Origin of the sequence: Streptomyces sp. NBC_01689, assembly GCF_036250675.1 — a bacterium.
Classification (GTDB): domain Bacteria; phylum Actinomycetota; class Actinomycetes; order Streptomycetales; family Streptomycetaceae; genus Streptomyces.
The window spans coordinates 3,855,958-3,912,504 of record NZ_CP109592.1 but is presented as its reverse complement, the minus strand read 5'-3'; the positions used below and the strand labels follow the sequence as shown (position 1 = coordinate 3,912,504).

The window sequence follows — 56,547 nt, the reverse complement described above, 5'->3', positions numbered from 1 at the left end:
TATTTCGCACTCCAGAAGGACGCACTGCCCGGCCGCATCGACCAGTCCGCCCGCCCCGCCGGCCTGCGCGAGGCGGGACTCCTGCTCTCCCCCCGCGACGCCGGCCTCATGGTCCACGCCGTCGCTCTGGAGAACTGGCAGCGACTGCACCGCTTCTGCTCACGCTGCGGCGAACGCACCGTGATCGCCGCGGCCGGCCACATCCGCCGCTGCCCCGCCTGCGGCGCCGAGCACTACCCCCGCACCGACCCCGCCGTGATCATGGCGGTCACCGACGACGAGGACCGCATCCTCCTCGGCCGCCAGGTGCACTGGCCCGAAGGCCGCTTCTCGACGCTCGCCGGCTTCGTCGAACCCGGCGAATCCATCGAGCAGTCCGTACGCCGGGAGGTCTTCGAGGAGGCGGGCATCACCGTCGGCGAGGTCGAATACGTCGCCAGCCAGCCCTGGCCCTTCCCCTCCAGCCTCATGCTCGGCTTCATGGCCCGCGCCACCTCCCGGGAGATCAACGTCGACGGCGAGGAGATCCAGGAAGCCCGCTGGTTCTCCCGCGAGGACCTGCGCACCGCCTTCGAGTCGGGTGAGGTGCTCCCGCCGTACGGCATCTCCATCGCGGCCCGCCTGATCGAACTCTGGTACGGGAAGCCCCTGCCCCGCAGAGAGGCCTGACCGCCCGGCACGACGACGGATGGCCCGGACCGCGAGCCTCCAACCGGCCCGACATCGAGCGACCGCCGTCACCACGCCGGTGACGGCAGCCACCGGCCGGCGGCGAAAACGCCGACGAGACCCGCGCCCGTGATCATCGGGCGGGGTCTCGTTCGGGTACTCCCGGTCGGACGCCGGGCAAGTACCCCGGGAGCAGACGCCGAGCGCCTGCTCCCGGATCAGACGCCGAGCGCGCGCTTCACCTGAGCGAGACTCGGGTTGGTCATCACGACCTCGACCCCGCCGTTCGAGGGGACCACCTGGACCGTCGGAACGGTCTGGTTCCCGCCGTTCGCCTTCTCCACGAACGCCGCGGACGCCGGGTCGTGCTCGATGTTGATCTCCTTGTACGTGATGCCCTCACGGTCCAGCTGACCCTTCAGCCGCGTGCAGTATCCGCACCACGTGGTGCTGTACATCGTCACAGTGCCCGGCATGTCTCTCGCGCTCCTCTACTGCTGGGGGTGCTTCATCGCAGAAGGGGAACGTACGTCGGACACCCACCATTCCCGCCCCCGGGTACCCCTGCCCCGTACACCGGCACCCCCGACGACTGCCGTATTAGTACGACCACAACACCCTCCCTGTGGACAACCGACTCACCCGCCCCCGGAGACCTGGCAGCATGGCGGGGTGACAGCAGCAACGCACTCCACCCTCTTCCCGCAGGTTCCGGACACGGCCGACGCGGTGCTCGACGGGCTCGACCCCGAGCAGCGCGCGGTCGCCACCGCCCTGCACGGACCGGTGTGCGTGCTGGCAGGAGCCGGCACGGGCAAGACGCGAGCGATCACCCACCGCATCGCCTACGGCGTACGCGCCGGAATCCTCCAGCCCTCCAGCGTGCTCGCCGTCACCTTCACCAACCGCGCCGCGGGCGAGATGCGTGGCCGGCTCCGCCAGCTCGGCGCCGGCGGAGTCCAGGCCCGCACCTTCCACTCCGCGGCCCTGCGCCAGCTCCAGTACTTCTGGCCGAAAGCAGTCGGCGGCAGCCTCCCCCGACTCGTCGACCGCAAGATCCAGCTCGTCGCCGACGCGGCCGCCGCCTGCCGCATCCGCCTCGACCGCGGCGAGCTCCGCGACGTCACAGCCGAGATCGAATGGTCCAAGGTCACCCAGACCGTCCCCTCCGACTACGCGGCCGCCGCCGCCAAGACCGGCCGCGAATCCCCCCGCGACCCCGCGGAGATCGCACAGCTGTACGCCACGTACGAAGACGTCAAGCGGGACCGCTCGCTCATCGACTTCGAAGACGTCCTGCTGCTCACCGTCGGCATCCTCCAGGACCGCCACGACATCGCCGACCAGGTCCGCTCCCAGTACCAGCACTTCGTCGTCGACGAGTACCAGGACGTCAGCCCCCTCCAGCAACGCCTGCTCGAACTGTGGCTCGGCGAACGCGACACCCTCTGCGTCGTCGGCGACGCCAGCCAGACCATCTATTCGTTCACCGGTGCAACTCCCGACCACCTTCTCGACTTCCGCATCCGCCACCCCGGAGCCACCGTCGTCAAGCTCGTCCGCGACTACCGCTCCTCACCCCAGGTCGTCCACCTCGCCAACGGCCTGCTCTCCCAGGCCCGCGGCCGCGCCGCCGACCACCGCCTGGAACTGATCTCCCAGCGCGCCTCCGGCCCCGAGCCCGTCTACGCCGAACACACCGACGAACCCGCCGAGGCGGAAGGCGCCGCCCGCCGCATCCGCGACCTCATCGCCTCAGGCGTCCCCGCGGGCGAGATCGCCGTCCTCTTCCGTACGAACTCCCAGTCCGAGATCTACGAACAGGCACTCGCCGACGCCGGAGTGCCCTACCAGCTGCGTGGCGCCGAGCGGTTCTTCGACCGCCCCGAAGTGCGCAAAGCCGGAGCGGCCCTCCGCGCGGCCGCGCGCTTCGGAGCCAACGACTCCCTCCTCGACGACGCCGTCGACCTGCCCTCCCAGGTCCGCGCCGTACTCTCCGGCGAAGGCTGGACCGGCCAGCCCCCGGCCGGCTCCGGCGCGGTCAGGGAGCGCTGGGAATCACTGGCCGCCCTCGTCCACCTCGCCCAGGACTTCGCCGCCGCCAAGCCCGGCGCCACCCTCGGCGACCTGGTCGCCGAACTCGACGAACGCGCGGGCGCCCAGCACGCCCCGACCGTCCAGGGCGTCACCCTCGCCTCACTGCACTCCGCCAAAGGACTGGAGTGGGACGTCGTCTTCCTCGTCGGCGTCGCCGAGGGCATGATGCCGATCACCTACGCAAAGACCGACGAGCAGATCGAAGAGGAACGCCGCCTCCTCTACGTCGGCGTCACCCGCGCCAGAGAACACCTCTTCGTCTCCTGGGCCCTGTCCCGCTCGCCCGGCGGCAGAGCCAACCGCCGGCCCAGCCGCTTCCTCGACGGACTGCGCCCCGGCTCCGTCACCACCACGAAGCGCACCGGCGGAGCCGGTCCAGGAGGCGTCGAACGAGGCATCGGAAGCAGCGGAGGCACCGCCGTACGGCGGACCAGCCGGACCCCGGCCCGCTGCCGCGTCTGCGGCCGCACACTCACCGACGCCGGCGAGATGAAACTGATGCGCTGCGACGACTGCCCCTCCGACATGGACGAGGGCCTCTACGAACGACTGCGCGAGTGGCGGGCGGTGCAGGCGCAGCGCAGCGGTCAGCCCGCGTTCTGCGTCTTCACCGACAAGACGCTCATGGCCATCGCCGAGACCGTGCCCGACGACGAGAGAGAGCTCGCCCGGATCCCCGGAGTCGGAGTGCGCAAGCTCAACCGCTTCGGAGCCGACGTTCTGGCCATCTGCGCAGGCCAAGAGCCCGGCGAGAGCACGCAGGACGACTGATTCAAACTCGTCGAAAAAATAGTTTGCGCATGCCCCGGCAATCCCCATAGGTTCTTAGCACGGAAGCGGCGGGCTTCTCCGAAGCCCTGGTTCCGTGCTGTACTTAACATCCGTCGGACTGGCTCACCACCGGTCCCCCAAGACGCCGAGAGGAGGCGATTCCAGTGATCAGCATCAAGACCAACTTCAGCAACACCGTCAAAATGACCGATCCCTCCGTCGTCTCCACGTGCCTGCTCGGCGTCTCGAACCTGGGCACCGGTCTGTCCGGCATCGCTGCCGTCCGGCCGGCGTCCTCCCTGTCTCTCGCGGACCTTCCCGTCCGTGAGCGCAATGAGCGACCGATCCAGGCACTGGAAGCGGCAGTAGTGGCAGAGGCGCGTGTCTATGCCTTTGCGGCAGCCGGTGCCGGATCCCTGAAGCAGACCAAGCAGCACCACACGATGTGGGCCTTCCGTGGGCCTGAACCCTGGAGCGATCCAGCCTGATCCTCGATCAGGCCGGCGCCTTCAGGGCCGCGGAACCCCACCCGGGATCCGCGGCCCTTCTGTTTGTCCCCGACCGGGGACGGCAGAGCGAAGGGGCCTCGGGACAAGAAAAGAACCCGGTACCAGCCGCCAACCGGCCAACCGGCCGGCACGACCAGACGAGGAAGACCAACCGTGCAACTCGAAGCGCACGCCCCGTCCGTACCGCCTTCCGAAACGATCTCCCCGCCCGGCCTCACGGAGGACCCCACCTTGATCCCGCTCACTGCGCTCACCGCGCTCGACGACGCCATCGAGAACCTCGGCGTACCCGTCCCCTGCCGTTCCTACGACCCGGAAGTCTTCTTCGCCGAGTCGCCGGCCGACGTCGAGTACGCCAAGTCCCTCTGCCGCACCTGCCCGCTGATCGAGGCCTGCCTCGCCGGCGCCAAGGAGCGGCGCGAGCCCTGGGGCGTCTGGGGTGGCGAGCTGTTCGTCCAGGGTGTGGTCGTGGCCCGCAAGCGGCCCCGTGGCCGCCCGCGCAAGAACCCGGTCACGGCATGAACATCGCAGGAACGATCGACCGCCCCCTGACGCACGACCCCAAGAAGCAGGCCCCGATGAAGCCGTCCCCGAGTGAGCCCACCGGCTCCGCCATTCCAGACTTCACCACCACCAGCGCGATCGACTCGCGTGAGAACAGGACCCGAGAGATGCAACTCATTCCAGAAGCCCTGGCCCGTGCGCATATGCACGAGCGACTGCAAGAGGCCGAGCGGCAGCGTCAGGCCGTGCGCCTGGCCACCGCCCGCCGGATGCAGCGCCGAGCCGAGCGCGCCTCCATGCGTGCCCGGCGTGCGCTGGCCATGGCGGTCATGCAGTAGGCAGCCGAAGGCAGTCGCGGCACCACACAGACACACGCACTCCACCGCGGGGGTCGGTCCGTCCGGACCGACCCCCGCGGTGCGTTCCACCGGGCGAACATCCGGCCACGGCGTTATCGTCGGCCGGTGACGAGTCTTCCCGGAGACAGCGACGGCGACAGCACCACCGACCGGCCCGGCACGGACCGGGCCCAGCGCATCGTGTGTGCCCGCTGCGGCACCTCCGCGGACGGGCCCCGGCCCACCTGGACCTGCTCCGTCGAGAACGGCAGCCGCCACTACTTCTGCGACGACTGCGCCCGGACACATCTGCGGGCGATCGAGGGACGGCTGGACTCGGCCTGGTGGTAGGTCGGGGGTGCTCAGGGACCGCTGGTGAGTTCGGGCCTCTGGGGGGGTTCCCCCTCCCCCCCCACCCCACCCCACCCCTCCCCACCCCCCTCAAGGCACCCCGGACTCACGCCCCAGCCGCTGACTCCTCCTCGTCCGGCAGTTCGTCGTCGGGGACGAACCCCGGTAGCCACTCCTCGAGTTCGTCGCGGAGCCGGACCGTCGCGCCCAGCTGGCACAGGACGCCGATGGTGCTCAGCGTGACCCGGTGGATCAGCAGGTAGGACGGTGGCAGGTTGAGGAGTCTGCCCAACTGGTGGGCGGGCGAGCGGGGGTCGGCCACCCGGGCGGCCTGGCTGCGCATCCAGCCGCGGGTGAAGGTGAACTCGTCCACCTGGGCCGGTTCGATGATCGGCAGGAGGTAGTCGAGGACGGCGTCGGGTTCGAGCTCTATCGACTCCTTGACGAAGCCTTCTTCGCGGAGCAGGTCGTAGACGGCTTCCGCGTCGCCGTCGAGGGTCATGCGCAGGGAGTCGCCGATGGGTGTGGGCAGGCCGCCGGGGAGACGGTCGACCGTGCCGAAGTCCAAGACCCCGAGGCGCCAGCCGCTCTTCTCGGCCGGCAGGAGGCGGAAGTTGCCGGGGTGCGGGTCGGCGTGCAGCAGTCCGGTGCGGGCGGGGCCGGAGAAGAGGAAGCGGGCGAGCAGTTGTCCCGCGCGGTCCCGCTGCTCCTGGGTGCCGTCGGAGATCACCTCAGACAGAGGTGTTCCGTCGATCCATTCGGTGACCAGGACCTGGTCGCACTGGTGGACGACCGCCGGCACCAGGACGTCGGGGTCGCCCGCGAACTCCGTGGCGTGGACTTCCTGGGCCTGTGCCTCCAGCGCGTAGTCGAGTTCCTCGGAGACCCGGTCGCGGAGTTCCGCGATGAGGGGCTTGATGTCCATGCCGGGGATGAGCGGGCCCAGCAGCCGGGCGAAGCGGCTGAGCTGGGTGAGGTCGGAGAGCAGGGCCTCGCCCGCTCCCGGGTACTGCACCTTGACGGCGACCTCGCGGCCGTCGTGCCACACCGCCCGGTGCACCTGGCCGATCGAGGCGGCCGCGGACGGCTTGTCCTCGAATTCGAGGAACAGCTCGGCCCAGTCGTCACCGAGCCGCTCCCGGAGGACGGCGTGCACGGTGCGGGTGGGCATCGGCGGTGCCGCTTCCTGGAGCTTGGTGAGTGCGGCCCGGTAGGGGCCCGCGACCTCCTCGGGGAGCGCGGATTCGAAGACGGACAGGGCCTGCCCGAACTTCATCGCACCGCCCTTGAGCTCACCGAGGACCTTGAAGAGCTGCTCGGCGGTGCGTTGCTGGAGTTCGCGGCCCACGATCTCCGCCGACTTCCCGCCTATCCGTTTGCCCAGGCCCCAGGTCGCTCGCCCGGCGTAGCCGAGCGGTAGCGCGGCGAGTTTGGCGGTCCGGGTGACCGCCTTCCGGGGAAGATCAGACATGCGCCCTCCAAGTCCCAGACAGCCGTGCCGCATGCGGCTGTTGCCCCGCCATTGTCTCGTGCGGCTTCTCGGCAGCGGCGGCGCGTTCCCCCTTCTTACTTTTCTCCGCGGCGCCGCACGGGCAATCGGGGTGGGGCACCACGGGTTTCGCGTGCCAGTGGAGGCCGGGGGCCGAGGCCTCCCAGCGGGCTCCGGTGCTGGAGGGCGAGCGGCCGTCGAGGTAGGCGAGCGCGTGCGCGGCGGCGAGGCCGGCGACACAGGTCGCCACGGTGAGGTCGCACGCCGGTACATGGCGTGAGGTGCCGGAGCGCCACTGGGCGACGAGGCGTGGCCAGGTCGGGTCCCGGTCGGCGCGGCGCAGGTCCAGGCACCCGGCGCAGCCGGTGTCGCCGGGCAGGACCAGTGGGCCGACGACGCCTGTCCCCTCCACGACTCCCGCGTAGAGGTGGGGTGTGCCGGAGGTGATCAGGGGTTCGGCGGTGGCGGGGTCGGGGGCGTGGACGGACAGGCCGTCCCGCGGGGTGATGATCACCAGGGAGAGTCCGGGTTCCGCGCCTTCGGTGGCGGGCCGGGGTGGCCGGTCCGGTCTGGCGGCGCGGACCACCCGTGCGGCGGCTTCCTCGCGGCGTTCTCCGATCGATTCGGCCTGCAGGCCGCCGGGCGCCACGTCCCAGGGCTCCACCCGGCCGAGGTCGCGCACCTCGATCCGGCCGACGCCGGCGCCGGCCAGCAGCGCGGCCAGGGTGACGCCGACCCGGCCCGCGCCGCGCACCTGTACGCGCAGGGAGCGGCGCGCGGCGAGGTGCCGGAGGGCGTCGCCCGGGGCGGGTGCGGTGAGGGAGAGGGCCGCGAGGTCGGGGCGCAGCCGGTCGAGGACCGCCTTTTTCGCGCGCAGGGTGTCGGCGGCCGGGCCGCCGCCCGTCGCGTCGTCGAGGAGTCCGGAGTCGGCGAGTCGTTCCACGAGTGCGTCGACATGGCCGTCGGGCAGGCCCATGCCGCGTCCTTCCTCGCGCAGGAGGGGGAGTCCGCGGGTTCCGTCGAGCAGGTCGAGGAAGCTGCCTGTCGCCGTGTCCACCGGGCCGAGCACCATCGCGTGGGCGGGTGCGAGGCCGAACTGGACGGTGTTGAGGTCCCGCCAGCCGCGCCGCAGCGCGGGTTTCACCATCGGATGCATGACCGACCCCCGTATCCATGGAGCATCCCCGTGTGGCGGCGGGCCCGTGGCGGGTCCGCCGGTCGGATGCCAGGATGCCCGGGAGTGGGGGAGGGGTGCGGAAAGTTATCCACAGGCTGTGGTGTTCGTCCGACAAAATCGGGCGCGCGGGGTGCGGTTCGACACCGAACCGTCCTGGGGACGGGACTTCCCCCATGTGCAGCGGGTAACGTCGTGCCGTGCCCGCCGACCCACTGCACCGCGCCGGAAAACCACAGCGCAGCACGACGAGCCTGCCGCCAAGCGGCTCCGGGGCGAGTGCGATCGAGGTTCGCAGGAGTGCGCGACGCCGCAGGACGGTCTCCGCGTACCGCGAGGGCGATCGCACTGTCGTGCTCATCCCCGCCCGGATGTCCGAGGCGGAGGAGCAGCGCTGGGTGACCGTCATGCTCGACAAACTGGCCGCCCAGGAGAGCAAACGGGTGCTCGGCGACGCCGAGCTGACCGAGCGTGCGGCGCGTCTGTCGGAGCAGTACTTCGAGGGGCGGGCCCGTCCCACCTCGGTGCGCTGGGTGACCAATCAGAACACGCGGTGGGGTTCGTGCACCCCTGCCGAGGGCAGTATCCGTCTTTCGCACCGTCTGCAGGGCATGCCCGAGTACGTCGTCGACTACGTCCTCGTCCACGAGCTCGCGCATCTTCTGGTGCCCGGACACGGCCCGCGTTTCTGGCGGCTGCTGGAGGCGTATCCGCGGACGGAGCGGGCGCGCGGCTACCTCGAGGGGGTGGTCGCGGCCGCGCGGCTGCCCCATCCGCCGGTCGGCCGCGAGGAGTAGCGGGCGGGCGGCCGCGGTCCGTCCCGGACGAGCGGTGATTGTGTACCGGGTCTGTACCGGCCGCGTTCACTTCCGGGGTTTCCCGTTAGCCTGACGCGACGCAATCGCATTCGGGATGGGGGACGGTCGTTACGCATGGCCAGGGAATTCCAACGCGGCCACAAGGCCAGAATCAGTGACCTCACCGCGGGCACCGATCTGTACGTGGGTGTGCAGATCACCGGCCCCGGACTGACCTTCGACATCAGTTGCTTCGGTCTGGACGCCGACGAGCGGCTGTCGGACGACCGGTACTTCGTGTTCTTCAACCAGCCGAAGACCCCCGAGGAATCCGTCCAGCTCCTTGGCGCCCAGTCGGGTGACACGGAGTCGTTCCGCGTCACTCTCGACCGGATCCCGGCGCGGATCCAGAAACTGTCGTTCACGGCGACGATCGACGGCGCCGGGCAGATGTCCCAGATCGCCCCGGGATATCTCCGGGTCGTCGCGGGCGGCGAGGAGGTCGCCCGTTACTCGTTCGGCGGAGCGGAGTTCTCCACCGAGCGTGCGGTGATGCTGGGCGACTTCTACCTCAAGGACGTGTGGCGGTTCGCCGCCGTGGGGCAGGGTTTCGACGGCGGCCTCGAGGCGTTGCTGAAGTACTTCGGAGGCGAGGTCGCCGACGAGGAGCCCGCCGCGCAGCAGCCGCAGAGTGGTGCCGCGCCGTCGTTCTCGCCGCCCACCCAGGTGACCGCGCCGCCCGCGTTCGGAGCGCCGGCCGGTCCTGCTCCCGCCGCGCAGGGGTTCACACCGCCGCCCGCCCCGTCGTCTTCGTCCGCGCCGTCGGTGCACGCCGCGCCGACCATCATCGCGCCGCTGCACAGCCCGCCGGGCTCCGGCACCGTGCCGCCGCCGGGACCCGCCCCGTACGTGCAGCCCCCCGGCCCTCCAGGCCCGCCCGGTCCCCCCGGTCCGCCGCCGGGCTACGGTCAGCAGCCTCCCGGACAGAGCGCCCCCATGCCGCCCGGATACGGTCAGCAGGCGCCTCCGGCACCTCCCGGTTACGGTCAGGCCCCGTCGGCGCCTCCCGGTTACGGGCAGCAGCCGTCGTACGGGCAGGTCCCCGGGCAGTACCCCGGACAGCCCGGCGCGCCCTCCCCGTACGGCGTTCCGCAGGGCGCTCCGCAGGGCGGGGCCGGTGTGGCCGCCGCGCTGGGGGCGTTCAAGGAGACGCCCACCGGGCAGCGGTGGACGCAGCAGAACAAGAAGCTCATCCGGGTCGACCTCGGCATCGGTGACCAGCCCGTCCTGGCCCGCCAGGGCAGCATGGTGCTCTACCAGGGCAAGGTCGATTTCAGTTACAAGGGCGCCGGCTTCGCCGGACGGATCGTCGGCAACGCGACCGGGCAGGAGATGCAGCTGATGCGCTGCTCGGGCCGCGGTCAGGTGTTCCTCGCCGAGAACGCCACCCATGTGCATCCCATCGAACTCCAGGGCGACGCGATCTGTGTGTCCTCCGAGAACGTCCTCGCCTTCGACGAGTCGCTCCAGTACGAGGTGCGCAGGATCGAGGGGCACGGCATCCCCGGGGGCGCGCTGTTCACCATGCAGTTCCAGGGGACCGGCACGGTCGTCGTGAAGACGCACGGTGCACCCGTCGTGCTGCCCGTGACCCCCACCACGTTCGCCGACTGCAACGCGGTCGTCGCGTGGTCGGCGGCCTCCCAGGTGATCGTCTCCAGCCAGGTGCGGATGCGGCGCAACGCCTACCCGGGCGACACCGGGGAGAGCGTGAACCTGCAGTTCCGCGGCGCGCCCGGCAATTTCATCGTCGTCCAGCCGTACGAGGTCTGAGGGAGCCCGTCATGAACCAGCCACTCACGGGCTATGCCCCGGCACCCGTCACCGCCCGCATGGAGAACCACGGCAGCCACATGCTGAAGGTCGCCATGCAGACCGGAAGCGACCTCTTCGCGCGCGTGGGCTCGATGGTCGCCTACGAGGGCTTCGTCCAGTACGAGCCCAACCCGCCCGCCGTACGGCAGATCGCGCGGGACTGGATGACCGGCGAGGGCGCCCCGCTCATGCGGTGCCACGGCGACGGCCTGCTCTATCTGGCGGACTACGGGGCGAACGTCGTCGTCATCAACCTCGACGGGGACGCGATCTCCGTGAACGCCACCAACCTGCTCGCCTTCGACGCGCACCTCACCTGGGGCGTCGAGCGCGTCAAGGGGCTCGCCAAGTTCGCCGGACAGGGCCTGTGGAACACCAAGATCTCCGGGCAGGGGTGGGTGGCGCTTACCTCCCGGGGCGAGCCGATCGTGGTCGACTGCGGTGGCGGCGAGGACGAGACGTACGTCGACCCGGACGCGCTGGTCGCCTGGTCCCCGAACCTCAAGGTGAAGGGCAAGCGCAGCTTCAAGGCACAGTCGCTGATCGGCCGCGGCAGCGGCGAGGCGTACCAGATGGCGTTCTCCGGGCAGGGCATCGTGGTCGTCCAGCCCAGCGAGGACAGCACCGACCGCCTCCGGTTCCGGGGCTGAGGGGGAGCAGGACATCATGCAGAGCCCGCTTTTCGGCTACAACGAACAGCAGACCCAGGAGCGCTACAGCCTGCAGAACGCGCAGATGCTGCGGGTCGTCATGGAGGGCCACGACGACATCCTGGCCCGCAAGGGCACGATGGTCGCCTACCAGGGGCTCGTCGAGTTCGACGCCGAGTACCAGAACACCAGCCAGCACCGCGCGCGTGCGTACACCGGTGAGGGTCTGGACCTGATGCGCTGCCACGGGCAGGGGACGGTCTACCTCGCGAACCTCGCCCAGCACGTGCACGTGGTCGACGTGGACCAGGACGGTCTCACCGTCGACAGCAGCTACGTGCTGGCCATGGACTCCGCGCTGCACCACGAGGTCATCGCCGTGGACAGCCAGTACGGCATCTCCGGGTCCGGCAAGTACCAGCTCAACATCACCGGACGCGGCAAGGTCGCCCTGATGACCTCGGGCGCGCCGCTGATGATGCAGGTCACGCCCGACAAGTACGTCAACTGCGACGCGGACGCGATCGTCGCCTGGTCCACCGGCCTGCGTGTGCAGATGCAGGCGCAGACCCACTCCTCCGGCGTGTGGCGGCGGCGCGGCAACACCGGTGAGGGCTGGGAACTCAGCTTCATGGGCCAGGGGTACGCGCTCGTCCAGCCCAGCGAACTGCTGCCGCCGCAGAACGCGGCGATCGGCCAGGGACTCCGCGCCCAGTACGGCATGGGACAGCAGGGTGTCCACGCGCAGAACCAGGGCAACGCCTGGAGCTGAGCGATTCGCACGCATGGGCGACGTAAGGGGCGACCGCACAGGCGGTCGCCCCTTACACGCGTCCTGGGTGCGCGGATTCCCGTCCTCAGCCGGCCAGCCGCGCGCGGGTCGCCTCCACCAGACGCACCACCGACGCGTCCGCCACCTCGGCGACCTCGTCGTAGCCGAACCAGCGCACGTCCAGGGACTCGTCGCTGATCGCCGCCGTGGATCCGGCCGGGGCGAGCGCGGCGTACTGGACGTCCAGATGCCAGTTGCAGGGAGCCGGGATGGCGTGCCGGTCCAGCCGCACGGGGCCGCCCGGCAGCAGCGTCAGACCCTCGATGCCCGACTCCTCGCCCGCCTCGCGCAGCGCGGCCGACGTCAGCGTCGGATCACCCGGCTCGCAGTGACCGCCCATCTGCAGCCACATCCGCAGCTTGCGGTGGAGGGTCAGCAGGACACGGCCGGCCTCGGGGTCCACGACCAGCGCGCTCGCCGTGACATGCCCGGCCGTGCACGCCTTCCACATGCCGTCGGGGTGCGCGGACAGGTGGTCCAGATACACCTGCCGAAGCTCTTCCTGGCCCTCGTAGGCCTTCAGTACGAGGACCGCGTCGTCGTGGAGGGTCACTCGGAGCCGTCGCTCTCGCCGTCGCCCTTGGTGCCCTTGTCGTCCTTGGTGTCCTTGGCGTCCGTGCCGTCGTCCTTGGTCAGGTCCGGCCGGTCGGCGGAACCGCTCGCCGCCTCGCCGAGCAGCTTGTCGAGCTCGGAGAAGTCCAGCTGCTCACGGTGCACGAAGCCGTCCGGGTCGTCCAGGTCGGACGCGGTCGGCAGCATGTCCGGGTGGGCCCACAGGCCGTCCCGGCCGTCGACACCGCGCGCGTCGGTGAGCGAGGCCCACAGACGCGAGGCGTCCCGCAGCCGGCGCGGGCGCAGCTCCAGGCCGATGAGCGTCGCGAAGGTCTGCTCGGCGGGGCCGCCCGTCGCCCGGCGGCGGCGCAGCGTCTCGCGCAGCGCGTCCGCGGACGTCAGACGCGGCTTGGCGGCCGCGTGCACGACCGCGTCCACCCAGCCCTCGACGAGAGCCAGCGCCGTCTCCAGACGGGCCAGCGCGGCCTTCTGCTCGGGCGTGTCCTCCGGCTGGAACATGCCCTGCTGGAGGGCGTCCTGCAACTGCTCCGGGTTCTGCGGGTCGAGCTGGCCGACCACGTCCTCCAGCTTGGCCGTGTCGACCTTGATCCCGCGCGCGTAACCCTCGACGGCGCCGAACAGGTGCGAGCGCAGCCACGGCACGTGTGCGAAGAGCCGCTGGTGGGCGGCCTCGCGCAGGGCGAGGTAGAGCCGCACCTCGTCCTGGGCGATGCCGAGGTCCTTGCCGAACGACGCGATGTTCAGCGGCAGCAGCGCGGCCTTGCCGGCCGGGCCGAGCGGCAGGCCGATGTCGGTGGACCCGACGACCTCGCCCGCGAGCACGCCGACGGCCTGCCCGATCTGCGTGCCGAACATGGCACCGCCCATGGAGCGCATCATGCCGATCAGCGGGCCCGCCATGGCCTGCATCTCCTCCGGCAGGACGTCCCCCATGGCCGCGCCGACCCGCTCGGCGACCGGGTCCACGAGCTCCTTCCACACCGGAAGGGTGGCCTCGACCCACTCCGCGCGGCTCCAGGCCACCGCGGTGCCGGCACCGGACGGCAGCGAGGTCGCGTCGTCCAGCCAGAGATCGGCCAGCCGGACGGCCTCCTGGACGGCGGTGCGCTCCGAGGGGCCGACACTCTCGTCCTTGGTGCCGTCGGAAGTGCCCTGGGAGACCGTCTGGCGGGCGATCTGCTTGGCCATGTCCCAGTTCACCGGGCCGCCCTCGTACGAGAGCATCTGGCCCAGCTGCTGGAACGCGGCGCCCAGGTCGTTGGGGTTCATGGACCCGAACATGGCTGCGAGCGGATTGTCGGCGCCGGGGCCGCCGGCTCCGGGCAGCCCGAAACCGAACGGTCCCTGACCACCACCGCTCTGCTGGTCCTTCTTCTTGCCCTCGTCGCCGTTCTCCGGCTCCTCCGGCGGAAGGCCGAATCCGAATGGGGTGTCACTCACGGGGTTCCTCGGCTGGTTAGGGCCGCCGGTTCGGTCCGACGGCGGCTGCCCGACAACACCACCCAGCGTAGACACCACGACCCGATCGGGCCTCGGTGCTTCGCCGACTCTTGGCCTGCGGCAGGATGGATGCCACCTGGTAGGGACGCGTCACGCGCGTCCATTACTGAAGACAACCGCTGGAGACGCCCGGTGAGTTCCCCAGATCCACAGGTTCGCGCAGCGCGAAACCACTCAACCAGCCCGCTCCCGCGCGGGCCCGTCGTCGCGGTCACCGGAGCCGCGTCCGGCGTGGGCGCGATGCTCACCGAGCGGCTCACCGCCAGTGAGGAGATCAAGCAGGTCATCGCCCTGGACGAGCGCCGTGGCGAGTGCGCGGCCGCCCAGTGGTACATCCTCGACGTGCGGGATCCGGCGATCGCCGAGAAGCTGCGCGGAGCGGACGTGGTGGTGCATCTCGCACTCGACCTCGACCTGGAGACGGACGCGGCCGCCCGTACGGCCTACAACGTCCGCGGCACCCAGACCGTGCTGACGGCGGCGGCCGCCGCCGGGGTGCACCGGGTCGTGCTGTGCACCTCCGCGATGGTCTACGGCGCGCTCCCGGACAACGAGCTGCCGCTCTCCGAGGACGCCGAGCTGCGGGCGACCGCCGAGGCGACCGGGGTCGGCGACCTGCTGGAGATCGAACGGCTCGCGCGGCGGGCGCCCCGCGCGCACCCCGGGCTCAACGTCACCGTCGTACGCCCCGGAGTGCTGGTCGGTGGCGGCACCGACACGGCGCTGACCAGGTATTTCGAGTCGCCGCGGCTTCTCGTGGTGGCGGGTTCCCGGCCCGCGTGGCAGTTCTGTCACATCGAGGACCTGTGCAGCGCCCTGGAACACGCCGTGCTGGAGAAGGTCGAGGGGGAACTGGCCGTCGGGTGCGACGGGTGGCTGGAGCAGGAGGAGGTCGAGGAGCTCAGCGGGATCCGGCGTATGGAGCTGCCGTCCGCCGTCGCCCTGGGCGCCGCGGCGCGGCTCCACCGGATCGGGCTCACCCCGTCACCCGCCGGGGACCTCGCCTACACGATGTACCCCTGGGTGGTGAGCGGCAGCCGGCTGCACGACGCCGGGTGGCGGCCGCGGTGGACCAACGAGGAGGTGCTCGCCGAGCTGCTGGAGGAGGTCGCCGGACGGCACACGGTGGCCGGGCGGCGGCTGGGCCGCAAGGACGCGACGGCCGCGGGAGCCGCCGGAGCGACGGTGGCGCTGCTCGGCACGGCGGCGATCGTGCGCCGGGCACGGAAGGCCCGGCGCAGGATCTGATCACGGGCGGGGCGCTCCACCTCCAGGAGGAGGCCTCCCCCGTGACGGCCCACCTGTAGGACGCCTCCCTCTGTGACGGCCCACCTGTAGGACGCTCCAAAGGGACACGTCCCGGTGCCGGGGAAAACACGTATTCCTCGGTGTCGCGGGCGTACGGCACGATGGGCACATGGTGTCTTCCTTTGAACATCCCGGAGAACGGGCCGGACAGGACCCCATCCGGCTGGTGGCGGTGCGGGACGAACCGCTCTCCCTGGACGAGGTCTTCCGGGCCGTCGGCGACGACGCCGCCGGCGGGACCGCGCTGTTCGTGGGGACCGTGCGCGACCACGACGGCGGCGCGGACGTCGCCGGACTGGGGTATGCGAGCCATCCGTCCGCCGAGGCGGAGATCCGCAGGATCGCCGAGAAGGTCGTCGCCGAGTTCCCGGTACGGGCGCTGGCCGCCGTGCACCGCGTCGGAGACCTGGCGGTGGGGGATCTCGCCGTCGTCGTCGCCGTGGCGTGCCCGCATCGCGGCGAGGCCTTCGAGGCGTGCCGCAGACTGATCGACGACCTCAAGCACGAGGTGCCGATCTGGAAGCACCAGAAGTTCTCCGACGGCACGGAGGAATGGGTCGGCGCCTGCTGAGGGCCGTGCCCGGAGCAGGGACGACCCCCCGGGGAACGCCGGGGAGCGCCCTGGAGGCGACCGGGAAGGGCTCGCGAAGCCCCCGTGGAGGGCCCGGCCCGCCCACGGAAGGAGCACACCGGCCCGCGGAGCTTGCTCGGGTTGCGTAACCGACCCCCTGGCGTGAGCGTTAAGCCTGCGAATGGTTAATCTGCTGATCAGTCAGTTGCGGTGGTTCGTTGGGGTTGGGAGGTCGGCATGGCGTCGCTCGCCTGGTTGCTGATTCCGCTGTCGGCCGCGATCGGTGCCGGACTGTGGGGAAGCTGGGCCGGCCGGAATCGCAAGACGGCCGGAGACGGCGTGGAGCTGGAGGGCTACGCCCGCTTCCGCGCCGCCATGGAGCGGCCCGACGCGGTCACGTCCCGGTCCGACACGCTGGAGAAGTCACCCTCCGACGCCGTCTGAGGCCCGCGCAGCCCCCGCGCGGCCGGGGACCCCGTACGGACGGCCCCGACGGTGCGCTGACAGCACCGTCCCGTAGTGTCGACTCATGCCACGCCGCACCGCGACGATGCTCGCCTCCACTCTGATCCTGATCGCGCTCCTGTGCGCGGGAGTGTTCATCCCCGTGCCGTACGCGGAGATGTCCCCGGGACCGACGGTGAACACCCTGGGCGATCACGGCGGCGAGCCGGTGCTGCAGATCTCCGGGCACAAGACGTACCCGACCACCGGGCACCTGAACATGACCACCGTCCGGGTGACCAGTGCCGACTATCGGATGAACCTCGTCGAGGCCGTCTACGGCTGGCTGGCGCACGACAGCAAGGTCGTCCCGCACGACACGCTGTACCCGGACGGCAAGACCGAGGAGCAGTCGACCCAGGAGAACGCCGAGGAGTTCAGTCAGTCCCAGGAGAGCGCCAAGGTCGCCGCCCTGGAGGAGCTGAACATCCCGGTGAAGTCCTGGGTGATCGTCTCCACGGTCGTCAAGGATTCGCCGGCCGAGGGGCGCCTGCACGCCGGAGACGTGATCAAGAAGGTCGACGGCACGGCGGTCAAGGCACCCGACGACGTCGCGAAGCTGGTCACCCGCCACAAGCCCGGCGAGAAGGTCGTCTTCACGGTCGTGCCCGCCAAGGAGCAGGCCGCCGCCGAGAAGGCGAAGAAGACGGCGACACGGACCCAGGACGTCACGATCACCACGGCGAAGTCCGCCGACAAGGGCGCGGCCCGCGCCATCGTCGGCATCTCGGCGGGAACGGACCACACGTACCCGTTCGACATCGACATCAAGCTCGCCGACGTCGGCGGACCGAGCGCCGGCCTGATGTTCGCACTCGGCATCGTGGACAAACTGACCCCGGAGAACCTTACCGGCGGCAAGTTCGTGGCCGGCACCGGCACCATCGCCGACAACGGCACCGTCGGCCCGATCGGCGGCATCGAGATGAAGACGGTCGGCGCGCGGGAGAAGGGCGCCCAGTACTTCCTGACGCCCAAGGACAATTGCGCGGACGCCGCGAAGGACACCCCCAAGGGGCTCACGCTCGTCAAGGTCAACACCATCGACGACGCGATGAGCGCCCTCAAGGACATCAGGTCCGGCAGGACGGCCGACCTGCCGAAGTGCACGGTCAAGTAGGGCGGACCGTCCGCACCGCGGAGCGGCCCGGCGCCTACTCCGCGAACGTCGCCGTCAGCGCCTCGGCGAGCCCCGGCACCAGACCGGACCCCGTCAGCACCTCCGTCGGCGTGTCCTTCTCGCGCAGCCGCACCGCCGAGTCCCGCGTCCCGTCGCGCAGGACGCCGACCGTCATGCGCACCTCCTGGCGGTCGGGGTGCTCGGCGACCCACTTCGCGAGCTTCTTGTCGCTCAGCCCCTCCGGAACGGAGGCCTCCGCCGAAGGCGGCAGCATCAGCCGCTCCACCGTCAACGCGCAGCCGACCACGGCGTCGGGCCAGGCGATGGTGCCGAGGAACTCGTCCAGCGGCTTGCCGGCAGGGATCTCCTCCTGCTCGACCGGGGTGAGGGCGGTGCTGTCGGGCTCGTCCTGCAGACCGAGCTGGGCCGCGAGGCCGGGTTCCTGGGTGCGCAGTCGCGCGGTGTCTACGAGGGCGAAGAGGCGAGCGGGCTGGTCCCAGCCGAGGCCTGAGGCGTACTCGTCGATCTCGAGTACGGCCCGGGTGAGCGGGTTCGCTGCCATGGGAGTGTTGGACATGGTCACAATCCTGCCTCGTTGGTACCCGGAAACGGGAACCGAGTAAAGCGTGAGTAAGTTGCATAGGTGAGGCTCCCCGATCACGGAGCCTGATGGATGGTCCGCGTTCACGGGGGCCTGACGGATCAACAGCGACTTCGAGGTGCGCACCTTGGCTTTCCAGATGCCGGACCGTGGCGGAGGCCCGACGGGGCCACGGATGAGAGTGGGCCGACCCTCCCGGCGTGTCCGGACCCTGCTCATGACACTGGGCGTGCTGGCCGTACTGGCCATGGCGTTCGTCATGTTCGCGGGGTTCTGGACGGACTGGCTCTGGTACCGGTCGGTCCACTACTCGTCCGTCTTCACGACGACCCTGTGGACCAAGATCGGACTCTTCTTCGTCTTCGGCCTGCTCATGGCGGCCGCGGTGGGGGTGAACATCTGGCTGGCGCACCGGCTGCGGCCGCCCCTGAGCGCCATGTCGATGGAGCAGCAGAGCCTCGACCGGTACCGCATGGGCATCGCGCCCTACAAGAGGTGGCTGCTGTTCGGCGTCACCGCCCTGGTGGGGCTGATCGCAGGCGCGTCCGCGTCCGGCCAGTGGCGCACCTGGCTGATGTGGGTGAACGGGGTCCCCTTCGACCAGAAGGACCCCCAGTTCCACCTCGACGTCTCCTTCTACGCCTTCGACCTGCCCTGGTACCGGTTCCTGCTCGGCTTCGGCTTCGCCGCCGCCGTGCTGTCGCTGATCGCCGCCGCGCTCACCCACTACCTCTACGGAGGGCTGCGGATCACCAGCCCGGGGGCGCGTGCCACGGCCGCGGCCACCGGCCACCTCTCGGTGCTCCTCGGTGTCTTCGTCGCGCTGAAGGCGGTCGCCTACTGGCTCGACCGGTACGGACTCGCCGTGAAGTCCAGCGACTTCAAGGCGACCGGCAACTGGACCGGCCTCAGGTACGTCGACGCGAACGCCTACCTGCCCGCCAAGACGATCCTCTTCTGCATCGCCGTCATCTGCGCGCTGCTGTTCTTCGCCACCCTGTGGCGGCGCACCTGGCAGCTGCCCGTGATCGGCTTCGGTCTGATGGTGCTCTCCGCGATCCTCATCGGCGGCCTGTACCCGGCGATCGTCCAGAAGTTCCAGGTCCAGCCGAACGAGCAGGCCAAGGAAGCGCCGTACGTCGAGAAGAACCTGAAGGCGACGCGCGAGGCCTACGGCATCGACGGCACCAAGGTCTCGGAGTACCAGGGGACGAGCGACACCAAGGACAAGACCAAGCTGCGCGACGACGCCGACAGCACGGCGAGCATCCGCATCATGGACCCGAACATCGTCTCGCCGACGTTCCAGCAGCTGCAGCAGATGAGGAACTACTACGCGTTCCCGACCAACCTGGATGTCGACCGGTACACCAAGGACGGCAAGGACCAGGACACGGTCATCGGTCTGCGTGAGCTGAACCTCAACGGCATCCCGAAGAACAACTGGATCAACGACCACTTCCGCTACACGCACGGCTACGGTGTGGTCGCCGCCAAGGGGACCACGGCCACCGCCGGCGGCCGGCCGGTCTTCACGGAGTCCGACCTGCCGTCCAAGGGCGACCTCGGGACGTACGAGCAGCGCGTCTACTACGGCGAGAAGACCACCCAGTACTCCATCGTCGGCGGTCCCCAGAAGGAGATCGACTACTCCGACGACAGCGGCGAGAAGACGACCAGCTACCAGGGCGGCAGCGGCGTCAGCCTCTCCAGTCCGGTCAACCGGGCCGCGTACGCGGTGGCGTTCGGCGAGCCGCAGATCCTCTACTCGGGCGCGATCGGCGAGGGTTCCCGGATCCTCTACAACCGCACCCCCAAGGACCGGGTCGAGGCGGTGGCGCCCTGGCTGACCATCGACGGCGACGCCTACCCGGCCGTGGTCGACGGCAGGATCCAGTGGATCGTCGACGCCTACACCACGACCAACGGCTATCCGTACGCCTCGCGCACCACCCTCGGTGACACGACGGCCGACTCGCTCACGGCGGCCAACAACCAGCGCGCGGTGGTGGCCCAGCAGAACCAGGTCAACTACATCCGCAACTCGGTGAAGGCGACCGTCGACGCGTACACCGGCGACGTCAAGCTCTACCAGTGGGACACCAAGGACCCGGTCCTCAAGACCTGGATGAAGGCGTTCCCGCACACGGTGCAGTCGAAGGACGACATCTCGCCCTCGCTGATGGCCCATCTCCGGTACCCGCAGGACCTGTTCAAGGTCCAGCGCGAACTGCTCACCCGGTACCACGTGAAGGACGCGCAGACGTTCCTCAGCGGCAGCGAGGTGTGGCAGGTCCCCGACGACCCGACCAACAAGTCGGGCAACGCGGTGCCGCCGTACTACCTGAGCATGAAGATGCCCGACCAGCAGGCACAGGCGTTCTCGCTGACGACGACGTTCACCCCGAACGGCCGGGACAACCTGAGCGCCTTCATGTCGGTCAACGCGGAGGCGGGCACCGGCGACTACGGCAAGATCAGAATCCTGAAACTGCCGACGAGCGAACCCGTCGACGGGCCCAAACAGGTCCAGAGCCAGTTCAACTCCGAACAGACCATCGCCGAGTCCATCAGACTTCTCAGCGGCGGAGCCTCGGAGGTCGAGTACGGCAACCTGCTGACGATCCCGCTCGACGGAGGACTGCTCTACGTGGAGCCCGTCTACGTACGGGGTGGTGGACTCAAGTACCCGCTGCTGCGCAAGGTGCTGGTGACCTACGGAGGCAACACCGCCTTCGAGGACACGCTCGACCAGGCGCTCAACAAGGTGTTCGGGGCGGACGTCACGACCACCCCGCCGAGTGACACGGGCACCACGAAGCCGCCCACGTCGAGCAACCCGACGGTCCGGCAGGCGCTCGACGACGCCCAGAAGGCCTTCACCGAAGGCCAGGAGGCCCTCAAGAAGGGGGACTGGACGGCGTACGGCCAGGCGCAGAAGGACCTTCAGGACGCTCTGCAGCGGGCGGAGGACGCCCAGTCCGCGGCCGGGAAGCCCGACGGCAGCGGCGGCAGCAAGAGCAGCGACAAGAGCAGCGACAAGGCCGACAAGAACGCCGACAAGAGCAGCGACCAGGGCGGCGGCGAGAGCAGCAGCCCTGGTGACAGCCCCGGCGCCACTCCCAGTGGCGACGGGAGCGCGGGCGGCGGCTGAGCGGAGTCCCCTCCGCGCCGTGGTACGGTTGACACACAACGGCGCGGGGTGGAGCAGCTCGGTAGCTCGCTGGGCTCATAACCCAGAGGTCGCAGGTTCAAATCCTGTCCCCGCTACTGCACGACGAAGGCCCGGATCCTCAAGGATCCGGGCCTTCGTCGTGTGCGCTCGCGCACGTCGTGGCCCCGGTCGTCCGCGGGCCCGTACCGGGTGCGCGCCCAGGTCACGCGCCTTCGATGCGCGGGTGCGTACCGGCACCGCTCGGCGACACGCGCGAAGGCTCCGCCATCCGTGGGGAGTTGGGGATTTTGTGTTTCACTTGTCTCTCTGTGGGCATGTCGACAAAACGCTGAAGTGACCTCACTGACTGCGGTATACCGGGTGTGGCCAGGTTGCAGGTGGTGCGACGATGGACGTTATGGGGGACAAGGCAACTCTGTTGGAGACAGGGCGTTTTGTGCAGCCTTCGGACCGGGACGAAACCGGCGAGGCTGCGGAGGAGGCACGGCAGCGGCTCGCCGCCGAATCCGGCGACGTCGAGGCGATGAGCGTCCTCGGCGCGATGCTGCTGCGCCGCGGCGACCTCGACGCGGCCGAGCCCCAGCTGCGCGCCGCCACCGCCGCGGGTGACCGCGCCGCCGCCAACAACCTGGGTGTCCTCCTGCACCAGCGCGGCTACACCGAGGACGCGGCGGGATGGTGGCGGATCGCCGCCGTCGCCGGCTCCGCGGCCGCCGCGCACGCCCTCGGCCGCTACCACCGCGAGCGCGGCGACGAGCCCGCCGCCGAGTACTGGCTGCGCCAGTCCGCCGAGCAGGGCCACGCCCTCGGGGCGTACGCGCTCGCCGACCTGCTGGAGCACCGCGGTGACGTCGGCGCCGAGCAGTGGATGCGGGCGGCCGCCGAGCGCGGACACCGCGAGGCGGCGTACCGGCTGGCGCGCACCCTCGACCGCAAAGCCGTGGACGCGGGCGAAAGGGTCTCGGACAACGGTGTCAACGGTGTCAGCGGCGTGCTGGGCGTCATCGGGGCCGCGGGCGAGGAGGCCGAGCAGTGGTACCGGCAGGCCGCCGCGCGCGGGCACCGGCGGGCCGCGCTGCACCTCGGGGCCATCCTGGAGAAGCGCGGCGAGCTCAAGGAGGCCGGCCGCTGGTATCTGACGTCCGCCAAGGACGGCGAGGCGCGGGCCGCCTGCGCGCTCGGATTCCTGCTGCGGGACGCCGGCGACACCGAGAGCGCCGCCGTGTGGTGGCTGCGCGCCGCCCAGGAGGGCGACGGCAACGCCGCGAACGCGCTCGGCGCGCTGCACGCCGAGCGCGGCGAGACCCAGACCGCCGAGCGGTGGTACCGGGCCGCGATGGACGCGGGCGACACCAACGGCGCCTACAACCTCGCCCTGCTCTGCGCGGAACAGGGCAGGACCGCGCAGGCCGAGCAGTGGTACCGGCAGGCCGCGTACGCCGGACACCGCGAGGCGGCCAACGCCCTCGCGGTCCTGCTGCTCCAGGTCGGGGACGCGTCCGGCGCGGAGCCGTGGTTCTCCAAGGCGGCCGAGGCGGGCAGTGTCGACGCCGCGTTCAATCTCGGGATCCTGCACGCCGGGCGGGGCACCGCGGCCGACGACGCCGCGGCGCTGCGCTGGTACGAGCGCGCCGCCGCGGACGGGCACACGGAGGCCGCGCTCCAGGTCGGCATCGCACGGCTGCGGGACGGGGACGAGGCGGCCGCGGAACGCCACCTGCGCCGCGCGGCGGGAGGCGGCAGCGCGGAGGCCGCCTACCGGCTGGCCTCGGTGCTCGACGCGCGCCGGCCGCCGGCCCCCGCGCACGAACTGGGGGAGCCCGCGCACGAGAAGAGCGAGTGCGAGGAGTGGTACGAGCGGGCGGCGACCCAGGGGCACCGGCGGGCGCAGGTCCGGGTGGGGATGCTCGCGGCGGCACGGGGGGACGTGGTCGACGCGGCGCGGTGGTACCGCGAGGCCGCGGAGGCCGGGTCACGGAACGGTGCGTTCAACCTCGGGCTGCTGCTCGCCCGCGAGGGGAGCGAGCCGGAGGCCGCGCTGTGGTGGGCCCGCGCGGCCGACGCGGGGCACGGCCGGGCGGCGTTGCGGCTGGCCCTGGTGTGCGCGCGGCGGGGTGAGCTGGCCGAGGGGCAGCGGTGGGCGGACCGGGCGGTCTCACTGGGACCGGCGGAGGTGTCGGAACGGGCGGCTCGGTTGCGGGACGCGTTGCGGGAGGAACTGTCGGCGTGACGGGGGCCGTACCGGAGGGTGTCGCCCGCCCGGACTTCGGCTGCACCCGGGGCGTTGTGTGCTTGGCCTCCGGCCGCGCCCGGAGGCGTGTGCTCGGCCTCCGGCCGTGATCGGTGCTCCGTGTGCCCGGGACGCGTGTGCTGTACCTGGGGATCGCGCGCCCCGACCCCGTCCGGGAGCGGGCCTCCGGCCTGTGCCTGGCGGTAGCGGCCGGCGTCCCGGGCCCGTGTCCGGGGCCGTCCGTTTCCGGGGCCCGTGCCCGGGGTTCGCGTCCGGAACGCCGTTGGGCCGGCCGGCCTCGTCCTCGAACGCCACGCGGGCCGGCGTACCGGGCGGGCCGGCGTCCTGCGCGGCCGGTCCGCGGCGGCCGGTTCGGGCGGCCGCGGGAGGTCTCGACGCGCGCCGGAGGCGTCGGTCCCGGGCCGGGGCGGAAAGGGATTTGCGCTGGTCCACCCAGGTGACGTAACGTTCAGTTCAACGACGCGGGGTGGAGCAGCTCGGTAGCTCGCTGGGCTCATAACCCAGAGGTCGCAGGTTCAAATCCTGTCCCCGCTACTCAAGACTCAAGGCCCGGATCTTCGGATCCGGGCCTTGAGTGTTTCCCGGCACCGCGCGACGGTGAAAGAACCCCGGCCACCCTCTCGGGGGCCGGGGCTCCGGTGTGCGTGGGGCGGGGCGGTCAGGCCGCCGCGCAGTCCGGGCACACGCCGCGGTAGGTCACCTCGACGTCCGCGACCGCGAAGCCGAAGCGCTCGGAGTCCGGGAGGTCCGCCAGCGGGTCGCCGCCCGGGTGGACGTCGCGGATCGCGCCGCACCGGGCGCAGACCAGGTGGTGGTGCGGGCGGTGCGCGTTCGGGTCGTAGCGCTTGGCGCGCTTGTCCGTGGCGACTTCCAGCACCTCGCCGAGCGAGACCAGCTCACCCAGCGTGTTGTAGACGGTCGCCCGGGAGATCTCCGGCAGCTTGGTGACGGCGCGGGCGTGCACCTCGTCGGCCGTCAGGTGGACGTGATCACCGTCGAGCACCTCGGCCACCACGCGCCGCTGTGCGGTCATGCGCCAGCCGCGTCCGCGCAGGCGTTCCAGCAGGTCACTCATGCGGACCAGCGTAACAGCAGGGCGACCAGATCCCGAACGAGTGTGACTTTGGAAGGCTATTTGACTTAGACATTGTCCATTGTAGGATCGAGTTCGACAGTGGCCGGGGAGCAGGTCCGGACAGGAACGACACGCAGGAGGCGCACGTGACGCAGGGACCGCTTACGACGGAGGCCGGCGCGCCGGTGGCCGACAACCAGAACAGCGAGACCGCGGGCGTCGGCGGCCCTGTGCTCGTCCAGGACCAGCTGCTGCTGGAGAAGCTCGCGCACTTCAACCGCGAGCGCATCCCGGAGCGCGTCGTGCACGCCCGCGGCGCGGCCGCGTACGGCACCTTCACGCTCACCCGTGACGTGTCACGCTGGACGCGCGCGAAGTTCCTCTCCGAGGTCGGCAAGCAGACCGAGACGTTTCTTCGGTTCTCCACGGTGGCCGGGAACCTCGGTTCCGCGGACGCGGTCCGTGACCCCCGCGGTTTCGCGCTGAAGTTCTACACCGAGGAGGGCAACTACGACCTCGTCGGCAACAACACCCCGGTGTTCTTCATCAAGGACGCCATCAAGTTCCCCGACTTCATCCACACGCAGAAGCGCGACCCGTACACCGGTTCGCAGGAGGCCGACAACGTGTGGGACTTCTGGGGGCTGTCCCCGGAGTCGACCCACCAGGTGACCTGGCTCTTCGGCGACCGCGGCATCCCGGCTTCCTACCGCCACCTCAACGGGTACGGATCGCACACCTATCAGTGGAACAACGAGGCCGGCGAGGTCTTCTGGGTCAAGTACCACTTCAAGACCGACCAGGGGATCAAGAACCTGACGACCGAGGAGGCCGTGCGGCTCTCCGGTGTCGACCCCGACTCCCACCAGCGCGACCTGCGCGAGGCCATCGAGCGCGGCGACTTCCCGTCCTGGACCGTGCAGATCCAGGTCATGCCCGCGGACGAGGCGGCACAGTACCGCTTCAACCCGTTCGACCTCACCAAGGTCTGGCCGCACGAGGACTACCCGCCGATCGAGATCGGCAGGCTGGAGCTCAACCGCAACCCGGAGAACGTCTTCGCCGAGGTGGAGCAGTCGATCTTCTCGCCCGCCCACTTCGTGCCGGGCATCGGCCCCTCGCCCGACAAGATGCTCCAGGGGCGCCTCTTCGCCTACGGTGACGCGCACCGCTACCGCGTCGGCGTCAACGCGGACCATCTGCCGGTGAACCGGCCGCGCGCCACCGAGGCGCGGACCCACGCGCGTGACGGAGCCCTGTACGACGGCCGGCACGGCGGCGCCAAGAACTACGAGCCGAACAGCTTCGGCGGCCCGTTCCAGACGGACCGGCCGCTGTGGCGGCCGACCGCCGGCTTCACGGCGGGCACCGGCAGCCACGAGGCGCCGGTCCACGCCGAGGACGACGACTTCGTGCAGGCCGGTGACCTCTACCGGCTGATGTCCGAGGACGAGCGGGGCCGGCTCGTCGAGAACCTGGCGGGCTTCATCGCCAAGGTCTCCCGTGACGAGATCGCCGAACGCGCGATCCACAACTTCCGTCAGGCCGACGGAGACTTCGGCAAGCGGCTGGAGGCCGCGGTCCAGGCCCTGCGCGGCTGATCACCAGCACTGGACCGCTTGCCGACGACGACGGGCCGGACCTCCTCGGACGACGAGGGGGCCCGGCCCGCGGGCGTGGGCGCGGGACCCGCTCAGGCCGGTACGCGCTGCCGGGCCGGTGCCCAGCAGCGGATGATGTCGCGCACCGAGACGATGCCGACGGGACCGCTGCCGTCGAGCACGATCAGATGACGGAAGCCCCCGTGCGACATCGCCGCCGCAGCCTCCTCCAGGGTCCAGACGGGGGCGGCGAAGACGACCTCGGTGGTGGTGTGGGTGTCGGCGGTCTCGGCGTCGGGGTCCTGGCCGAGGGCGAGCGAGTTGAGGATGTCGCGTTCGGTGAGGATGCCGAGGCCGCCGGCGTCCTCGTCGAGGACGACGGCCGCGCCGACGCGGCGAGCGGACATCAGGCGGGCCGCCTGGCGGAGGGTGTGGGCCGGGCCGATGGTGAGGACCACCGTGCTCATGGCGTCGCGGACGAGCATGGAAGGAGCCACCTCCTACGAATCCGTCGACCTTGCGACTGGATTCACAAGTTCACAAGTGGGGGGACTCTCAGAGTCGCAGTTAAAGGGACGGTCAACAAGGGGGCGCGTGCGGTGAGATCGGGGGCGCCCGGGGGTTACTCAGCAACCCCAGGTCATCCCCGGGGGCACTCCGGTGTCTCCGGCGGCAGATCCGGTCCGGGGCGCCCTGGTCACCACCGGTTCCGGCGCCGGCCGGGTGCGCGGGCCGCCGATCCGGTGGCGGCGGTCGGCTCAGTAGCGCTGGTTCAGATACCCCAGCATCTCGTCGTGGAGGATGCCGTTCGACGCGGCCGCGTTGCCGCTGTGCGGGCCCGGGCGGCCGTCGAGGCCGGTGAAGGAGCCGCCCGCCTCGGTCACCACGATCGCGTTCGCCGCCATGTCCCAGAGCGACAGCTCCGGCTCCGCGCAGATGTCCACCGAGCCCTCCGCGACCATCATGTACGGCCAGAAGTCGCCGTACCCGCGGGTGCGCCAGACCGCCTTCGTCAGGTCCAGGAAGCCGTCCAGGCGGCCCTGGTCCTCCCAGCCGGAGAGCGAGGAGTACGCGAAGGAGGCGTCGGCCATCCGGGAGACCTGGGAGACGCGCAGGCGCGAGGCCGAGGAGAGGCTGCGGCCGGTGAACGCGCCGTGCCCCTTCGCCGCCCACCAGCGGCGGCCGAGCGCCGGTGCGGAGACGACCCCGACGACCGGCTGGTAGCCGCCCTCGGCCGCTTCCATCAGGGAGATCAGCGTGGCCCAGACGGGGACGCCGCGGACGTAGTTCTTGGTGCCGTCGATCGGGTCGATCACCCAGCGGCGCGGGCCCGTGCCCTCGATGCCGTACTCCTCGCCGAGAACCGCGTCGCGCGGCCGGGCGCGCTGGAGATGACCGCGGATCAGCTCCTCGGCGGCCTTGTCCGCCTCGCTCACCGGCGTCATGTCCGGCTTGGTCTCGACCTTCAGGTCGAGCGCCTTGAACCGGTCCATCGTCGCGGCGTCGGCGGCGTCCGCCAGGACGTGGGCCAGGCGCAGGTCATCGCGGTAGTCGGGCATGACTGCACCGTATATGGGTCCCTCGGGCCACATCCATACGGCCCGGCGAACAAAGGGGCCGCGCCGGGCGGGCCACGCGGCCCGGCGATCATCGCGGCGCGCGACCGCCCACGTACGCCCTCCGGCGCCGCCGCGAACCCTTGACAGTGCGCGTGCACGCGTCAAATCTGAGCTGCAGTGCCGCCCGCTCGCCCCAGGGAGGCGAATGATGCCTGCAGCGCGGGAATCCCTTCTGGACGCCGCTCAGACGGCGCTCGCCCGTCGGCCGTGGTCCACGGTGCGGATGGTCGACGTCGCGGCCGTGGCCGGAGTGTCCCGGCAGACGCTCTACAACGAGTTCGGCAGCAAGGAAGGTCTCGCGCGAGCGCTCGTGCGGCGGGAGGCCGACGGCTATCTGGCCGGGGTCGAACGCGCGCTGGCCGCCCACGCGGACGCGCGCGACCGGCTGGTCGCGACCGCCGAGTGGACCACGTCGGCGGCCCGCGGCAACGCGCTGGTACGGGCGATGCTCACGGGGTGCTGGAGCGAGCGGCTGCCCTCGCCGACCCTCTCGGCGGTGCCGTCCTCGTCCGCGGTGCCCGCGCAACGGCGGGCCGACGGGCCGCTGCCGTCACCCACCGACTTCGTCGCCCTCGTACGGGACCGGTCCGTCGCGGCGCTCGCCGGTCCCGGCACGACCCGGGCCGACGCCGTCGAGCTCGCCGGGTCCTGCGAACTCGTCGCGCGGCTGGCGCTCTCCTGCGTGGCGGCCCCGCCGGGAGAGGGCGGCGTCACGGACCTCGTGCGCGGCGCGCTGCTGCCCCGGCAATGGCGGTGACGTCCCGTCAGGCACCGGCGGGCGCCGGCCGCTTCCCGGCGCGGCCGGCGCGTGTCCCTGCCGGGTCCGTGACCGCGGGGACGGGCGGGTCAGTGGGCCGAGCCCGAGAGCTGCAGGCCGATGACGCCGATGATGACGAAGCTGATCGAGACGATCTTCAGGGTCGACACCAGATCGCCGAGGAAGATCATTCCGTAGATCGCCGTGCCCGCCGCGCCGATGCCCGTCCACACCGCGTACGCCGGGCCGACGTCGAGCTTCTTGAGGGAGAGGGTCAGCAGGCCGAAGCTGCCCAGCGCGAAGGTGGCGAAGGCCACCGTCGGCCAGAGTCTGGTGAAGCCGTGCGAGAGCTTCAGGCAGACGGCGAAACCGGTTTCGAGCACTCCTGCCACAACGACCAGCAGCCACGCCATGTCTTGTCCTCCCGCGTCCGCACGTCGACTGCTCCGTCTGGCTCGGATCAGGCCAGCGGTCCCGAGGGCGCTGGGTGCGATTATGCATTTACCGGGCTGCCGTGGACGCAAACAACGCGGAGGTCACGAACGGAACCTCGATCGCCCCGCGGGAGGGGACACACCTGGGCGTACGGGGATCAGTCGCCATCCCGGCGTTCGCGCGTCGCCAGCAGCCGGCGCAGCGAGTAGAGCCGGGCCGGGTCCGCGTGACCGTCGGCCACCCACTGGTCCAGGGCGCAGTCCGGTTCGTCGTGACTGCACGCGCGCGGACACCCCTCCGTGCCGGGTTCGAGGTCGGGGAAGGCGTGGATGACCCGGGAGGGGTCCACGTGATGCAGTCCGAAGGAGCGGACGCCCGGGGTGTCGATGACCCAGCCCTCACTGCCGGGCAGCGGGATCGCGCGCGCCGAGGTCGTGGTGTGCCGGCCGCGGCCCGTCACCGCGTTGACATGGCCGGTGCTGCGCCGTCGCTCCAGCGAGACCAGCGCGTTGACGAGGGTCGTCTTGCCGACGCCGGAGTGTCCGACGAACGCCGTGATCTTGCCGTCCAGTTGCTTGCGCACCCGCTCCACCGCCGTGCCGGCCTCCAGCTCCTCGCGGCTGGTCACGACATAGGGCACGCCCAACGCGCCGTACATCTCAAGGAGTTCGTCGGGCGGGGAGAGGTCGGACTTGGTGAGCACCAGCAGCGGTTCCAGGCCGCCGTCGTACGCGGCGACGAGACAGCGGTCGATCAGCCGCGGCCGGGGCTCGGGGTCGGCGAGGGCCGTGACGATGGCGAGCTGGTCGGCGTTGGCGACCACCACGCGCTCGTAGGGATCGTCGTCGTCGGCCGTCCGGCGCAGCACCGAGGTCCGCGGCTCGATCCGGACGATGCGGGCGAGGGTGTCCTTCGCGCCGGACAGGTCGCCGACGAGGGCGACGCGGTCGCCGACGATCGCCGCCTTGCGGCCCAGCTCCCGGGCCTTCATCGCCATGACCGTGCGGTCCTCGACGAGGCAGGTCAGGCGGCCCCGGTCCACGGTGAGGACCATGCCCTCCGCCGCGTCCTCGTGCTTGGGCCGGATGTTCGTACGCGGCCGGTTGCCCTTGCGGTTGGGGCGGCTGCGGATGTCGTCCTCGTCGGTGTGCTTGCCGTAGCGGCGCATGATCCCGGTCCGCCCGTCAGTTCCCGGGAGTTCCGTCGTCCCCGAGCATTCCGGTCCACAGGTCGGGGAAGTCCGGCAGCGTCTTCGCGGTGGTCGCCACGTTCTCGATCTGCACGCCCTCCACCGCCAGTCCGATGATCGCGCCGGCGGTGGCCATGCGGTGGTCGTCGTACGTGTGGAAGACGCCGCCGTGCAGCCGGCGCGGGCGGATGTGCAGGCCGTCGGCGGTCTCGGTGACATCGCCGCCGAGTTCGTTGATCTCCTTGGTCAGCGCGGCCAGCCGGTCCGTCTCGTGCAGCCGCAGATGGGAGACCCCGCGCAGGGTGGAGGGGGAGTCCGCGAGCGCGGCGACGGCCGCGATGCCGGGGGTCAGCTCGCCGACCTCGCCCAGGTCCACATCGATCCCGTGGATCGCACCCGAACCGGTGAACTCCAGTCCGAAGTCGGTCAGTTCGCAGGAGCCGCCCATTTCGGTGAAGATCTCCCGCAGCCGGTCCCCGGGCTGGGTGGTACGCGACGGCCAGTCGGGTACGACGACCGTGCCGCCGGTGACCAGGGCCGCCGCGAGGAACGGCTGGGCGTTCGACAGGTCCGGCTCGATGATCAGGTCCCGGCCGAGCAGCGCGCCCGGGGTGACGCGCCAGACGTTCGGCTCGCCGCCCGACTCCGGGGTGTCCACCTGCGCGCCGACCGCGCGCAGCATGTCGACCGTCATCCGGATGTGCGGCATGGAGGGGAGCGTCGAGCCGATGTGACGGACCTCGACACCCTGGTTGAAACGGGGGCCGGAGAGCAGCAGGGCCGAGACGAACTGCGACGAGGAGGACGCGTCGATCTCCACCGGGCCGCCGTCCAGGGCGCCTCCGCCGTGCACCGTCAGCGGCAGCGCGCCGCGGCCCTCGTCGTCGATCCGCGCGCCGAGCAGGCGCAGCGCGTCGATCACCCCGTTCAGCGGGCGCTCGTAGGACCGCGGGTCGCCGTCGAAGCGGATGGGGCCGTCGGCGAGCGCGGCCACCGGGGGCAGGAAGCGCATCACGGTGCCGGCGTTGCCGACGTCCACCGTGGCCGGGCCGCGCAGACCGGAGGGGATGATCCGCCAGGCCTCGCCCGAGGCGTCCGGGCCCGCCGCGACGGTGGAGCTGGACGCCACCGTCTCCTCGACACCGACGCCCATCGCGCGCAGCGCGCCGGCCATCAGGAGCGTGTCCCGGGAGCGCAGCGGGCGGCGCAGCCAGCCCGGCTCCGAGGCGAGCGCGGCCAGGACGAGCGCGCGGTTGGTGACCGACTTCGACCCGGGCACGTGGACCGTCGCGTCGACGGCTCCGCTCGCGTGGGGGGCGGGCCAGAGGGCGGTGTGGGCGGGGTTCGCGGTCATGGGCCCCACTTTAGTGGCTGGGGGCGGGCGGAGATCTTGATCAAAAGTGGCGGAACCCGAACGTAAACGCTCCGCTGGGTGGGGGAGGGGGGCGGGGTCGTGAGGGGTGGTGGCCGGGTGCGGGTGTGTGGGGGCTGGGTGCGCAGTTCCCCGCGCCCCTTTCGGGGGCGCTGCTGTGATCGGTGGGTTCGGGGGTGGCCGTGGGGTTGTGCTTGGGCGGCCGGGTTTTCGGGTGCGGGTGTGTGGGGGCTGGGTGCGCAGTTCCCCGCGCCCCTTTCGGTGGCGACGTTCGGGGTCAGAGGGGGAGGAGCCAGTGGGCGCCGGTGAGGAGGGAGCACAGGGAGACCGCGTGGAAGAGGAAGAGCCAGACGCCCGCCGGTAGGTGGGTGAGGCGGGAGAGCTGGTCGGCGTCCGAGTCACGGGCGCCGCCGCGGCGGCGCTTGGCCTGGAGCTCGAAGCCCGGCCGGACCCCGCCGAGCAGCAGGAACCACACCACGGCGTACGCGAACGCCGCCTGCACCTGCGGTCCGGCGAGCCAGGACACCGTCAGGAACAGCCCGCCGGTGACGACCACGGTGAGCACGCCGTACGCGTTGCGGATCATCACCAGCATCGCCACCAGCAGGGCCGTCGCCAGCCACAGCAGCAGCGTGATGCGGCCCGCGCCGAGGAGGGCGGCGCCGCCGAGACCGAGCAGCGGCGGCGCGGTGTAGCCCGCGGCGGCGGTGAGGATCATGCCGAGGCCGGTGGGCCGGCCGCGGCTGACGGTGAGGCCGCTGGTGTCGGAGTGCAGCCTGATCCCGCTGAGGCTGCGTCCGGTGAGCAGGGCGACCAGCCCGTGACCGCCCTCGTGGGCGATGGTGATGGTGTTGCGGGAGACGCGCCAGACGCCGTGCGGGACGATCACGGCGAGAGCCGCGGCCAGGGTGGCTATCACCACCCACAGATCGGGGTCCGGCTGGGTGCCGGAGACCTGGTCCCAGAGTGAGGCCAGCGAAGTGGATGCGGTGCTGTCCATTGTCTGCGGTGGCTCCCTCGGGTGTCGCGGAATCTGGCAGTGTTGCACGTATGTGCGGACGGTATGCAGCGAGTCGTGGGCCCGAGGATCTCGCAGGGGTCTTCGAGATCGAGAAGTGGGAGCCGGAGGAGACCCTGGCACCCGACTACAACGTGGCCCCGACGAAGGAGGTCTACGCCGTACTGGACCGCCCCCTGAAGGACGCGGACAGCCCGAGGCCGGTTCGCCAGCTGCGCAGACTGAAGTGGGGACTCGTCCCGTCCTGGGCCAAGACGCCCGAGGGCGGCGCCCGGATGATCAACGCGCGGGCGGAGACCGTGCACGAGAAGCCCTCGTACCGCCGTGCCTTCACCACCCGCCGCTGCATCGTCCCCGCCGACGGCTACTACGAGTGGGTCACCGGGGCCGCCGAACGCGACCTGGAGGTCGAGGGCAGGAAGAAGCGCCCGCGCAAACAGCCGTACTTCGTGCTTCCCGCCGACGGCTCGGTCTTCGCGATGGCCGGCCTGTACGAGTTCTGGCGGGACCGGACGCTCCCCGACGAGCACCCGCTGGCCTGGTGGGCGACGTGTTCCGTGATCACCACCGAGGCCGAGACGGCACCGCTCGCGGCGGCCCCGGCCGAGGGCCCGCGGACCCTGGCCGACATCCACCCCCGGATGCCCCTGATGCTCACCCCGGACCGCTGGGACGCCTGGCTGGACCCGGCCCGCACCGACGTCGACGAGCTGCGCACGCTGCTCACCCCGCCGCCCACCGGCCTGATGCGCGCCTACCCCGTCTCCACCGCAGTCAGCAGCGTCCGCAACAACGGCCCGGAGCTCCTCAAGGAGCTGGAGGGCCCCGAAGAGGGCACACTCTTCTGACGTGACCAACTCGAACGCGATCGGATCGGACACGGCGGACGCGGGTGCGGCGGGCGAGGCGCCACAGGCCGTCGAGACGGACGCCGGTGCCGCCCGCCTCACCTGGCACCGGGCGAAGCACCCCCGGCTCGTGCTCGCGGTGAGCCACGGAGCGGGCGGCGGCATCGAGGCCAGGGACCTGCGGGCGCTGGCGCGGGAGCTGCCCGCCCACGGGGTGAGCGTCGCGCTCGTCGAGCAGCCCTGGCGGGTGGCCGGGAAGAAAGTGGCGCCCGCCCCGAAGACGCTGGACGCGGGATGGCGGGGCCTGTGGCCCACGGTCGCGCGGTCCGGGCTCCCCGTGATCGCGGGCGGGCGCAGCGCCGGAGCGCGCGTCGCCTGCCGTACGGCGACGGAACTCGGCGCCGCCGCCGTCCTCGCGCTCAGCTTCCCCCTGCACCCGCCGGGCCGCCCCGAGCGGTCCCGCGCCGGGGAACTCCTCGGCTCCGGCGTCCCCACCCTCGTCGTCCAGGGTGGGAACGACCCCTTCGGGAAGCCGGAGGAGTTCCCGCAGGGCCCGTACGAACTGATCGAGGTGCCGTACGGCGATCACGGCTTCGCGGTCCCCCGGCGCGCGCCGCTCGACCAGGACGAGGCCGTGAGGATCGTCACCGACGGCGTCGTGCGATGGAGCGCGTCACTGCCGTAGACGGGGCCCTCACCGCCCCCGGCGTGGAGCGCGTCACGCGCGCGGCGGCCGGGAATGCGGCGCGGTGGTCGGCTGTTGTCGCGAACAGGAAGCACGCCGTGCTGAACCGTTCGAACGAGAGGAAGTCCGCCGCATGGGTTCGACCATCTGCCCGAGTCGCAGCAGCGCTGAGCTGGACTGGACGGTGCTGCGCGCGTCGAAGGCCGCCCCTGTTCGGGCGGCGGCGGGTGTGGATGTTCGTCTATCCTCCGATTCGAGTGGGACCGGTTTCGGTTCCGCCACATCGCTGGAGGAGGTGGGTCCGGTCACTGGGACCGACGCAGGGACCGAACACGGCCAGGCGGAGCAGCCCGAGGGCCAGGGCACGGGCGCGGAATCGACCGCGGAGCGCACCGCGCGCTTCGAGCGGGACGCGCTCGAATTCCTCGACCAGATGTACTCGGCGGCCCTGCGCATGACGCGGAACCCGGCCGACGCCGAGGACCTGGTGCAGGAGACGTACGCGAAGGCGTACGCGTCCTTCCACCAGTTCCGCGAGGGCACCAACCTGAAGGCGTGGCTGTACCGCATCCTCACCAACACCTTCATCAACTCGTACCGCAAGAAGCAGCGCGAACCCCAGCGCAGTGCGGCCGAGGAGATCGAGGACTGGCAGCTCGCGCGGGCCGAGTCGCACATGTCGACCGGTCTGCGGTCGGCCGAGTCGCAGGCGCTCGACCACCTGCCCGACTCGGACGTCAAGGAAGCGCTGCAGGCGATTCCCGAGGAATTCCGCATCGCCGTCTATCTCGCGGACGTCGAGGGCTTTGCGTACAAGGAGATCGCGGACATCATGGGGACACCCATCGGCACGGTGATGTCCCGGCTGCACCGGGGCCGCCGTCAACTGCGCGGCATGCTCGAGGACTACGCCCGTGACCGCGGGCTGGTCCCGGCCGGCGCCGGAGAGTCGAACGAAGCGAAAGGCTCGGGCTCATGAGCTGCGGAGAGCCGCACGAGACGGATTGCAGTGAGGTACTCGACCATCTTTACGAGTTCCTCGACCATGAGATGCCGGACGCGGACTGCACCAAGTTCGAGGTGCACTTCGAGGAGTGCTCTCCGTGTCTCGAGAAGTACGGCCTGGAGCAGGCCGTGAAGAAGCTGGTCAAGCGGTGCTGCGGGCAGGACGACGTTCCGACCGACCTGCGGGCGAAGGTGATGGGCCGCATCGACCTGATCCGCTCCGGGCAGACGGTGCCGGAGCACGACGTCAGCGCCACCCCGCAGGAGTCCTGAACCTCCGGACACCCCCGCGCCCCGGTGCCTGACCGTGTCGGGCCCCGGGGCTCCGGCTCCCGGAGTCCGACGTCGTGGTGTCCGATCTCCTGGTGTCCCGACCGACCCCGCGAACACGCGGACAGGTCGGGGAGATCGTCCGGTTATCACCCGAACGTGCGAATCCGCGGGCCCCGGGCCCGCGGATTCGGCCGTTGCCGCCCCCGCCCCCGCGCCGCGCCCCTAGGCTCCGGAACCTGAGCGGGGGAGGGGACCAGGAGATGGCGACGATTCCGGCGTGGGCCCGGGTGTACGTGGCCTGTGCCGTACTCGCCGCCCTCGCCTGCCTCGCCGTCCCGCCGGCCGCCCGCACCTCCTGGTGGATCGTCGCCCTGCTGGCCGCGCTGTACGCCGGATGCGAGCGGATCACCCTGCCGCACGGCTCCGGAGGCGCCGCCACCCGAGGAGCCGGACGGCGTGCACCGCGGGGTCCGGGCACCTTCCGCACCTTCCTTCCCGTGCTGCTCGCCGGTGCCTTTCTGCTGCCCCCGTCCGCCGCCGCGCTCGTCGCGCTGCCGGGGGCGCTGCTGGCCCGGGTGGAGCGGCGCCCGCGCGGACCGCGCCGGATCTGGCGCGCGGCACGCCTCACCGTCGCCGTCTGGGCGGCCTCTCTTGTGCACCGGGCGCTGGACGGCCCGGACGCCGTCGTCGGCCCCCGCTTCCCGTACGCGCTGGTCCCCGCCGGCGCCGCGGTGCTCGCCTTCTGCCTGGTGCTCACCCTCCTCGACGGCGGCATCCTGGCCCTGGCCGAACGGGTACCGGTACGCGCTGCCTGGCGCGGTCTTCTCTCCCGCTCCCTCGCCCCCGTCGCCGTGCACGGACTCGCGGGACTGATGATGGCGGTGCTGTGGCGCAGCCCGTACGGGCCGGTCTCCGCGCTCCTCGTCCTGCTGCCGATGTACGTCTCCTGCTGGGTGTTCGCCCAGTACCACCGGGAGCGGGCCGCCCATCAGGCCACCATCCGGGCCCTCGTGCAGGCCGTGGACATCAAGGACGGCTACACCCGCGGACACAGCGAGCGGGTCGGGCAGGCCTCCATGATGATCGCGCGCGAACTCGGCATGGACGACGAGCGGGCCGAGGTGCTGCGGTTCGCCGGGATCCTGCACGACGTGGGCAAACTCGGGGTGCCCACCAGGCTGTTGCGCAAGGACGGGCCGCTCACCCCCGACGAACGGCGGATCATCGAGCTGCATCCCGAGTACGGCCACGAGATGGTGCGCGGGATCGGCTTCCTCGGGGAGGCCCGCTCGGCGATCCTCCATCATCACGAGCGGCTCGACGGGAGCGGCTACCCGTACGGACTGGTCGGAGGGCAGATCCCGGAGTTCGCCCGGGTGGTGGCGGTCGCCGACGCCTTCGACGCGATGACGTCGACCCGCTCCTACCGCAGGGCCCGGCCGGTGCCGGCGGCGCTGGCGGAGCTGGAGCGCTGTGCCGGGGCACAGTTCGACCCCGGGATGGTGCACGCCCTCGTCCGGGCCCTGGACCGGCACGGCTGGAACCCCGCGGTGACCGCCGGCGAGGACCGGGCGGCACCCCCCGTCCCCGGCCCGCCGGACCCCCGCCCCGCCGACAGCGCGGGCCGGAGAGTCCCGTGAACCCCGCGGAACGGAGCGGGGCCTCCTCGCACCGGCGCGAAGGCCGTGAGGCCCACCCGGACCACGGGGGCCGCAGAGTTTCCGCCCGCCGCACCCCCGCCGCACCGCGCCCCGACGTCTTCGGTACGTGCGCCCGCACCGGTGCCGCCCTGCTCGGCGCCGTCGCCCTGGCCCACACCCTCTGGAACGGTGTCGATGCCCGCGGGACGGCACTCGCCTTCGGTGTCCTCGTCGCCGTGGGGGAACTCGCCCGCTGGAGCGGCACCGAGGACCGGGAGTCCGCTCCCCTCGGAGCCGCGGGCGCGCTGTCCTACGCGCTGCTCGGCGAGCAGGCGGGACACCCCGGGCATCACGGCGCGCTCCAGGTCGTGGCCGTCGTGGGGGCCGCCGCGCTGCTGGGCTGCGTGCCGCACGTGGCCCGCGGCGGCCAGGTGCTCGACCACCTCACCCGGCGCGTGCTGACCGTCGCCTTCGCCGTCGTCTGCTTCCAACCTCTCTACGACCGGGGGAGGTTGATGGGGTGGGACGGTCCCTCTTACGCGCTGCTGCTGGTCGCCCTGCTGGTGCTGACCGCGCTGTGCGACGCGGTGCTCGCGGCCGCGACCGCGCACGCCCGGACCCGCTGGCCCTTCGGACCGCTGCTGCGGGAGGAGCTGCGGGCCACGCTCGGCATCGGCTCCGCGGTCTGCGCGACCGGGGCGGTGATGTCGCTCGCCGTGGCGGTGGTCGGGCTGTGGGCGCTGCCGGTGTTCTCGCTGCCGCTGCTCCTGACCCAGCTGTCCTTCCGGCGGTACGCGGCCGTACGGGTCACCTACCGGCAGACCATCGCCTCCCTCGCGCGCGCCACCGAGATCGCCGGCTGCACCCCCGCGGGGCACGCCCGCAGAGTGGCGGCGCTCAGCCGCGCCGTCGGGCGCGAGCTGGGCCTCTGCGAGCCCCACCTGACCGTTCTGGAGTACGCGGCCCTGATGCACGACATCGGACAGCTCAGCCTCGTCGATCCGGTCCCGGCCGGTGCCACCTCCGTGCTCCCCGCCGAGGAGCAGCGGCGTATCGCCCTGCTCGGCGGCGCGGTCGTCCGCCAGACCGGGGTGGACGCCGAGGTCGCGGTGGTGGTGGAGCGGCAGGCGGACCCCTACCGGGAGCAGCCGGTGAGCGCCCGGATCGTACGGACGGTGAACGCGTACGAGGAGCTGGCCAGGGAAGCGGGACCCGGAGGGCCCCTGACCGCCCTGGAGAAACTGCGGCTGGCCACGGCCCGCGATCATCAGCCCGAGGTCGTGGAGTCGCTGGCCAGGGTCCTGTTGCGGGGCAGCCTTACCCTGCCCCAGGCTGGGTAACCCATGGGTAATGAGCGGCCGTCCGACGGTACGTGGTTGGATGCGAGGAAGAGGGTGTTCGGGGGCACGGGACGGCCCGTGGCCGCGCTGTCCTCCAGAGACTCTTCGAGCGACCGGCAGGCGGGAATCGCAAGGAACTGGCAGGCGGGAATCGTGAGGATCTTCGGCAAGGGACGACACCGGCCCTCCGCCTCATGGCGGCAGGCCACCGACCGCGCGTTCACGCTGATCGGTGACGGCCGGTACGAGGACGCGGGAGCGCTGCTGACACGCGCCGCGGACCTGGAGCCGTGGCTGTCCGAGTCCTGGTTCAACCTGGCCCTGCTGCACAAGTTCCGGCACGACTGGGAGCAGGCCAGAGCGGCCGGGCTGCGCGCCGTCGCGCTGCTGGACCGGGAGGCGGGCGCCCCCGACTGGTGGAACGTCGGCATCGCCGCCACCGCCCTGCAGGACTGGCCGCTGGCCCGCCGCGCCTGGCAGGCCTACGGGCTGCGGGTGCCCGGCGGAGCCGCCGTCTCCGGGGAGCCGGCGGGCATGGACCTCGGCAGCGCGGCCGTGCGGCTGTCGCCGGAGGGCGAGGCCGAGGTCGTGTGGGGCCGCAGGCTCGATCCGGCGCGGATCGAGGTGCTGTCCATTCCGCTTCCGTCCTCCGGGCGGCGCTGGGGCGAGGTCGTCCTGCACGACGGGGTGCCGCACGGCGAGCGGACCACCGCCGCCGGGCACGCCTACCCCGTCTTCGACGAGATCGAGCTGTGGGCGCCGTCCCCGGTGCCGACCTGGGTCGTCCTGCTGGAGGCGGCCACGGAGGAGGACCGGGACGCGCTGGAGCAGCTCGCGGCCGACGCCGGATTCGCCGCCGAGGACTGGTCCTCCTCCGTACGGCTGCTGTGCCGGATGTGTTCCGAGTCCCGGATGCCCTCCGACGAGGGCGACGGCGAGCACCTCGACCCGCACGACCACAGCGAGCCGGGGCATCCGGGCCCGCTCGGTCACCGCACGGACGGGCAGCTGTGGGTGCCCGAGCGGGAGTGCGGGCTCGCGGCGCCGGCCTCGCTGGTGCGCGGTCTGCTCGACGGCTGGGTCGCCGACAGCCCCGACTCCCGGGACTGGCGGGACCTCGAAGAGGTCTGTTAGCCGGGTGGCGCCGGACGCGGACGGCTGCCGACGGGTGCGCCGGGCCCCGTAGGCTGTATGCCCGCAGCACTCTCATGGATTCCAGGAAGGCGTACGTCGGTCATGGCGCAGCAGGACACCGAACAGCAGCACGCGGGCGTGCTCCCCGTGGACGACGAGGGTTTCGTCATCGACACCGAGGAGTGCGAGGAGCGTGAGTCGGCCTACCGCGAGCGCGGGACCTCGCGGCCGATCACGGTTGTCGGCAACCCGGTGCTCCACAAGGAGTGCGCGGACGTCACGGAGTTCGGCGACGAACTCGGCCGGCTGGTCGACGACATGTTCGCGAGCCAGCGCACCGCCGAGGGCGTGGGCCTGGCCGCCAACCAGATCGGCGTGGACCTGAAGGTCTTCGTCTACGACTGCCAGGACGACGAGGGCACGCGGCACGTCGGTGTCGTCTGCAACCCGGTCCTCGTCGACCTGCCCGCCGAGCGGCGCCAGTTGGACGAGAGCAACGAGGGCTGCCTCTCCGTGCCGACCGCCTACGCGCCGCTCGCCCGCCCGGACTACGCCGAGGTCACCGGACAGGACGAGAAGGGCAACCCGGTCAAGGTGCGGGGCACGGGCTACTTCGCGCGCTGCCTCCAGCACGAGACCGACCACCTGTACGGCTACCTCTACATCGACCGGCTCTCCAAGCGCGACCGCAAGGACGCGCTGCGCCAGATGTCCGAGAACGAGCCCCGCTACCCGGTCGTCGCGAACGACTGAGCCACGGCCGTGAACGGCTGAGACGGAGAACGACAGAAGGGGTTCGCGATCTTTCGTGGGCCCCGCGCGAACGGCGCCTGGTCAGGGACCTTCCGACCAGGCGCCGTTCGTATGTGCGTCGCACGTTCGATCCCCTTCGCTCCTCTAATGATCCATATTCAGTCATACAAGGGTGGATTCTCGGCACTCTCCGCCAGTGGGCGGAGCAAATGCATTCCCAGAACAGTCAGTTGTGGTGCTGAATGGGAAGTGCGGGGATACGCAACGGCGCACGCCCGGCACGACGAGAGGGGCGCGCGTCAACTGGCGGCTGAGAGGGGTTTGTTCGTGCATGCTTTCTCACACGGCACTTCATCGACACCGACCGTGATCGCGGTTCCACCGGCGCTCTCACTCCCGGTGATCGAGGCCGGGTTTCCCCGTCAACTGCACCCGTATTGGCCCAGGCTCCAGGAGAACACGCGTTCGTGGCTCCGGGAAAAACGTCTCATGCCCGCCGACAAGGTCGACGAATATGCCGACGGCCTTTGCTATACGGACTTGATGGCGGGCTACTACATGGGGGCGCCCGACGAGGTCATGCAGGCGATAGCGGACTACAGCGCGTGGTTCTTCGTCTGGGACGACCGGCACGACCGGGACGTCGTCCACGGCCGGCCGGCGGCCTGGCGGAGGCTCAGGTTCCAACTCCACGAGGCGCTCGACTCCCCCAGGGAACACCTGCACCACCCGGACCCCCTGGTCGCGGGGTTCGCGGACAGTGTGGTGCGGCTGTACTCGTTCCTGGGCGAGAAGTGGAACGCGCGCTTCGCGCGGCACTTCCACGCGGTGATCGAGGCGTACGACCGGGAGTTCCAGAACCGTGTCTCGAAGACCGTACCCACGGTCGAGGAGTATCTCGAACTCCGTCGGCTCACCTTCGCCCACTGGATCTGGACCGATCTCCTGGAGCCGAGCGCGGGCTGTGAACTCCCCGCCGCCGTGCGGAACAGCTCCGTATATCGGCGGGCGGCCCTGCTGAGTCAGGAATTCGCCGCGTGGTACAACGACCTCTGTTCGCTGCCGAAAGAAATAGCGGGCGACGAGGTGCACAATCTCGGAATCAGTCTCATTCAGCACGAGGGGATGACTCTGGAGGGCGCCGTCACGGACATTCGGCAGCGGGTCGAGGAATGCATCGCAGAATTCCTGGAGGCGGAGGCGGAACTCGACGAGTTCGCCGACATGCTCGCGGACGGCTCCGTACGCGGAAAAGAACTGAGCGTCGCGGTGAAGTCCTGCCTCGGCAACATGAGGAACTGGTTCAGCGCCGTCTACTGGTTCCACCACGAATCCGGCCGGTACACCGTCGACAGCTGGGACGACCGGTCCACACCCCCGTACGTCAACAACGAAGCGGCAGGTGAGTCATGACCGTCGAGTCCGTGAAGCCCGCGCACCCCGAGGCGCCGGAGCTGCCCGCCCCGCCCCTCGCCGGAGGCGGTGTCCCCGTCCTCGGCCACGGCTGGCAGCTGGTCCGCGACCCGCTGGGCCTCTTCGCCCGGCTCCGTGAGCACGGCGAGGTGGTGCGGCTCCGGCTGGGCCCCAAGACGGTGTACGCGCTCACCTCGCCCGCCCTCACCGGCGCGATGGCGCTGAGCCCCGACTTCAAGATCGACGGACCGCTCTGGGAGTCCCTGGAGGGCCTGCTCGGCAAGGAGGGGGTGGCCACCGCCAACGGGCCCCGGCACCGCCGTCAGCGGCGGACCATCCAGCCCGCGTTCCGGCTCGACATCATCCCCGCGTACGGGCCGGTCATGGAGGAGGAGGCCCGGGCCCTCGCCGAGCGCATGGCGTCGGGGGAGCCCGTCGACTGCACCTCGGAGTCGTTCCGGGTCGCCGTGCGCATCGCGGCCCGCTGTCTGCTGCGCGGCGAGTACATGGACGAGCGCGCCGAGCGCCTCAGCGTCGCGCTCGCCACCGTCTTCCGCGGCATGTACCGGCGGATGGTGATCCCGGCCGGCCCGCTCTATCGGTTGCCGCTTCCGGCCAACCGCAAATTCGACCGCGCATTGGCCGATTTGCATGTCCTGGTCGACGAGATCATCGCCGAACGCCGCGCATCTGGTCAAAAGCCGGACGATTTGCTGACGGCCTTGCTGGAAGCGAAGGACGAGAACGGCGAGCCGATCGGGGAACAGGAGATCCACGACCAAGTCGTCGCGATACTCACCCCCGGCAGCGAAACCGTCGCATCCACGATCATGTGGCTGCTGCAGGTTCTCGTGGAACACCCGGAACACGCCGCCCGGGTGGCCGAGGAGGTGGAATCCGTCGCCGGGGGGCGGCCGGTCGCATTCGACGACGTCCGGAAGCTGTCGCACACGAACAATGTCGTCGTGGAAGCGATGCGGCTGCGTCCCGCGGTATGGATTCTGACGCGGCGCGCGGTGACCGAAACGGAGCTCGGGGGCTATCGGATTCCGGCCGGTGCCGACATCGTCTACAGCCCGTACGCGATCCAGCGCGATCCGCGGTCGTACGGCCGGCACCTGGATTTCGACCCCGACCGCTGGCTTCCGGAACGCGCCGGGGAGGTGCCGAAGTACGCCATGAGCCCCTTCAGCGTGGGCAACCGGAAGTGTCCGAGCGACCACTTCTCGATGGCGCAGCTCAGCCTGATCACGGCGACGGTCGCGTCGCGGTGGCGCCTGGAGAAGGTGCCGGAGTCGAACGACACGACCCGCGTCGGCATCACGCTGCGACCGCACCGGCTGCTGCTGAGGGCCGTGCCGCGCTGACCGTGCGTGACGGCCGGCGTGCGTGAGGGCCGACGTGTGTGGCGGCCGGTGTCCGTACCGGCCGTCACGCGTACCGGCGCGCGGTCAGGCGATCCGCGGGACCCTGAACGTGCGCCGGTACGCCTGCGGGGTCGTCCCCAGACTCCGTACGAACTGGTGGCGCAGCGCGGCCGCGGTGCCGAACCCGGCGCGGCCCGCGATCGCGTCCATCGTCTCGTCCGTCGCTTCCAGCAACTCCTGGGCCAGCAGCACCCGTTGCCGCAGAATCCAGCGGTACGGCGTGGTGCCGGTCTCCTGCTGGAAGCGGCGTGCGAAGGTGCGCGGGGACATGTGGGCGCGGGCCGCGAGCTGCTCGACGGTGACCTCCTCGTCGAGGTGGCGCTCCATCCACACCAGCACCTCGCCGACCGTGTCGCAGGTGGAGCGGGGCAGCGGGCGTTCGATGTACTGGGCCTGGCCGCCGTCCCGGTGCGGGGGCACCACCATGCGCCGGGCGATGGCGTTGGCCACCTCCGGGCCCTGCTCCTTGCGGACGATGTGGAGACAGGCGTCGATGCCCGCCGCGGTGCCGGCCGAGGTGATCACCGGGTCCGCGTCCACGTAGAGCACGTCCGGTTCGACGGTCGTGCGCGGGTACTGCCGGGCGAGTTCGTCCGCGTGGTGCCAGTGCACGGCGCACCGGCGCCCGTCGAGGAGTCCGGCCGCGCCGAGCACGAAGACGCCGGAGCAGACGCTGAGCACCCGGGCGCCGCGGTCGACCGCACGGCGCAGCGCGGCGAGCAGGTCGGGCGGGTAGGCGCGGGAGGCGTAGGCGTCGCCGGCGGGCAGGGCGATCAGGTCGGCCGACTCCAGCCGGTCCAGACCGTGTTCCGTGCGCAGGGTGAACCCCGCGTGCGTGGTCAGCGTCGAGCCCTCGGCGGAGGCGACCGCGAAGTCGTACACGGGCAGCCCGTCGTCGCTGCGGTCGATGCCGAACACCTCGCAGACCACACCGAGTTCGAAGGGATGCACGCCGTCGAGCAGCACCGCCGCCACGTTCTTCAGCATGCCGTCCAGTGTGCCGGAGAGTTGGCAGGAATTCGAGGGTGTGCGGCAGTGCTGCCACTGACGGTAAGGAGCGATCGGCGCGACAGTACTGTCCATGAACTCATTCATGGAGAACCTCGTCGGAATGCTGCTCGTCCTCGCCGTCCTCGCCGTGGTGGCGCTCCCGTCGCTGATCGGGATCGTGCACGAGTGGCGCGTGGACCGCCGGATCAGGGCCGCGTCACTCGCACGGTGACCGTCCACTCCTGCAAGCCCTTGCACGACATCCGGTGCGGCTGGGTCGCGCAGAGGGGACGGGAGGAGGTGAGGCGTACGGTGCCCGCCGAGACCGCGCGGAAGGCGGCGGAGGCGTCCCCCGGCCGCAGGACGATCCCGCTGTTCGTGGCCTCCAGGGAGGCGCCCTCGGCCTTGACGGGTGTCCAGGGCCGGGCGGCGGTGCCGTCCAGGGAGAGGCGGAGCGTCCCGCCCGTCCTCAGGCAGTACGTACGGCCGGTGTCGGCGGTGCCGAGCTCCGCGGGCGCTGTGCCGCAGTCCTGGGAGTGCTTCGTGGGGGACGGCGACACGGTGCCGCTGCCTCCCGCGTCGCCTCCGCCCTGGGTGCCGCAGGCCGCGAGCAGCAGCGTCAGGGCGGCGAGGGCGAGGACCGGGTGCGGGTGCGTAGGGCGCATGGGGTGACCTCCTTGGCGCTTGGACGTGTCACCCGCGTATCAGGATCCCCACCCGGGCGGGACCCCGGCCGCGAGGGCGGCCGGGGTCCGTTCGGTCAGCTGGTGGTGAGGGCGGTGTCGTCGAGGACGAAGCTGGTCTGGAGGGAGGAGTCCTCGACGCCGTTGAACTTGAGGGTGACGGTGGTGCCGGCGAAGGAGGAGAGGTCGAAGGTCTTCTGGGTGTATCCGGTGGCCTTGTTGAGGTTGGAGTAGGTGGCGAGGGTGGTGGATCCGGCGGTGACGGTGAGCTTGTCGTAGGCGGTGCTGGTGGTGGTCTCCGCGGTGTCGATGTGGAGGTAGAAGGTGAGGCTGGCCTTGCAGCCGGCGGGGATGGTCACGGACTGGGAGAGCGTGTCGGTGTGGGTGGCGCCGTAGCCGTCGAGCCAGGCCTTGTAGGAGCCGCCGTGGGCGGCTTCACCGCTGTCGGTGGTGATGACACCGGTGGAGGCGGTCCAGGTGGTGTTGCCCGACTCGAAGCCCGGGTTGCCGAGCAGCTGCGCCGAGGAGCAGGTGCCACCGCCGCCCGAGGACACCGTCCAGGTGAAGGTGGCCGAGCCGGAGGCGCCCGTGCTGTCGGTGGCGGTGACCGTGGTGCTGTAGGTGCCGGCGGTGCTCGCGGTGCCGGTGATCGCGCCGGTGGAGCTGTTGATCGACAGGCCGGTCGGCAGTCCGCTCGCGCTGTAGGTGAGGGCCGCGCCCGCGCTGTCGCTCGCCGCGATCTGCAGGCTGACCGAGGCTCCGGTGGCGGTGGACTGGCTGCCGGGGCTCGTGACCGTCACGGTGTTGCCGGTGCTGGTGCCGGAGGTGAAGGCGGCGGTGCCGTGGGGGGTGCCCCAGCCGGTCGGTCCGTCGTATCCGGTGGTCGCGGTGCAGAAGTACGAGGTGCTGCACGAGCCGTTGTTGCCGCTGGTCACGTCGTAGAGGCTGGAGGTGTGGGCGTAGGGGTACTTCGCCGGGTAGTCGCCGCTGCCCGGGGTGCCGGCCAGCGCGTACACGCCCGCGATGATCGGCGCCGACGCGCTGGTGCCGCCGTAGACCGCCCAGCCGGAGCCGCCGTAGGTGTCGTAGACGGCCACGCCGGTGGCGGGGTCGGCGACCGCGGAGACGTCGGCCTCCATGCGCCGGGAGCAGCCGGTGTCGGTCTGCCAGGACGGCTTGGGGTCGTAGGCGGAGCAGCCGGAGCCGGTCCCCTCGGTGCTGCTGGTCTTCCACACGGACTCGGTCCAGCCGCGGGTGCCGGAGGACGCGGAGAGCGCGGTGCCGCCGACGGCGGTCACGTACTGGGAGGTCGCCGGGTACTCCGCTCCGTAGGCCTCGTCACCGGAGGAGACGGTGATGGCGACGCCGGGGTGCTTGAAGTACGAGGTGTCCTCGCCGGTCTGGGAGGAGGACTCGGCGCCGCCCCAGCTGTTGGAGACGAACTTCGCGCCGAGGGCGACGGCCTCGTTCTCGGCGGTGCCGAGGTTGGCGTCGGAGGGTGAGGTGGCCTCCACCAGGATGATGTTGCAGTTCGGGCAGACGGCGCTGACCATGTCGATGTCGAGCGCTTCCTCGCCCGCCCAGCCGCTGTCGTTCGTCGGCAGCGAGGTGGTCGAACCGGTCTGGCTCACCTGCTTGAAGCAGCCGTTCGCCTTGGTGCAGGCCGACAGCCCGAACTGCGAGCGGTAGGTGGCGAGGTCCGACTCGGCGTTGGGGTCGTTGTAGGCGTCGACCACGGCGACGGTCAGGCCCGAACCGCCGGTGGAGGGCAGGTTGTAGGCGCTGTGCAGGTTGGCCGGGCTGAGACCGGACACCGCGGCGGCGTCGGCGGAGACCGCGGCGGCGAGCTTCTGCTCGATGTCGGTGCGGCGCTGGGCGAAGCAGGCCGCGTGACCGGGCGTCGGGGTGCCGCAGAGACGGGTGGTCGGCACCTTCTGTCCGGCCCGGCCCGTCGGGTGGACGGCCTGGGCGGCCGGGGCGGTCAGGGCCCGCGCGTTCTGGGTGACGCGGGAGATGTGCCCGGTGGCGGGCGCGGTCCGGGCGCCGGCGGACGGGGCCGCCATGAGACCGGCGACGGTGAGGGCGAGGGCGGGGACCGCGACGGACAGGAGTCTTCGCAGCCGCCTGGTGGGTCTGCTGGAGCGTGTCTCACTCATGGGAGTGCTGCCTCCATCGGTTTGAGGCCGGTGCCGCGCGGGCCCGGGTGGGGCCGTACGCGGTTCCACAGCCGGGAGTGGGGTTCTCGGCGCTGTGCTGAGGTGCGGCCCGTGACGCGCGTAGCGCGGTGAACGCATCGCCTTGTCGTGGGCATGACACATTGATCGTCCTGGGACGCCACGGTGCGTGGCGGGGCGGGACGGCCAGAACGTAACCGGGGCGGACGGCGCACGAACAGTCACGCCCGAAGAACTTTGCCGCTCCATAGGCGGGGATTGGAAAGGGGATTGGCGTGGCTGGGGGCGGACGTGACGAAGCCGGGCCGCGTGCGCGGCCCGGCCTCGTCACCCGGGGAACCGTCGGGGAGGGTCAGAACTCCTCGTCGAAGCCGACCGAGCCCTCCACGGCGACCTGGTACGCCGAGGGGCGCCGCTCGAAGAAGTTGGTCAGTTCCTGGACGCCCTGCAGCTCCATGAACGAGAAGGGGTTCTCGGAGCCGTAGACCGGCGCGAAGCCGAGCCGCTGGAGACGCTGGTCGGCGACGCACTCCAGGTACTGGCGCATCGACTCGGTGTTCATGCCCGGCAGTCCGTCACCGCACAGATCGCGCCCGAACTGCAGCTCGGCCTCCACGGCTTCCCGCAGCATGTCGGTGACCTCCTGCTGGAGCCGGTCGTCGAAGAGGTCGGGCTCCTCCTTGCGGACGGTGTCGACCACCTCGAAGGCGAAGGACATGTGCATCGTCTCGTCGCGGAACACCCAGTTGGTGCCCGTCGCCAGACCGTGCAGCAGACCCCGGCTGCGGAACCAGTACACGTAGGCGAAGGCGCCGTAGAAGAAGAGGCCCTCGATGCACGCGGCGAAGCAGATCAGGTTCAGCAGGAAGCGGCGCCGGTCGGCCTTGGTCTCCAGGCGGTCCAGCTTCTCCACCGAGTCCATCCACTTGAAGCAGAACTCGGCCTTCTCCCGGATGGAGGGGATGTTCTCGACGGCCGCGAAGGCCGCCGTCCTGTCCTCCGGATCGGGCAGATAGGTGTCCAGCAGGGTCAGATAGAACTGGACGTGCACGGCCTCCTCGAACAGCTGGCGCGAGAGATACAGGCGCGCCTCGGGCGAGTTGATGTGCTTGTACAGCGTCAGGACGAGATTGTTCGCCACGATCGAGTCGCCCGTCGCGAAGAACGCGACCAGCCGGCCGATCATGTGCTGCTCGCCCTCGGACAGCTTCGCCAGGTCGGCGACGTCCGAGTGGAGGTCGACCTCCTCGACGGTCCAGGTGTTCTTGATCGCGTCCCGGTAGCGCTCGTAGAAGTCCGGGTAGCGCATGGGACGGAGGGTGAGTTCGAAGCCCGGGTCGAGCAGGTTCTTCTCGCCGTTCGGGGTGGACATCACTGGCAGGCCTCGCAGGACTCGGGGTTCTCAAGGGAGCAGGCGACGGCGTCGACGTCGTCGGCCTGCTGGAGGGGGATGGCCGTCTCGGGCCGCGCCTGCGGCTGCGCCTGTGCCTGGGCGGCACGGGCGATGCGGGTCGCGGGACGCGAGCGCAGGTAGTACGTCGTCTTGAGGCCCGACTTCCAGGCGTACGCGTACATCGAGGAGAGCTTGCCGATGGTCGGCGTCTCCAGGAAGAGGTTCAGCGACTGGGCCTGGTCCAGGAACGGCGTCCGGGCCGCGGCCATGTCGATGAGACCGCGCTGCGGGATCTCCCACGCCGTGCGGTACAGGTCGCGGACGTCCTGCGGCACCCAGGTGAAGCCCTGTACCGAGCCGTTGGACTCGCGCAGCGCCTCCCGGGTCTGCGCGTCCCACACCCCGAGCTTCTTCAGCTCCGCCACCAGGTAGGAGTTGACCTGGAGGAACTCACCGGACAGCGTCTCGCGCTTGAAGAGGTTCGAGACCTGCGGCTCGATGCACTCGTACACGCCGGCGATGGACGCGATCGTCGCGGTGGGCGCGATGGCCAGCAGGAGCGAGTTGCGCATGCCGACCGCGGCGATCCGCTCGCGCAGCGCCGCCCAGCGCTCCGGCCAGTTCAGCTCGACGTCGAAGTGGTCGGGGTGCAGCACCCCGCGGGCGGTACGGGTCTTCTCCCAGGCCGGGAGCGGGCCGTTGCGCTCGGCGAGGTCGGCGGAGGCCTCGTAGGCGGCGAGCATGACGCGCTCGGCGATACGGGTGGAGAGCGCGCGGGCGGCGGGCGAGTCGAAGGGCAGACGCAGCTTGAAGAAGACGTCCTGCAGGCCCATCGCGCCGAGACCGACCGGCCGCCACTTGGCGTTCGAGCGGCCCGCCTGCTCGGTCGGGTAGAAGTTGATGTCGACGACACGGTCGAGGAAGGTGACGGCGGTGCGGACCGTCTCGTCCAGGCGTTCCCAGTCCAGGTCGCCGGTGGCCGTGTCGACGAACGCGCCGAGGTTGACCGAGCCGAGGTTGCAGACGGCCGTCTCCCCGTCGTCCGTGACCTCCAGGATCTCGGTGCACAGGTTCGAGGAGTGCACGGTGTGGCCGGGCTCCGCCGTCTGGTTGGCCGTGCGGTTGGCGGCGTCCTTGAAGGTCATCCAGCCGTTGCCGGTCTGCGCCAGGGTGCGCATCATGCGGCCGTAGAGGTCGCGGGCCGGGATGGTCTTCTTCGCCAGGCCCTGCGCCTCGGCGGCGCGGTACGCCGCGTCGAACTCGGCGCCCCACAGGTCGACCAGTCCGGGCACGTCGGAGGGGGAGAAGAGGGACCACGGCGCGTCGGCGTCGACCCGGCGCATGAACTCGTCCGGGATCCAGTGCGCGAGGTTCAGGTTGTGCGTCCGGCGGGCGTCCTCGCCGGTGTTGTCCCGCAGCTCCAGGAACTCCTCGATGTCGGAGTGCCAGGTCTCCAGGTAGACCGCGGCGGCGCCCTTGCGCCGGCCGCCCTGGTTCACCGCGGCCACCGAGGCGTCGAGGGTCTTCAGGAACGGGACGATGCCGTTGGAGTGCCCGTTCGTCCCGCGGATCAGCGAACCGCGGGAGCGGACGCGGGAGTACGACAGACCGATGCCGCCCGCGTGCTTCGACAGCCGCGCGACCTGGTGGTAGCGGTCGTAGATGGAGTCCAGCTCGTCCAGCGGGGAGTCCAGGAGATAGCAGGACGACATCTGCGGGTGCCGCGTACCGGAGTTGAAGAGCGTGGGGGAGGAGGGGAGGTAGTCCAGGCGGCTCATCAGGCCGTAGAGCGCGGCCACTTCGCCCACCGACCGCTCCGTGTCGTCCTCGGCGAGGCCGCACGCCACCCGGAGCATGAAGTGCTGGGGGGTCTCGATGACCTTGCGGGTGATCGGGTGCCGGAGCAGGTAGCGGCTGTGCAGGGTGCGCAGCCCGAAGTAGCCGAAGCGGTCGTCGCCCGCGGTGTCGATCAGCGCGTCGAGACGGGCCTCGTGCCGGGCGACGAAGTCGGCCGTGCGGTCGGCGATCAGACCCTCGCGCAGGCCCGTGGTGATGGATTCGGAGAACGTCGTGACGCCCTGGGAGGCGGCTTCCCCGGCGATGCCGACCGTCAGCAGCCGGGCGGCCAGCCGTGAGTACACGGGGTCCTCGGAGATGAGTCCCGCGGCCGCCTCGATGGCCAGCTCGCGCAGCTCCGCGTCGTCCGCGTGGGCGGACCGGCCGCGCAGTGCCGCGGCGGCGACCCGGCCGGGGTCGGCGCCGGGGAGGTCGGCGGTGAAGTCGGTCAGGGTACGCAGCAGCGTGGTACCGGGACCGTCCGTCTCCGCCTGGGCCCGCTGCGCGGACTCCGCTTCCACCGGGGCCTGCTGGGCGGAAACTGAAACCGGGTCGGCTGGCGCGATGGTCACTTGGGGCTCTCCCTCGCTCGGCACGGGGCCTGGCGGAGGGCAGCGGGACACGCGACTCCATGACGGGTACGCGTGCGTCCACCGGCCCATTCCACGAGGCCCGGACGTCGTCGGCGCCCGGGCCGGCCGGCCCGGGGCACGCTGTCGGCAGGTCCTCGGACTCGAGCCCGTGCGCGAATGCGCACAAGTACACCGTTGCGGGACAGTTCCGGATTCGCACCGGATTCCCCTGCGGCGACAGCGAGCATGAGCATACATCTGGTGCCGGGCTGAGGAAGCACCCCCACATGTTGTGCCGTGTCGGCTCGGGAGGCGCGCTACGGAGTGTGGCTGAGAGCCAACTCGTAGGTGAGGAGGAGGATGTCGTCGAGGTGCGGAACGGGGTTCCAGTCGCGCTCCGGGGTGCGCGTGAAGCCGAGGCGTTCGTAGAGCCGGTGGGCGGCGTGCATGGTGCGCTGGGTGGACAGCACCACCCGCGCACAGCCCCCGGTGGCCCGTGCGCGGTCGACGCAGGCGCCGACGAGGGCCGTGCCCGCTCCCCGGCCGCGGGCCTCGCGCGCGACGGCGAGCATCCGGATCTCGGCCTCGCCCGGCCGGGCGATGTCGGCCAGGGGGCCGCCCCGGGGGACGAAGGTCACGGCGCCGAGGAGCCGTCCGTCCTCGACCGCGACGACCACCTCGGCCGCGGCGGCGCGCCGCGCGACGTCGCGCAGCGCGCCGAGATACGGGTCGTTCTCCCCGTAGTCGAGCAGCCCGTCGCCGAGATAGGCGCGCACGGTGATCTCGCCGACGCCGGGATACTCCTCGGGCCGTGCCGGTCTGATGATGAGGTCCATGCCCGGAGTGTGCATCAGACACACGGCGGCGGGCCGCCGGATTTCTCTCCGGCGGCCCGCCGCGCGTACCGCTGTCGCGCACCCCCGGCCGCTCCCGCCGGGCGGGCACGGCCGGCGGGAGCCTAGTGGCCCGCCTCCGCGGTGGCGGGGGGCAGTTCGACCTGGACCCCCGGGTCGCCGGCGTCCGCCGTGTAGTCCTCCGGGGACGTCTCGTCGGTGCCGTCGGGCGCCTTGAAGGCGCGCAGGACGAAGGTGAGGACGACGGCGACCACCACGTTCATCACGAACGCGGTGAGGCCGATGTATCCGATCTCCCCGATCCCCGGGATCTCCTTGGAACTGCCGCCGAAGTGCTTCTGGGTCGGCGAGGCGACCCCGTAGGCGGCGAGCGTGCCGTAGAGCATGCCGACCGCCCAGCCCCCGAGCAGTGCCCAGCGGTGGAACCAGCGCGTGAACAGCCCGCCGACCAGGGCCGGGAAGGTCTGCAGGATCCAGATGCCGCCCAGGAGCTGGAAGTTGATGGCGACCGTCTTGTCCATCGTCAGGACGAAGACCAGCGCGCCCACCTTCACCAGGAGCGAGACCAGCTTGGAGACCTTCGTCTCCTGCTCCGGGGTCGCGTCCGGCCTGATGAAGTCCTTGTAGATGTTGCGGGTGAAGAGGTTCGCGGCCGCGATGGACATGATGGCCGCGGGGACCAGCGCCCCGATGCCGATCGCGGCGAAGGCGACCCCCGCGAACCAGTCCGGGAACATGTCCTCGAAGAGCTGCGGGATGGCCAGCTGGCCGTTGGTGACCTTCACCCCGGCCGCGATCGCCATGAAGCCGAGCAGGGCGAGCAGGCCCAGCATCAGGGAGTAGAGCGGCAGGATCGTGGTGTTGCGCCGGATCACCTCACGGCTGCGGCTGGACAGCGTCGCGGTGATCGAGTGGGGGTACATGAACAGGGCGAGCGCGGAGCCGAGCGCCAGGGTGGCGTAGGTCCACTGCCCGGCCTGGGCCGGTACGATCCCGCCCGCGCCGGCGGCGGCGTACTTCTCGCTCGCCGCGTGGAAGATCTCGTCGAAGCCGCCCAGCTTGATCGGGATGTAGATGATGGCCACCGCGATCACGATGTAGATCAGGGTGTCCTTCACGAACGCGATCAGGGCCGGGGCGCGCAGTCCCGAGGAGTAGGTGTACGCGGCCAGCACGCCGAAGGCGATGAGGAGCGGGAGGTCCTTGACGAACCAGTTGGTGTTCTCGCCGCCGCCGACGCCCATCACGTCCAGCACGGCCTGGATGCCGACCAGTTGGAGCGCGATGTACGGCATGGTCGCGAGGATGCCGGTGACGGCCACGGCCAGGGACAGTCCCTTGGAGCCGAAGCGGCCGCGCACGAAGTCCGACGTCGTCACATAGCCGTGCTTGTGCGAGACGGACCACAGGCGGGGCAGGAACGTGAAGACCAGCGGATAGACCAGGATCGTGTACGGCACGGCGAAGAAGCCGGCCGCGCCCGCCGCGTAGATCGCCGCCGGTACGGCGACGAAGGTGTACGCCGTGTAGAGGTCGCCACCGAGCAGGAACCAGGTGACCCAGGTGCCGAACGACCGTCCGCCCAGGCCCCATTCGTCGAGGCTGTGCTCGTTGTCGGCCCTGCGCCAGCGCGCGGCCAGGAAGCCCATGACCGTGACGGCCACGAAGAAGAAGATGAAGACGGCGAGTGCCACGCCGTTCACGCCGCCGTTCATGCGTCGGCACCGCCCTTCGTGGTGGCGCGGGCGCGCTGGTCACGCTGCCACAGCTGGTGGGCGGTCACGGTGAGCACGGTCGACACGATCACCCAGAGCATCTGGTACCAGTAGAAGAACGGGATACCGATGAAGGCGGGGTCGGTCTTCGTGTACGAGCCGACCCACAGCAGCGCCACGAACGGGGCGATCAGGCAGAGGGCGATCACCACGCGGACCGGTGTCACCACCGCGACCGGTCTCACCACCGGTGGTTTCGCTTCCGGCACGTCTGACATGAGCGGCTCCGTCCCCTCGCAGGTCACCTGTGCAACGGCCAGGAAATCTAGGCGACGGTTCCGCTTTATGGAACCCCATCTCCGGCGGGGGATGTGGAGGGTTGGTGTCCGCCTGTGCGGGCGCCTCGCGCATCGCTCCCGGCGGGCCGCGCCGGGACCGCTTCTCGCACGTGAATACGAGGAGGTAGCGCGCGGCCCGCGGGGCGTCACCGGCGTGCCGGACGGCACGGTTCCGCCGGTGCCGGCACCCGGCCGGGGGCGTCCCGCTCCCGTCAGTCCTGCGGACGCTTGAGCCTGGCGACGAACTTGTAGCGGTCGCCGCGGTACACCGAGCGCACCCACTCCACCGGCTCGCCCTGCCGGTCGATCGAGTGCCGGGACAGCATCAGCATGGGCAGACCGACGTCGGTGCCGAGCAGCCCGGCCTCGCGCGGGGTGGCCAGCGACGTCTCGATGGTCTCCTCGGCCTCCGCGAGGTGGACGTCGTAGACCTCGGCGAGCGCGGTGTAGAGGGAGGTGTACTTGACGAGCGACCGGCGCAGGGCGGGGAACCGCTTCGCGGAGAGGTGGGTCGTCTCGATGGCCATCGGTTCGCCGCTGGCCAGGCGCAGCCGCTCGATGCGCAGCACCCGGCCGCCGGCCGAGATGTCGAGCAGTTCCGCGAGGGTCTCGTCGGCGGTGATGTAGCCGATGTCCAGGAGCTGCGAGGTGGGTTCGAGGCCCTGGGCGCGCATGTCCTCGGTGTACGAGGTGAGCTGGAGCGCCTGCGAGACCTTCGGCTTGGCGACGAAGGTGCCCTTGCCCTGGATGCGTTCGAGACGGCCCTCGACGACGAGTTCCTGGAGGGCCTGGCGCACGGTCGTGCGCGAGGTGTCGAACTCGGCGGCGAGGGTGCGCTCGGGCGGCACCGGCGTGCCGGGCGGCAGGGTGTCCGTCATGTCGAGCAGGTGCTTCTTGAGGCGGTAGTACTTGGGCACGCGCGCGGTACGGATGGGGGCCCCACCCTCGTTCTCCGCACTGCTGACGTCGGTGCTCATGCTCTGCCTTCCCGGCTCCGGGTGCCGAAGCGACCGGCATCCCGCCGGTCACGGCTCACATCGTGGCACGGCTTCGTGTGTGCGTGTCTCCCGCACGCTCCGTGATCCCCTCTATATACCGTCGGCTCACCGGTTGGTCTAGTCCATCGTGCGCGCGAGGTTCCTGAACAGCCCTGCCGTTTATGCCACTTACCTACTTAAAGGTCCTTGCATATGTAGGTCCCATAACGGACGGTCGGCCTGGCTTACACACCCTTGACACCCCTCTAGGTCTAGGCCAAGCTCCCCGTACTGGTCTACACCATTGGTCCAGGTCCCGGCCCCACGGGCAGTAATCGGCAGCGATTCGGCGTGTGTCACCGCGGTGGGCAGGGGGGTTTGTGGCATCCCTGAGGAGGGTGGCGTGAAGCGGAAGCTGGCAGCTGCGATCGGTATCGCGGGCATGATGGTCTCCATCGCGGCGTGCGGGGGCAGTGACGACAAGTCCGGGGGGTCGGACAAGGGCGCGGACGCCAAGGAGCTGACCGTCTGGCTCACGGTGGACGCTCAGAACAACTGGCCCGAGCTGGTCAAGGCCGCGGACGCGGCGGTGAAGGCGAAGCACCCGGGCGTCAAGATCAACCACGAGTACTACGGCTGGCCGGACAAGAACACCAAGCTCGACGCGGTCCTCGCCACCGACAAGGCCCCCGACGTGGTCGAGATGGGCAACACCGAGATGCTCGGCTACATGGTCAAGGGAGCCTTCGCCCCCGTCGACGCCACGAAGTTCGACAACTCGGCCGGGTGGCTGGACGGCCTGAAGGCGTCGGTCACCTACGAGGACAAGACCTACGGCGTGCCGTACTACGCCGGTGGCCGCGTCGGCAACTGGCGCAAGGACGTGGCGGCTTCGGCCGGCGTCAAGTCGACGCCGAAGACGTACCAGGAGCTCACCTCCGACCTGGACAAGATCCAGAAGAAGGAGGGGAACAAGTTCAACGCCTGGTACCAGCCCACCCGCGACTGGTACGCCGCGATGTCCTTCGTCTACGACGCCGGCGGCTCCATCGCCACCGACGAGGGCGGCCAGTGGAAGGCCAGCCTCTCCTCGCCCGAGTCGCTCAAGGGCCTCAACGAGTTCAAGACCGTCGTCGACAAGTACATGCACGGCGACAAGACCAAGGACGAGTCCGACCGTTACATCGTCTACGGCCAGGGCAAGTCCGCCATGATCTTCGGCGCCGCCTGGGAGGGCGCGACCTCCGAGGACCCGAAGAACGACAAGACCGGCAAGCTGAAGGGCAACCTCGAGAACTTCGTGATGCCCGGCCCGTCCGGCAAGAACCTGCCCGTCTTCCTCGGCGGCTCCGACCTCGCCATCCCGGTGAAGTCCAAGGCGCAGGCCCTCGCCGGCGAGTGGATCAACGCCTTCACGGGCTCCAAGGGCCAGAAGGGCCTGATGGCCAAGGGCAACCTGCCCAACAACAAGACCGACCTCGCGACCCTCAAGAACGACCCGGCGACGGTCGTCCCGGCCACCGCGGCCGAGAGCAGCTGGTTCGTGCCGATGGCACCGGGCTGGGGCCAGGTCGAGAAGGCCCAGGTCCTGCAGACGATGCTGCAGAACATCGGTACCGGCAAGAAGTCGGTGGAGGCCGCCGCGAAGGACGCGGACGCCGCGATCGACAAGGTCATCAACACCAAGTGACCTGAGCGCAGGGCCCCGTCGGACCCCGGGGAACGCTTCCGGGGACGGGGCCCTGCTTCTCGTACGACCTGAGGGACCGCTG

General features: G+C 70.9%; 52 protein-coding genes, 2 tRNA genes and 1 riboswitch (1 of these 55 only partly in view). Of the genes, 32 read left to right on the top strand and 22 right to left on the bottom strand.

The window, feature by feature from the left end:
• Positions 1-669, top strand: partial view of an NAD(+) diphosphatase gene (gene nudC, locus OG776_RS16485; protein WP_187285690.1) — the 3' portion only. Its footprint begins 273 nt before the window's first position; only the last 669 of its 942 coding nucleotides appear in the window; the start codon falls outside the window, past its left edge; it ends in the stop codon at positions 667-669.
• 218 nt (positions 670-887) lie between these two features.
• Here the strand turns inward: nudC and OG776_RS16480 are convergent, their stop codons facing one another.
• On the bottom strand, positions 888-1,145 hold the full coding sequence (locus OG776_RS16480) for a glutaredoxin domain-containing protein (RefSeq protein ID WP_148010353.1): 258 nt from the start codon (positions 1,143-1,145) through the stop codon (positions 888-890).
• 196 nt (positions 1,146-1,341) lie between these two features.
• Here OG776_RS16480 and OG776_RS16475 point away from each other — a divergent pair, with 196 nt between their 5' ends.
• The 5 genes from OG776_RS16475 to OG776_RS16455 all read left to right on the top strand — a co-directional run bounded on the left by OG776_RS16475 (position 1,342) and on the right by OG776_RS16455 (position 5,239).
• Entirely contained in the window at positions 1,342-3,537 is a 2,196-nt protein-coding gene (locus OG776_RS16475; protein WP_329321350.1) for an ATP-dependent DNA helicase UvrD2, read from the top strand.
• Positions 3,538-3,701: 164 nt separating this feature from the next.
• Entirely contained in the window at positions 3,702-4,025 is a 324-nt protein-coding gene (locus tag OG776_RS16470; protein WP_148010354.1) for a hypothetical protein, read from the top strand.
• A gap of 174 nt (positions 4,026-4,199) precedes the next feature.
• Positions 4,200-4,568 (top strand): WhiB family transcriptional regulator, encoded by a 369-nt coding sequence (locus OG776_RS16465; protein ID WP_148010355.1) that lies wholly within the window; start codon positions 4,200-4,202, stop codon positions 4,566-4,568.
• Positions 4,565-4,888, top strand: coding sequence for a hypothetical protein (locus OG776_RS16460; protein ID WP_148010356.1), 324 nt, complete (start codon positions 4,565-4,567; stop codon positions 4,886-4,888). Before OG776_RS16465 ends, OG776_RS16460 begins: the two co-directional genes overlap by 4 nt.
• 126 nt (positions 4,889-5,014) lie before the next feature.
• The gene (locus OG776_RS16455) at positions 5,015-5,239 is read left to right on the top strand and encodes a hypothetical protein (protein ID WP_148010357.1); all 225 of its coding nucleotides are present in this window, start codon (positions 5,015-5,017) and stop codon (positions 5,237-5,239) included.
• A gap of 106 nt (positions 5,240-5,345) precedes the next feature.
• Here OG776_RS16455 and OG776_RS16450 read toward each other — a convergent pair whose 3' ends face one another.
• The gene (locus OG776_RS16450; RefSeq protein WP_148010358.1) at positions 5,346-6,710 is read right to left on the bottom strand and encodes an ABC1 kinase family protein; all 1,365 of its coding nucleotides are present in this window, start codon (positions 6,708-6,710) and stop codon (positions 5,346-5,348) included.
• Positions 6,703-7,884: a TOMM precursor leader peptide-binding protein gene (locus OG776_RS16445; RefSeq protein WP_148010359.1), complete on the bottom strand. Its 1,182-nt coding sequence runs from the start codon at positions 7,882-7,884 to the stop codon at positions 6,703-6,705. The genes OG776_RS16450 and OG776_RS16445 overlap by 8 nt, the downstream gene beginning before the upstream one ends.
• 218 nt (positions 7,885-8,102) lie before the next feature.
• On the opposite strand from OG776_RS16445, the gene OG776_RS16440 reads away from it, so the two are divergent.
• From OG776_RS16440 to OG776_RS16425, 4 genes are all read left to right on the top strand, one after another.
• Entirely contained in the window at positions 8,103-8,699 is a 597-nt protein-coding gene (locus tag OG776_RS16440; RefSeq protein ID WP_148010360.1) for a M48 metallopeptidase family protein, read from the top strand.
• Positions 8,700-8,834: 135 nt separating this feature from the next.
• Entirely contained in the window at positions 8,835-10,532 is a 1,698-nt protein-coding gene (locus OG776_RS16435; RefSeq protein WP_329321344.1) for a TerD family protein, read from the top strand.
• An 11-nt stretch (positions 10,533-10,543) separates the two neighbouring features.
• The gene (locus OG776_RS16430) at positions 10,544-11,224 is read left to right on the top strand and encodes an AIM24 family protein (protein ID WP_148010361.1); all 681 of its coding nucleotides are present in this window, start codon (positions 10,544-10,546) and stop codon (positions 11,222-11,224) included.
• Between the two features lie 16 nt (positions 11,225-11,240).
• Complete coding sequence (locus tag OG776_RS16425; protein ID WP_148010362.1) at positions 11,241-11,996, top strand: AIM24 family protein; 756 nt, start codon at positions 11,241-11,243, stop codon at positions 11,994-11,996.
• Positions 11,997-12,081: 85 nt separating this feature from the next.
• Here the strand turns inward: OG776_RS16425 and OG776_RS16420 are convergent, their stop codons facing one another.
• Both OG776_RS16420 and OG776_RS16415 read right to left on the bottom strand, forming a co-directional pair.
• Positions 12,082-12,609 (bottom strand): NUDIX hydrolase, encoded by a 528-nt coding sequence (locus OG776_RS16420; RefSeq protein WP_148010363.1) that lies wholly within the window; start codon positions 12,607-12,609, stop codon positions 12,082-12,084.
• The gene (locus tag OG776_RS16415; protein WP_148010364.1) at positions 12,606-14,069 is read right to left on the bottom strand and encodes a zinc-dependent metalloprotease; all 1,464 of its coding nucleotides are present in this window, start codon (positions 14,067-14,069) and stop codon (positions 12,606-12,608) included. Before OG776_RS16415 ends, OG776_RS16420 begins: the two co-directional genes overlap by 4 nt.
• A gap of 192 nt (positions 14,070-14,261) precedes the next feature.
• Between OG776_RS16415 and OG776_RS16410 the strand changes: the two genes are divergently transcribed.
• From OG776_RS16410 to OG776_RS16395, 4 genes are all read left to right on the top strand, one after another.
• Positions 14,262-15,377 (top strand): SDR family oxidoreductase, encoded by a 1,116-nt coding sequence (locus OG776_RS16410; protein ID WP_148010365.1) that lies wholly within the window; start codon positions 14,262-14,264, stop codon positions 15,375-15,377.
• Positions 15,378-15,546: 169 nt separating this feature from the next.
• Entirely contained in the window at positions 15,547-16,008 is a 462-nt protein-coding gene (locus OG776_RS16405) for a molybdenum cofactor biosynthesis protein MoaE (RefSeq protein WP_148010366.1), read from the top strand.
• Between the two features lie 237 nt (positions 16,009-16,245).
• The gene (locus tag OG776_RS16400; protein WP_148010367.1) at positions 16,246-16,452 is read left to right on the top strand and encodes a hypothetical protein; all 207 of its coding nucleotides are present in this window, start codon (positions 16,246-16,248) and stop codon (positions 16,450-16,452) included.
• A gap of 85 nt (positions 16,453-16,537) precedes the next feature.
• The gene (locus tag OG776_RS16395; protein ID WP_148010368.1) at positions 16,538-17,632 is read left to right on the top strand and encodes a YlbL family protein; all 1,095 of its coding nucleotides are present in this window, start codon (positions 16,538-16,540) and stop codon (positions 17,630-17,632) included.
• Positions 17,633-17,666: 34 nt separating this feature from the next.
• Here OG776_RS16395 and OG776_RS16390 read toward each other — a convergent pair whose 3' ends face one another.
• Entirely contained in the window at positions 17,667-18,209 is a 543-nt protein-coding gene (locus OG776_RS16390) for a PPA1309 family protein (protein ID WP_148010369.1), read from the bottom strand.
• A gap of 163 nt (positions 18,210-18,372) precedes the next feature.
• On the opposite strand from OG776_RS16390, the gene OG776_RS16385 reads away from it, so the two are divergent.
• From OG776_RS16385 to OG776_RS16370, 4 genes are all read left to right on the top strand, one after another.
• Positions 18,373-21,387 (top strand): UPF0182 family membrane protein, encoded by a 3,015-nt coding sequence (locus OG776_RS16385; RefSeq protein WP_329323712.1) that lies wholly within the window; start codon positions 18,373-18,375, stop codon positions 21,385-21,387.
• Positions 21,388-21,429: 42 nt separating this feature from the next.
• A tRNA-Met gene (locus tag OG776_RS16380) sits at positions 21,430-21,503 on the top strand.
• A 293-nt stretch (positions 21,504-21,796) separates the two neighbouring features.
• A complete protein-coding gene (locus tag OG776_RS16375) occupies positions 21,797-23,638 on the top strand; it encodes a tetratricopeptide repeat protein (protein ID WP_148010370.1) in 1,842 nt (613 codons plus the stop codon).
• Between the two features lie 481 nt (positions 23,639-24,119).
• Positions 24,120-24,193, top strand: a tRNA-Met gene (locus OG776_RS16370).
• Between the two features lie 124 nt (positions 24,194-24,317).
• Here the strand turns inward: OG776_RS16370 and OG776_RS16365 are convergent.
• Positions 24,318-24,734 (bottom strand): Fur family transcriptional regulator, encoded by a 417-nt coding sequence (locus OG776_RS16365; RefSeq protein WP_148010371.1) that lies wholly within the window; start codon positions 24,732-24,734, stop codon positions 24,318-24,320.
• Positions 24,735-24,880: 146 nt separating this feature from the next.
• Here OG776_RS16365 and OG776_RS16360 point away from each other — a divergent pair, with 146 nt between their 5' ends.
• A complete protein-coding gene (locus OG776_RS16360; RefSeq protein WP_148010372.1) occupies positions 24,881-26,335 on the top strand; it encodes a catalase in 1,455 nt (484 codons plus the stop codon).
• 92 nt (positions 26,336-26,427) lie between these two features.
• Here the strand turns inward: OG776_RS16360 and OG776_RS16355 are convergent, their stop codons facing one another.
• Positions 26,428-26,820, bottom strand: a complete 393-nt coding sequence (locus OG776_RS16355) for a CBS domain-containing protein (RefSeq protein ID WP_148010373.1) — start codon at positions 26,818-26,820, stop codon at positions 26,428-26,430.
• Between the two features lie 273 nt (positions 26,821-27,093).
• Positions 27,094-27,894, bottom strand: a complete 801-nt coding sequence (gene hisN / locus OG776_RS16350) for a histidinol-phosphatase (RefSeq protein ID WP_148010374.1) — start codon at positions 27,892-27,894, stop codon at positions 27,094-27,096.
• A 205-nt stretch (positions 27,895-28,099) separates the two neighbouring features.
• Here hisN and OG776_RS16345 point away from each other — a divergent pair, with 205 nt between their 5' ends.
• On the top strand, positions 28,100-28,711 hold the full coding sequence (locus OG776_RS16345) for a TetR/AcrR family transcriptional regulator (RefSeq protein ID WP_148010375.1): 612 nt from the start codon (positions 28,100-28,102) through the stop codon (positions 28,709-28,711).
• An 89-nt stretch (positions 28,712-28,800) separates the two neighbouring features.
• Here OG776_RS16345 and OG776_RS16340 read toward each other — a convergent pair whose 3' ends face one another.
• The 4 genes from OG776_RS16340 to OG776_RS16325 form a co-directional block, all read right to left on the bottom strand.
• The gene (locus tag OG776_RS16340) at positions 28,801-29,124 is read right to left on the bottom strand and encodes a DMT family transporter (protein WP_148010376.1); all 324 of its coding nucleotides are present in this window, start codon (positions 29,122-29,124) and stop codon (positions 28,801-28,803) included.
• Between the two features lie 179 nt (positions 29,125-29,303).
• Complete coding sequence (rsgA, locus tag OG776_RS16335) at positions 29,304-30,314, bottom strand: ribosome small subunit-dependent GTPase A (RefSeq protein ID WP_148010377.1); 1,011 nt, start codon at positions 30,312-30,314, stop codon at positions 29,304-29,306.
• A gap of 16 nt (positions 30,315-30,330) precedes the next feature.
• Complete coding sequence (aroA, locus tag OG776_RS16330) at positions 30,331-31,689, bottom strand: 3-phosphoshikimate 1-carboxyvinyltransferase (protein WP_329321334.1); 1,359 nt, start codon at positions 31,687-31,689, stop codon at positions 30,331-30,333.
• Between the two features lie 295 nt (positions 31,690-31,984).
• Positions 31,985-32,707, bottom strand: coding sequence for a M50 family metallopeptidase (locus tag OG776_RS16325; RefSeq protein WP_148010378.1), 723 nt, complete (start codon positions 32,705-32,707; stop codon positions 31,985-31,987).
• Between the two features lie 50 nt (positions 32,708-32,757).
• Here OG776_RS16325 and OG776_RS16320 point away from each other — a divergent pair, with 50 nt between their 5' ends.
• The 10 genes from OG776_RS16320 (at position 32,758) to OG776_RS16275 (ending at position 43,183) form a co-directional block, all read left to right on the top strand.
• Positions 32,758-33,573: an SOS response-associated peptidase gene (locus tag OG776_RS16320; protein WP_148010379.1), complete on the top strand. Its 816-nt coding sequence runs from the start codon at positions 32,758-32,760 to the stop codon at positions 33,571-33,573.
• 19 nt (positions 33,574-33,592) lie between these two features.
• Positions 33,593-34,258: an alpha/beta hydrolase family protein gene (locus tag OG776_RS16315; protein ID WP_148011042.1), complete on the top strand. Its 666-nt coding sequence runs from the start codon at positions 33,593-33,595 to the stop codon at positions 34,256-34,258.
• Positions 34,259-34,553: 295 nt separating this feature from the next.
• Positions 34,554-35,237 (top strand): RNA polymerase sigma factor SigR, encoded by a 684-nt coding sequence (gene sigR, locus OG776_RS16310; protein ID WP_153288710.1) that lies wholly within the window; start codon positions 34,554-34,556, stop codon positions 35,235-35,237.
• On the top strand, positions 35,234-35,536 hold the full coding sequence (gene rsrA, locus OG776_RS16305) for a mycothiol system anti-sigma-R factor (protein ID WP_148010381.1): 303 nt from the start codon (positions 35,234-35,236) through the stop codon (positions 35,534-35,536). Before sigR ends, rsrA begins: the two co-directional genes overlap by 4 nt.
• A 260-nt stretch (positions 35,537-35,796) precedes the next feature.
• Entirely contained in the window at positions 35,797-37,176 is a 1,380-nt protein-coding gene (locus OG776_RS16300) for an HD-GYP domain-containing protein (protein ID WP_329321331.1), read from the top strand.
• A 149-nt stretch (positions 37,177-37,325) separates the two neighbouring features.
• Positions 37,326-38,516, top strand: coding sequence for an HD domain-containing protein (locus OG776_RS16295; RefSeq protein WP_148011043.1), 1,191 nt, complete (start codon positions 37,326-37,328; stop codon positions 38,514-38,516).
• 153 nt (positions 38,517-38,669) lie between these two features.
• The gene (locus OG776_RS16290; RefSeq protein WP_148010382.1) at positions 38,670-39,650 is read left to right on the top strand and encodes a tetratricopeptide repeat protein; all 981 of its coding nucleotides are present in this window, start codon (positions 38,670-38,672) and stop codon (positions 39,648-39,650) included.
• Between the two features lie 102 nt (positions 39,651-39,752).
• Positions 39,753-40,403, top strand: a complete 651-nt coding sequence (gene def, locus OG776_RS16285; RefSeq protein WP_148010383.1) for a peptide deformylase — start codon at positions 39,753-39,755, stop codon at positions 40,401-40,403.
• Between the two features lie 327 nt (positions 40,404-40,730).
• Entirely contained in the window at positions 40,731-41,816 is a 1,086-nt protein-coding gene (cyc1, locus tag OG776_RS16280; RefSeq protein WP_148010384.1) for an epi-isozizaene synthase, read from the top strand.
• Positions 41,813-43,183 (top strand): bifunctional albaflavenone monooxygenase/terpene synthase, encoded by a 1,371-nt coding sequence (locus OG776_RS16275; protein WP_148010385.1) that lies wholly within the window; start codon positions 41,813-41,815, stop codon positions 43,181-43,183. Before cyc1 ends, OG776_RS16275 begins: the two co-directional genes overlap by 4 nt.
• 84 nt (positions 43,184-43,267) lie before the next feature.
• On the opposite strand, the gene OG776_RS16270 is transcribed toward OG776_RS16275, so the two are convergent.
• Positions 43,268-44,230 (bottom strand): GlxA family transcriptional regulator, encoded by a 963-nt coding sequence (locus OG776_RS16270; protein WP_148010386.1) that lies wholly within the window; start codon positions 44,228-44,230, stop codon positions 43,268-43,270.
• 94 nt (positions 44,231-44,324) lie between these two features.
• On the opposite strand from OG776_RS16270, the gene OG776_RS16265 reads away from it, so the two are divergent.
• The gene (locus tag OG776_RS16265) at positions 44,325-44,465 is read left to right on the top strand and encodes a hypothetical protein (RefSeq protein WP_187285746.1); all 141 of its coding nucleotides are present in this window, start codon (positions 44,325-44,327) and stop codon (positions 44,463-44,465) included.
• On the opposite strand, the gene OG776_RS16260 is transcribed toward OG776_RS16265, so the two are convergent.
• From OG776_RS16260 to OG776_RS16225, 8 genes are all read right to left on the bottom strand, one after another.
• Positions 44,440-44,898, bottom strand: a complete 459-nt coding sequence (locus tag OG776_RS16260) for a hypothetical protein (RefSeq protein WP_329321327.1) — start codon at positions 44,896-44,898, stop codon at positions 44,440-44,442. The two genes, OG776_RS16265 and OG776_RS16260, sit on opposite strands and share 26 nt — an antisense overlap.
• Positions 44,899-44,993: 95 nt before the next feature.
• Positions 44,994-47,072, bottom strand: coding sequence for a putative Ig domain-containing protein (locus OG776_RS16255; RefSeq protein WP_329321325.1), 2,079 nt, complete (start codon positions 47,070-47,072; stop codon positions 44,994-44,996).
• Between the two features lie 370 nt (positions 47,073-47,442).
• On the bottom strand, positions 47,443-48,462 hold the full coding sequence (locus tag OG776_RS16250) for a ribonucleotide-diphosphate reductase subunit beta (protein ID WP_148010387.1): 1,020 nt from the start codon (positions 48,460-48,462) through the stop codon (positions 47,443-47,445).
• Complete coding sequence (locus tag OG776_RS16245; RefSeq protein WP_410093203.1) at positions 48,462-50,891, bottom strand: ribonucleoside-diphosphate reductase subunit alpha; 2,430 nt, start codon at positions 50,889-50,891, stop codon at positions 48,462-48,464. The genes OG776_RS16250 and OG776_RS16245 overlap by 1 nt, the downstream gene beginning before the upstream one ends.
• Positions 50,892-51,020: 129 nt before the next feature.
• Positions 51,021-51,145: riboswitch (cobalamin riboswitch) on the bottom strand.
• Positions 51,146-51,208: 63 nt separating this feature from the next.
• Entirely contained in the window at positions 51,209-51,727 is a 519-nt protein-coding gene (locus tag OG776_RS16240; RefSeq protein ID WP_148010388.1) for a GNAT family N-acetyltransferase, read from the bottom strand.
• 122 nt (positions 51,728-51,849) lie between these two features.
• A complete protein-coding gene (gene mctP, locus OG776_RS16235) occupies positions 51,850-53,460 on the bottom strand; it encodes a monocarboxylate uptake permease MctP (RefSeq protein WP_148010389.1) in 1,611 nt (536 codons plus the stop codon).
• The gene (locus tag OG776_RS16230; protein WP_148010390.1) at positions 53,457-53,738 is read right to left on the bottom strand and encodes a DUF3311 domain-containing protein; all 282 of its coding nucleotides are present in this window, start codon (positions 53,736-53,738) and stop codon (positions 53,457-53,459) included. Before OG776_RS16230 ends, mctP begins: the two co-directional genes overlap by 4 nt.
• A gap of 272 nt (positions 53,739-54,010) precedes the next feature.
• The gene (locus OG776_RS16225; RefSeq protein ID WP_148010391.1) at positions 54,011-54,775 is read right to left on the bottom strand and encodes a GntR family transcriptional regulator; all 765 of its coding nucleotides are present in this window, start codon (positions 54,773-54,775) and stop codon (positions 54,011-54,013) included.
• 403 nt (positions 54,776-55,178) lie between these two features.
• Between OG776_RS16225 and OG776_RS16220 the strand changes: the two genes are divergently transcribed.
• Positions 55,179-56,465 carry an extracellular solute-binding protein gene (locus tag OG776_RS16220; RefSeq protein ID WP_148010392.1) on the top strand — a complete coding sequence of 429 codons (1,287 nt, stop codon included), beginning with the start codon at positions 55,179-55,181 and terminating at the stop codon, positions 56,463-56,465.
• Positions 56,466-56,547: the final 82 nt, after the last annotated feature.

Coding starts and splice junctions, on each gene's coding strand:
- OG776_RS16460 (WP_148010356.1), top strand. CDS start 4,565: ATGAACATCGCAGGAACGATCGACCGCCCCCTGACGCACGACCCCAAG.
- OG776_RS16250 (WP_148010387.1), bottom strand. CDS start 48,462: ATGTCCACCCCGAACGGCGAGAAGAACCTGCTCGACCCGGGCTTCGAA.
- OG776_RS16225 (WP_148010391.1), bottom strand. CDS start 54,775: ATGAGCACCGACGTCAGCAGTGCGGAGAACGAGGGTGGGGCCCCCATC.
- OG776_RS16340 (WP_148010376.1), bottom strand. CDS start 29,124: ATGGCGTGGCTGCTGGTCGTTGTGGCAGGAGTGCTCGAAACCGGTTTC.
- OG776_RS16240 (WP_148010388.1), bottom strand. CDS start 51,727: ATGGACCTCATCATCAGACCGGCACGGCCCGAGGAGTATCCCGGCGTC.
- OG776_RS16430 (WP_148010361.1), top strand. CDS start 10,544: ATGAACCAGCCACTCACGGGCTATGCCCCGGCACCCGTCACCGCCCGC.
- OG776_RS16265 (WP_187285746.1), top strand. CDS start 44,325: ATGAACTCATTCATGGAGAACCTCGTCGGAATGCTGCTCGTCCTCGCC.
- mctP (WP_148010389.1), bottom strand. CDS start 53,460: ATGAACGGCGGCGTGAACGGCGTGGCACTCGCCGTCTTCATCTTCTTC.
- OG776_RS16255 (WP_329321325.1), bottom strand. CDS start 47,072: ATGAGTGAGACACGCTCCAGCAGACCCACCAGGCGGCTGCGAAGACTC.
- OG776_RS16400 (WP_148010367.1), top strand. CDS start 16,246: ATGGCGTCGCTCGCCTGGTTGCTGATTCCGCTGTCGGCCGCGATCGGT.
- OG776_RS16480 (WP_148010353.1), bottom strand. CDS start 1,145: ATGCCGGGCACTGTGACGATGTACAGCACCACGTGGTGCGGATACTGC.
- OG776_RS16345 (WP_148010375.1), top strand. CDS start 28,100: ATGATGCCTGCAGCGCGGGAATCCCTTCTGGACGCCGCTCAGACGGCG.
- OG776_RS16375 (WP_148010370.1), top strand. CDS start 21,797: ATGGACGTTATGGGGGACAAGGCAACTCTGTTGGAGACAGGGCGTTTT.
- OG776_RS16425 (WP_148010362.1), top strand. CDS start 11,241: ATGCAGAGCCCGCTTTTCGGCTACAACGAACAGCAGACCCAGGAGCGC.
- OG776_RS16325 (WP_148010378.1), bottom strand. CDS start 32,707: ATGGACAGCACCGCATCCACTTCGCTGGCCTCACTCTGGGACCAGGTC.
- OG776_RS16450 (WP_148010358.1), bottom strand. CDS start 6,710: ATGTCTGATCTTCCCCGGAAGGCGGTCACCCGGACCGCCAAACTCGCC.
- OG776_RS16365 (WP_148010371.1), bottom strand. CDS start 24,734: ATGAGTGACCTGCTGGAACGCCTGCGCGGACGCGGCTGGCGCATGACC.
- OG776_RS16445 (WP_148010359.1), bottom strand. CDS start 7,884: ATGCATCCGATGGTGAAACCCGCGCTGCGGCGCGGCTGGCGGGACCTC.
- OG776_RS16390 (WP_148010369.1), bottom strand. CDS start 18,209: ATGTCCAACACTCCCATGGCAGCGAACCCGCTCACCCGGGCCGTACTC.
- OG776_RS16275 (WP_148010385.1), top strand. CDS start 41,813: ATGACCGTCGAGTCCGTGAAGCCCGCGCACCCCGAGGCGCCGGAGCTG.
- OG776_RS16395 (WP_148010368.1), top strand. CDS start 16,538: ATGCCACGCCGCACCGCGACGATGCTCGCCTCCACTCTGATCCTGATC.
- def (WP_148010383.1), top strand. CDS start 39,753: ATGGCGCAGCAGGACACCGAACAGCAGCACGCGGGCGTGCTCCCCGTG.
- OG776_RS16355 (WP_148010373.1), bottom strand. CDS start 26,820: ATGCTCGTCCGCGACGCCATGAGCACGGTGGTCCTCACCATCGGCCCG.
- OG776_RS16435 (WP_329321344.1), top strand. CDS start 8,835: ATGGCCAGGGAATTCCAACGCGGCCACAAGGCCAGAATCAGTGACCTC.
- OG776_RS16230 (WP_148010390.1), bottom strand. CDS start 53,738: ATGTCAGACGTGCCGGAAGCGAAACCACCGGTGGTGAGACCGGTCGCG.
- OG776_RS16300 (WP_329321331.1), top strand. CDS start 35,797: ATGGCGACGATTCCGGCGTGGGCCCGGGTGTACGTGGCCTGTGCCGTA.
- rsrA (WP_148010381.1), top strand. CDS start 35,234: ATGAGCTGCGGAGAGCCGCACGAGACGGATTGCAGTGAGGTACTCGAC.
- aroA (WP_329321334.1), bottom strand. CDS start 31,689: ATGACCGCGAACCCCGCCCACACCGCCCTCTGGCCCGCCCCCCACGCG.
- OG776_RS16260 (WP_329321327.1), bottom strand. CDS start 44,898: ATGCGCCCTACGCACCCGCACCCGGTCCTCGCCCTCGCCGCCCTGACG.
- hisN (WP_148010374.1), bottom strand. CDS start 27,894: ATGCCCGACTACCGCGATGACCTGCGCCTGGCCCACGTCCTGGCGGAC.
- OG776_RS16320 (WP_148010379.1), top strand. CDS start 32,758: ATGTGCGGACGGTATGCAGCGAGTCGTGGGCCCGAGGATCTCGCAGGG.
- OG776_RS16385 (WP_329323712.1), top strand. CDS start 18,373: ATGCCGGACCGTGGCGGAGGCCCGACGGGGCCACGGATGAGAGTGGGC.
- OG776_RS16405 (WP_148010366.1), top strand. CDS start 15,547: ATGGTGTCTTCCTTTGAACATCCCGGAGAACGGGCCGGACAGGACCCC.
- OG776_RS16270 (WP_148010386.1), bottom strand. CDS start 44,230: ATGCTGAAGAACGTGGCGGCGGTGCTGCTCGACGGCGTGCATCCCTTC.
- rsgA (WP_148010377.1), bottom strand. CDS start 30,314: ATGCGCCGCTACGGCAAGCACACCGACGAGGACGACATCCGCAGCCGC.